Below are 57671 nucleotides of genomic sequence, written 5' to 3' on the forward strand. Positions count from 1 at the left end.
CTCTAAGTACTCTTACTCATTGCAAAACTGGGATGCACCCAATGCGCTTTCTGTCTTGCTTTACTTAATAAGTTTTTCTTATCACCTTGTTTTGCGAAGACCCATTGCTCCTGATTAGACAATCTATTGGTACGGCAATTGTAAGTGTAGAGGAGTTTGTCGCTGACCCGGAAGAATTTCCCTACGAAGCGCTTGAAGATGGATGCTTATTTCGCTCGTCTATTGAGTTTTTCAACGAGCTTTTCCCCAATCCAGCGAAGGGAGATTGGCATTGGGAGCCTCTAAACCACGAAGATTTAGAAGAGACAATTCTTTTCCTCGCTAACCGAATCGGCCCTGTCGATCCCGAACAGATTCCACCTGGAATTCCCTCTTCTCACTGGTGGTGGTGGAGCGAAGGCGATCGTCCCGATCCTCAAGCGGATAGTTCTGGCACTTAATACCAGACTGAAGAAGTGCTAATGAAGTTTCAATATATTCAAGAAGCGATCGATCTATTTGAAAGCCGCATCGAAGGAGACGATGTGAAAATTATTCCTTGTACGCTAGAAGAGATAGCAGAATTAGAAGGGTGCATCTCAAAAATGTCAATTTATCAGATCGGAGTCTCTATAGTGAATTGAGCTGTTGTTGGGTTTCGCTATCGCTTCACCCATGGACGGCAGCGTTGCCGAAGTTCAACCTACTCCAGACTTATATTTTTACAAAAGTGAGATGCACCCGCTGTTCCCTTCCTTTACCAACCGTCTTTTTCAGCAAGCCCTATCTATGACGCGATCGCAATGAAGCAGAAACCCATTGGTTGCGAGTACGTTTTCCTGTACAACTCTCCGAAACCGGATTGCGAGGAGGACGCGATCGCACTTCACGGAACGCGATATCTCCTCGTCCGCCACAGTCACAACAACTTCGAGTATACGGAAGTGATTCCCGTGGTGAAGTAGCAGGTCAAAGCTTTTGAGAGTAATTTTCAGTAAATTTACAGGTGTCTCCCTCGTAAGACGGGCGATCGCTTTGGTTAGAATGCGTCTCAAACCCCTACCCTCGCTTATTTCTTCTCAGCGATCTACATTTTTTTCAAAAAATTATCTCAATAGTGTTGACATAGATTTTCAACAAGCGTATACTGAATTCCAGTGTTCTCCTCTAAACAGACAAGGTTCTCCTCTCTCTTGGGAGAGCGTGCGGGCGGGGTTTATCGATTAGGGCCGATAAACTCCGCTTTTACAGCTTGCAAACAGGGGTGAAGGAAATTTTAAGAAGCGAGCGTTTTCGGGAAGTGTTTCCAACGAACTCATTCTTCTTCATCCGCTAGGAATGCTGCTTCGTAACTACTCAGTCTCGTATCTAGGGTTTGCTGAGTCAAGCCAGAAGCTAGACTCGGAAAGAGTTCCTGCGTTTTAGAGGCGACAAAAGTGCAAGATTTTAGGTATGGGGAGATCTCCAGACCTGGCCCGAGCGCTTTCTCACCTTCGGAAATTAAACGATCGCCAATCCTCCAAACTGTTCCCCGTTCCCGGTTCCCTTCCTTTACCAACCGTCTTTTTCAGCAAGCCCTATCTAAATGACGATAGAGTTCGTCGAACGTTACACAGTGAATATGTTTAGAATTGACCATAAGGCGATCGCGTCGCCATCGCAGTCGATCGCGTTCTCTTTGTGCGAGTCCTTCTAATCGACCCACGATTAGTATTCCTTCGTACCCCGTAAACTCGCGACCAAAACGAGAGACAAACTCTCGTGTATATTCCAGAGACGATAACTTCCAAAACCAATCAACAACTTGGATAAAACCATGCTCGAAACGACTCGACCAGTCAGGAGTTGTTTTATTTCCCTTTGTTTGAAAAATACTGGCTTGACTGGCACTTTCAAATTCTATGAAAGCGTACCATCCTGATTCTGAATCTCCCACCACTAAATCCGCTTTGAAGTCTCCGAAAATATCGTATTCATAAGCGATTCGATCGAAACGAGCAATATAGGGAAAATTAAGAACCAATAAATGCCGATAGATGTGGGCGATTTCTAAAAAAAGTCAGTATCTCTTCTTGTTCGTTCAGTTCTTGGTTTTCTTCGAGACAGTTTCGGAGTTCGTTTAATTCTTGTCGGCAAATTTTTGGATCGAAATTAAAACTTTGAAACTCTTTCATGGAGGTTATCCATGTATTGTTTCGAGACGACTATGCGTCAGAATGTCGAGGATTTCAACATCCTCTTTTGAAGACCGAAACAAAATTCTAAGATTGCGATCGGCTCGTATAATGTATAAGTCGTTTAAGCCTTCACCTTTTAAGGGTTCACCTTCTTGTCTCAGGAACTCGTCACGAGGAAAATTTTCGAGCCTAGACAGAAGATGTCAAACCCTCTCGCGATCGCCAGGAAGAAGCGATCGCAGTGCAATTTGAGCTGACATTCTGATAGTCGCCATCGGGTGCATCTCACTTTCGTAAATACACAAGTTCGGCAATTTGTCAATATCTTCCTCAAGGACTGCTAGAAGGGGATTTACTCCTTTAAGTATTTATACTTATCGCAGAATTGAGATGCACCCGTCGCCATCAGACTTAAGTTATAACTCAATGACTTGGCGAGTTAACTCCTGCCATAAAATCAGTGTATCTGACTTTATGGCGATCGCACCGACATCACCCGTTCAAAAGAGCTTCGACAAACTCATAACTGGAGAAGGGACGTAAATCCTCAATTCCCTCACCGGCTCCGACAAAACGGATGGGAAGCCCCAGTTGTTCGACCACCGCTAGAGCTACACCACCTTTAGCCGTTCCGTCGAGTTTGGTGAGAACTACGCCGCTCAATTTCGCCGCCTCTGCAAAAACTTGCGCTTGACGCAAGCCGTTTTGACCCAAGGTTGCATCGAGAACTAACAGCGATTCGACTTTCGCATCGGAGGCTTTTTTGTCGATGATGCGGCGAATCTTGCTGAGTTCGTCCATCAGATTCTTTTTGTTTTGCAAACGTCCGGCGGTATCGACGAGCAGTAATTCGACATCGCGAGACTTGGCGGCGGTAATTCCGTCGAAGACGACAGCGGCGGGATCGGTGTTCTTTCCGGGGTTGGCGATGACTTCCGTTTCGCTGCGTTGACCCCAAATTTTGACCTGTTCTACCGCAGCAGCTCGGAAAGTGTCGGCGGCGGCGATGATGCAGCTATAATCAGATTTTTTCGCCAAATGCGCCAGTTTGCCGATGGTGGTGGTTTTTCCGGCTCCGTTTACCCCCGTCATCAACCAGATGTTGAAATGGTCTTTTTCGGGGGTGAACTCGCGATCGTAGCCGTTCTCGAAGGGGCGATCGAGAATGTCACGAAGAATCTGTTTGAGATAGGCGATCGCTTCTTCAGGAGGAAGACTTTCTTCGCGCAGTTTAGCTTGTAAGGTTTCGATAATCTTGTCGGTAGCTTCGACTCCCACGTCAGCTTGTAACAGCAACGCCTCGATTTCAAAAACGGCGTCTTTGTTCAGCGGACCTTGACCGACGATCGCTTTAAGCTGGTTGATGAGTCCGAGGCGGGTTTTTCCTAATCCCTGACGGAGTTTTTGCAACCAGGTAATTTCTTCGATCGAAACCTCGTCGGGACGGCGGCCTTGAGCGGCCAGCACTTCAGCCGACCAAACAAAGTCTTCATCGAAGGCGATCGCGGGAGTCGGTTCGGGGGTGGGTTCTTCTTCGACTGGGGTTTCGATCGCTTCGGCTTTCAGGCGATCGAGTCGTTCTTTTCGTTCTTCTGCGGCTTTCGCCCACGCCGGAACGTTCGTTTCGGAAACGGGTTCTGGTTGTGTTTCCTCGACTTCAGAAACTTCTTCAGAAACAGGTTCTGGTCGTGTTTCCTCAACTTCAGAAACTTCTTCAGAAACGGGTTCTGGTTGTGTTTCCTCGACTTCAGAAACTTCTTCAGAAACTTCTTGAAAAACGGGTTCGACTTCAGTTTCTGCCGCTTCTTCCGAAATAGTTTCAGTTGTTTCTTGAATTTCCGAAATTTCTTCAGAAACTTCTTCCGTTACGGCTTCCACTCCAGAAACGGCTTCAGCAGGCTCTTCGGAAACTTCTTCCGTTACGGCTTCAGCAGGTTCTTCAGAAACTTCTTCCGTTACGGCTTCGGCAGGTTCTTCGGAAACTTCTTCCGTTACGGCTTCGGCAGGTTCTTCGGAAACTTCTTCAGAAACTTCCAGTTGAGTCGGCTGCTGTTTTTGAATATTTTGATAAGCCGCTTTTGCCCAAGCCAAATAATTCTGAGCCGGGTCAGCTTCAGCCGCTGTTTCCTCAGCCTCTTCTGCCTCTTCTCCCGTTTCCTCCACCGTTTCTTGAGTGTCCTCCACTGGAGGTTGAGTCGATTCGTCTTCTTGTCGATCGTCGCGATCGAATTGACGGCGGAACCAATTAAACACCATAGCTCGTTTGCCAGAAAGTCGTCAGAGAATGCCGAAGTCCACGTTACTTATCGTACAACGCTGAGACAGCGCTTAGTTAGAAGAAGAGGTCGCTTCAGCTTCAGAGTTTAATAAATCGACAACGCGACGCAAGACGCCGTTGACGAAACGGAAAGAGTTGTCGCTGCTATAGCGTTTGGTAAGTTCGACCGCTTCATCGATCGCCACCTGTTCGGGAATTCCGAGATATTGCAGTTCGGCCACCGCCAGACGAAGAACGTCTTGTTCGATGCGAGGTAAACGCTCGAGTTGCCAATCGACGATCGCGCGATCGAGCAACGCGTCGATTTCCGAGCGGTTCTGCGTCGCCTGCATCAACAGCTCGAGGGCGAACTCACGGACGTTGGCTTGACCGGCCAGTTGCACGAATTCCGGTAATTCGACTGCCATTCCCAAGCGTTCGATGGCCTGTCGCGTCAGTTCCATCGCGTCGGACACCATCGCCTTAGCACTTTTAAGATCGGTGGTGCGCGTTTCGCTTTCAAAGAGGCGATCGCTTCCCCGCTTGAGTTCGGCGGCGGCGGTTTCGAGGGCTTCGTGAGCCTCCAGCGTCATCGCCCGAACCGCAGCCACGACAATATCGCCTAGCTGTTGTTCGGTGAGTTTCTCAGGATTTTTCGGCAACTGGCTCAAACTCAAAAGTGCCAGTTCGCGGGCGATACTGCGGGCTTGCATAGACCGGGTGTAGAGTAGAAAACGACAGCGAGGCGGCGGTGGGGTTAGGCGTCTTCTTCAATGGGAACGACATCTTCGATGGCAACCGCTTCTTCAACGGGAACGGGTTTGTTTTTCTTCCGCGACAGAAGCTGTTCGAGTGTCGGCCGTTGCGGTTCGACGGCTGCCCCATCGGGAGGGGTCGGACAGACGATTCCCCCCGATATCAGGATTTTAAACGCATCTTCGATCGAGAGATTGACATCGATCGCGTCCCGTTCGGGAATAATAGCGTACCATCCCGTTGTCGGGTTGGGGGTCGTCGGCACGAAGACGCTCAACATCGATTCGTTCATGTGGGTTTGAATTTCACCGCTAATGGCTCCCGTCACGAACGCTAACGCCCACAGTCCTTTGCGGGGATACTCGATGAGGACGACGCGGCGGAACTTGGTACTCGAATCTTGCAACAGCGTTTGTAGGAGCTGCTTGAGAGTTTTGTACACCGATCCCGCCAACGGAATCGCCTGAACGATGTTTTCTCCGAAGTCCAGCAGCCATCGTCCGACGATGTTGCGGGCCATCAAGCCGATCAGCAGGATTCCGAACAGGGGAACGGCAAACCCCACAAGTAAGTTGAGCAGGTTGACTAGAATCGGGTGCAACCCGTCAAAGGGGTTTAGCTGCTTGGGAATGCTTGTCAGAAAGCCGATCGTCCAGTTGGCGATGACGAGTGTTAGCCAAATCGTCGTCGCTAACGGGATGATGACTAACAAGCCTGCGATTAAATCGTTTTTTAGGTCTTGCTTTAAGCGTTGGAGCACAGATCTCTCACTCGTATCGCCATTCATATAAGCCGATCTCGTCGTTCGGGATATCCAAAACGATAGGGGGGGGTTACCCGTTGTCTTATATTAATTGTTAACGCTTGTAAAGAATTGTTGCAAGCTCGTCGGATAGACGAAGACGGGGCAACGATCCCCGATACGTTCGTAAACGGCTGTGTGTATCAAATGTAACATCTTAGAGGTAAAAATGCTGGAAAACCGATGAGGCGAGGTGAGTTTTCCAGTTTTTGAGACTTGGCGTTCCCGAAGAAAGGCGATCGCCTCGAGGGCGATCGCCTGAGAAACAACAGGTTTCTCGCCCCTCGATCGCGATCGTTAAGCTTGAGAAGAGGAACCTTCCGAGGGGGTTTGTAGCGTTACGGAACCGTCCTCTTCTTCAGAAGACGACAGCGATTTTGGCGGTGGAGGAATCTGTCCTTTACGCTTAAGTTCGTCGACTTTTAACAAAATCAAGTATTCATAAAACGCCTGCAAAGTACACCAGGCAAAGCCCGCACGTCCGTCGAAAAGTCCCCCCAAGACAAAATACATATAAACAAACCGAACCAGAGGTCGAAACGGAAGGCGTAGCGATAAATCTTTCAAAGCCCGCCGCCGTTCGACTTCCGATCGCCCGAAAAATAGCTCGTACCAACGCACGTTGCCGTAGTGCAGTTGGCGCAAGGTTTCGATCGCCTCGTCCGTCGAATATCGATTGTGTTTCTCGATCCAGCGACTCAACCCTTTACCCGAAGTGTAATGAGGATACGTCTCTTTGAGAAATCCCGTTTTCCCGTCGCAGACTTCCCGTTCGGTGTGTCCGTAATCGTCGAACCACACCTTCTCCTTGCAGAACAACCGCAATTGATAGCGAGGATATTGCGTACTGCGGCGAATCCAGCGATCCATAAAAATCACCCGTTCGGCCACGTAATACCCCACAACATCGTCATCTTCAGAGCGAGTCTCGCGATCTCGTATCGTCTGACAACATTCCTCAAACAGTTCCGGAGTCATACGTTCGTCCGCCTCGAGGATGTAAACCCACTCGTACTTCGTCGGGATCGATCGCAGCATCCAAGTGCGTTGTTTGCCGTGACTTTCAAACCGATGCTGTTCGACGCGTACCGGATAGCGACGAGCGATATCCACCGTTCGATCGCTGCTCAAGGAATCGACGACAACGACATCGTCGGACAATAATGCCGACTCGATACAGTCGGCAATATCAATTTCTTCGTTGTAAGTAAGAATGTAAATCGAAAACATAGGCTGACGAGCGATCGAATAAAAAAAAAGGTATCGCACCCTGCGGCGTCCGAACGACGCGATCGCGATCGATCCACGTCGTGCGAACGAACCGAGTCGAGCGGTAGATGCAGCCACCGTAGGGATCGAGTCGTTCGGCTCGAGAGTTTCCCGAGAGAGATCGGCGCGACTCTAATTCGACGGGACTTGGCGGCCGCCACGACGAGGTCTCATCATGCCTTTTAGACCCGTCCAGCCAATGACAATGTAACCGATAGCCAGTAACAAGCTACTAATTCCAATGCGAAAGGCAGATTTCCAAGCAGCCAAGCGCGTTTCTTGTTCGAGTTCCTCTTCGCGTTGGCGAATCCGACCTTTAAGCTGTTCGGGTAGTTGCGACGCTTGCTGGTCGAGGAACGACCGAATCGCCTCGGGGTTCTCTTGAGACTCTTCGAGGAGTTGGCGCAGAGCATCGGGAGTCTGTTCGCTAGCTAAGATCTGCTCTCGCTGCGCTTCGTTTTCCAACAGCGTCTCTAACTGCTGTTCGAGTTGGGTTCGCTGTTGTTCGAGCTGCGTTTGGAACTCCTCACTACTCAGTTGTGTGTTGAGTTGAGTTTCCGCTTGACGAGCTTGTTGAGAGATGTCTTCGAGCCGTTGGTTGCTCTGCATCCGCACGTCATTAAAATGAATTCCCGTCAGCAACAAAAACAACAGTCCCAGCAAACTCGAGAGAATGAGTCCCCAAAACCGCAAATCTTGCCATTTTTTACGGGGCATCGCCGTGGCTGCCCCGGCCGTTCCCATCCAGTATCCCGCAAACAGGAGCGCCAAGCCGATCATAGGAATAATACCGCGATCGACGAACGTGGAAGCCACTTGAAGGCGCCACTGTAAGGTCAGAGGCTGATACGGAGCCGGAAGGATCAGGTAATCGAGCAGAGACGACACGATCAGGAGAAGTCCAACGATTTTTAGGCTGCGAGCTGCTAAAGACGATGGTTGACGGGTGGTTGTCGCTTTCATAAGCTGTTGGTAGATCGATCGATTTTCCCTTTCCAAGTTAGCCGATCGCGTTGCGTTTGAGTCAATTCAACGGGCGACCGGCGAAAACGACTGCTCCGCGCTCGCTTCCGACGCCCCCATCGCGCCAAATTTTCCCAGTTTAAAGTGGTTACAGACTATCGCCCCCAAGTCCGTCGCGTTCTCGTCCTAACACTGTTACTGAACCTGTTCGTTTTAGCCCTCAAAGCGACGTTGGGGCTGTGGACGGGATCGTTGAGCGTAATTGCCGATGCCTTACACAGCGTTACCGATAGTGCTAGTAACGTATTGGGGTTGGTGACGAGTCGCCTGTCGTCCCCGCAACCCGATCGCGACCATCCTTACGGACACCAGAAATTCGAGGCCGTCGGGGCGATCGGGATCGCGGCGTTTCTCGGCGTCGCCTGTTTGGAAATTTTGAAAGGCGTCGTCGATCGCCTGTTTTTCGGCGGTCGAGAGGTGGCGATGGCCTCTTGGGTGTTGTGGCTGATGTTAGTGGTGTTGGGGGTTAATATTCTCGTGGCTTTTTACGAGCGGCGCGTCGGGGTGAAGCTGGGTAGTAAAATTCTCATCGCCGACGCCCACCATACGATGAGCGATATTTGGATTACCATCACCGTGATCGCCGGGCTGATCGGCGTGTGGGTCGGCTATCCTTGGATCGATTTGGTCTTGGCGATTCCCGTAGCGGCGTTGGTCTTTCGCAGCGGTTGGGAGGTGTTGCGGGAAAATTTACCGTGGTTGGTAGACGAAACGGCGATCGCCCCGGAAGCCATTCACAAAGCGGTGATGGAAGTTCCCGGCGTCCTCAACTGTCACGATATCGCCTCGCGGGGACTCATCGGACGACAAGTGTTCGTGGAAATGCACTTAGTCGTCGAGGCCAAAGATGTCAAAACGGCTCACGATATTACCGAAGCCGTCGAAGAACAGTTAGAAAAGCGGTTTAGCCCCGTCCGCGTCATGATTCACATCGAACCCCCCGATTACAAATCCGAACAAATTAGTTACGGTGAAGGGACGATCCATTGAGGTGCGTCTTTTGCTCGTTTGCGATCCCATCGACCGACGAGATGATGAAAACTCAAACTTCACGGTTTCAACGATTTGAAGACTTTTACCCCTATTATTTACAAGCCCACGAAAACCCAACCTGTCGTCGCTTGCACGTTCTCGGGTTGGGGGTGGCGATCGCGGCGGTGGGATACGCCATCGTTACGCAAACCTGGTGGGCGTTGGCGATCGCGCCGGGATTCGGCTATCCCTGCGCCTGGTTGGGACACGCTTACTTCGGTAAAAACGTTCCAGCCACCTTCGGCTATCCGCTTTACAGCTTTAAAGCCGGGATTTTGATGTATCGCGATATGTTGAAAGGAGACGTACCGTTTTGAGGAAAAATTTCTTAAAACGATTAGATCGATAGGGTTTTGTTGCGTTTTCTCAAGTTTCGATCGCCAGCCAAAGCGATCTGATATAAGTTGGGTGCGATCGCTTTCAAGGAGACCGACCCGAGATGGAATCGAACCCGATCGACCCCCAACCTCAATACGAATTCGATAACAGTCAAAACGAGCTGATAGGCGATCTCTCGAACAAAATGGGCTTCGTGGCCATGTTCTTGATCGTCATCGGAATTTTAGCCCTCGTCAGTAGCGTTCTCAATTTAATCTCAGCGTTAGCCCAAGGGAACGCTGCCGCCGCGATCGCCGCTTTAGTTCAAAGTATTGTTGTCGCGGTGTTCTATCTCGTCGTGGGCAATTGGACGCGCCAAGCCGCCAATGCGTTCCAACAAATCGTTAAAACCCAAGGTCACGATATCGAAAACTTGATGGGGGCTTTAGGAGAGTTGCGTAAGCTCTACGCCCTCCAATATTGGCTCCTGGTCATTATGCTCGTCGTCTTTGTCGTCATGCTCGTTATCGCACTCGTTGCCGGAATCGTCGCGAATTCAGGTTAAAAGAACACGGCTGTCTGAGGGCGCTTGGCTTACTATATTAAAATTAAAAAGATGTGAGGGAGTCGGCATCCTGTCAACGACCCACCGTCAAGCCTACAGCTATGACGGGGGCTTGAAGAAGCCCATAAGTTGACCAGCCTAAGTCTTGTGAAGACTACGTTACGCCTAAGCGTTAAAGTTCCTACCGACGAGTGCGTTGCCAGCTTGTCGCTCTAGAACTCCAGCATTAAACAGGCTTAGTCGGGTTAAGCCCGTGTGTTGGAGAAAGTACCGAGGCGTAACATTGGCGAGGCAGACATCACCTTTTTTAAGGAGATTTAGACAGAAATGTCTAATTTTGTTTTTGTACTCGATACGAACCGACAGCCCCTCGCACCGTGCCATCCCGCACGGGCAAGGGAGCTGTTAGCCAAAGGGAAAGCGGCGGTCTTCCGACGCTACCCGTTCACCATCGTTTTAAATCGCGCTGTGGGCGACGTGCCGCCGTCGTGTCAACTCAAGATAGATCCCGGCTCTCAAACCACCGGACTCAGTATCGTCAATCGCGATCGGCTCGTGTGGGGCGCCGAATTGGAACACCGGGGACAGCACATCAAAGCGAAATTGGAAACCCGTCGCGCCTGTCGTCGGAATCGCCGGAACCGCAAAACGCGATATCGTAAGCCTCGGTTTCTCAATCGAACCCGTCCAGACGGTTGGTTGCCACCGAGTCTGCAACATCGCGTCGAAACCACGATGACCTGGGTGAACCGTTTGCGAAAACTTTGCCCGATTGTCTCGATTTCTCAAGAACTCGTGCAGTTCGATACCCAGAAACTCCAGAACCCTGAAGTGAGTGGCGTTGAGTACCAACAAGGCGAATTGTTTGGCTACGAAGTGCGCGAGTACCTGTTGCAAAAGTGGGGACGTAAATGTGCTTACTGTGGCGCGGAAAATCAACCGCTTGAAGTGGAGCATATCGTTTCCAAGTCCAGAGGAGGAAGCGATCGCGTTTCTAATCTCACCCTGGCGTGCCATCAGTGCAACCAATCCAAAGGCAACCGCGACATCCACGAGTTTCTATCGGGCAAACCGTCCGTTCTCGATCGTATTTTGAAACAGGCAAAAACCCCGTTAAAAGATGCAACGGCGGTCAATGCAACTCGCTGGAAGCTTTACCAACAGTTGAAAGAAACTGGATTGCCCGTCGAAGTGGGAACGGGGGGGTTAACCAAATTCAACCGTACCCGATTGGGGTTACCGAAAACTCACTGGCTCGATGCGGCTTGCGTCGGGAAATTGACTCCCGATCGATTAGATGTCGCGGTCAAGAAACCTTTGCTCGTTGCAGCCAAAGGTCACGGGGTTCGGCAACGATGTCGTCTCGATCGATACGGTTTTCCGAGAGCTGTTGCCCCGAAAGCCAAATCTTTTCAAGGTTTCCAAACCGGCGATCTGGTCAAAGCTGTAATTCCTCAAGGAAAATTCGCCGGAAATTACATGGGGCGGATTGCCATTCGGTTTCGCCCTTCCTTTCGATTGAACGCTGGGGTCAAACCTTTTGACGTTCATCCGAAATATCTGACGACTGTTCAGAAGTCAGACGGCTATGAATACAGCTTCTCGAAATAAGGATGCCCTGTCGGGCAGTTTGTTTGTTGGCGGGAATTCCCCTCCCGCTAATCCTGTCGTATATAACGGGAGTCCCCTTCCCGCATTTTAGATGGCGAACGCAGAACACCTCTGGACTCTCAAACGAGGCGTAGAGGTTTGGAATCGCTGGCGGGAAGAGAACGATCGCATCGTTCCCAACTTGCACGATGCCGATTTACGAGGATTGAAACTCGCCGGGGCGAACTTACGCCGTGCCTGTTTGAGCGAAACGTCCCTGAGTCTGGCGGATTTGCGGGAAGCCGATTTACGAGAAGCCGATTTGTACGAAGCAGACTTATTCGAGGCGAACCTCGACGGGGCGAAGCTCGATCGCGCCTATTTGTTTCGTGCGAACTTTTACCGAGCCTCGCTCTACGGCGTCTCTCTCTATCGTGCCATGCTCGGACGGGCGGATTTAACGAAAGCGTCGGTGCGAGATGCGGATTTGACGGAAGCCAGTTTGAGCGAAGCCAATTTAACGCAAACGAACTTTACGGGATCGAATCTCTCGAAAACCTTTCTCAAATCGGTTCGCGCCATCGCAACGGTGTTCGACGAGGCGATTTTGACGGGCGCCTGTCTGCAAGACTGGCAAACTGACGGCGACACTCGCCTCGAACGGGCGGTTTGCGAGTTCGTATTTTTCGAGTACGACGTCAACCAGCATCTGTTTCGCCGACGCTATCCTCGCAATCCCGGTCAGATGCTCGAACCGGGGGCGTTGGCTGCGTTGTTCGCACCGAAACCCCAGGTGTTCGGCCTGTCGGTGTCGGCGTCGATGTCGTGGACGGCGTTGCGAGAAACCCTCGAGACGTTGCAGACAACTCGTCCCGAGGACGAATTGCAACTGTCGGCGATCGAGCAAACGGAGGCCGGAAAACTTGTATTGCGCCTGTCGGTGTCGGCGAAATCGGACGTGCTAGAGGTCGAACGGTTGTTTCGTCAGGAATACGAGCGCGTCTGTCAGCTCGAGGGATCGGTGTTGGGGTCGGCGACGAACGGAAAACGCGCCGCACTGTTCGATATCGTACGCGTGTTGTCCGATTGTGAAGGAATGGGGGGAAGTCGGACGTAGAGACGCCTGGGGAATCGGGAACGGAGCCAAGGTTGAGAGGGCGTTCAAAGGGTGAAGGTTTCGGTGACGCTACAGTCGTTTAATTCGACTTTGAGGCCGAAGACTTCTCCCGGCTCGCCGCTGAATTCGAGTTGTACGCTGCGGGTACTGCGGGCTTGGGCTTTCATGATGCAGATGCGATCGCGATCGAGTAGTTGTAGAGATAGGTGGTAGGGAAGTCGGCGATCGTCCTGTTGGGGATAAATGCGCGTCCAGATGTCGATGTCGCGATCGCGAGCGGTGTCGAATCCCACTAGCATCACCACGGATTCCTCGTGATTTCCAAAATGGAGAACTTTAACGGCTTCGATGGCAGAGTGGCAGAGGTGCGATCGAAATTTATAAGTCAGTTCCCAAGGCGGATCGGGTAAGCTATCGATGGTTTGCCAACCGGACTGAAACAGTTGGTTCCTCCAAGGGAGCAGCGCGATCGCTTCAGAGGGTAAGGATCGAGGAAGGCGAGCGAGAAAGGCTTCGATGGGATGCCATCGGTTCAGGAGAACGGTGGTCGTCGAAACGGTATCTAAAAAGCCAGCGGGTCGGGCGATGTCTCCGGCTTCAGAGAACCAAACGGCGGCGTAACCGACGCGATCGAGCGCCCTCCGACCTGAGAGATCGACGGTGTCGTCTCTAACCGCGCAACATTCGACGCGACCCCATCCCACGATGGGTAAATCCGCCGGACGAGTTTTCGAGCCAAACTGCCAAATTTCGCTGGCGTTGAGATCGGTTTCGACCTGCTGAGCGCGACAGTAGGACTCCATGACCAACACGGCGAGAACGTTAAAGTAGATGTGCCGTTCGTCTTGGCTCGAGGCTCCCCAGTGACGCCGCGCCCTCGCCACTCGTTCGGCCACCTGCTTCATGGGTTCGGTCACGGGAACGGCTGACGTACGACCCATTGCAATATCGACCATAGCTCCACTCCAGAAAAGATCGGAGGACGCCACAAAAGTACGTCCCTTTTGGTTCTCTCGCCACAAACGCTGCAACTTTTACGGCTTTTGAAGACTTTTGTAATAAAAATTAATATTCAAAACCGCTCGATCGCGATATGAAAACCGAGCGATCGATAGTGGTTTTATCGTGTTTTCATATTGAGTTCTGTATTTTTGGTCAGATCGAAAGTCAAATGATACTCTGTTTAAATCGATAGTTTTGATAATTAAAATTATTTGAAAAACATAAAAAATTGTATTTATTTTATAAATTAAAAAAAATTTATTAAAATTTTATTTACAAGAACCTTCAATCGATGAAAGTTAAAATTCAAATTTCTATTTTTTACAATTCTAAAGTTATTCTCGTTAGAACGATCGCAGTGTGTCTGTCCGTCGAGCTATATCGAAAGGCATAAATATCGAGCAAACACTTCAACTCGCGATCGCACCGTATTTAAACCTCTATCCAGTTTCAGATGTCCGAATTCCAACAACTTTCTATAGTGGAACGAGACTGACCTTACAACCTTTAAAAATCTCTAAAGACTTGTCAAAAAGAGGAGCAGCGATCGCTATGGATATCAGCACCGTTTGGGAAAAACTCGCTTGGAACCGAGGTGGAAAAATTCTGTACCTCGTCCTCGACGGCGTTGGCGGACTACCCGACCCCGATAAAGGCGGGACAGAACTGCAAGTTGCCGAAACTCCCAACCTCGATCGCTTCGCCGAAGCCGCCAGTTGCGGACAACTCGAAATCGTCGGTCCAGGTATCACCCCCGGCAGCGGTCCGGGACACCTCGCCTTGTTCGGTTACGACCCGCTACAACACGACATCGGACGGGGCGTCCTTTCAGCATTAGGCAGCGATTTCGACCTCCAACCCAACGACATCGCCGCACGAGTCAACTTCGCGACAGTAGACGACGACGGCCGAGTGACCGATCGCCGCGCCGGACGCATCGACACGGAGACGAACCGACGTTTGTGCGACAAGATTTGCGATCGCGTGCGACTCGACGACTTCGAGGGCGAGTTTTTCTTCCAAACCGTCAGCGAACACCGCGCCGTCTTCGTCCTGCGAGGTCGAGGTCTCGACGGTAGACTACAAGATACCGACCCCCAAACCACCGGAACGACACCGAATCCCCCACAACCGAAAGACGAAAATTCCCGCCAAACCGCCAAACTCGTCCAGTCGTTTCTGGAAAACGTTCGCGAGGTTCTCGCCGACGAACATCCCGCCAACGCAATTCTCATGCGCGGGTTTCAACGCTACGAACCCCTCCCATCTCTGCGCGATCGCTTCGGTTTGCGAGGAGTGTGTATTGCCGACTATCCCATGTATCGCGGTGTCAGTCGCCTGTTGGGAATGGATGTCGTTCCGCGACCCGGCGGTATGAAAGAGCGTTTCGAGGCGTTGCGATCGCACTACAGCGACGATTACGATTTCTACTTCCTCCACGTCAAGCACTCCGACAGTCGTGGCGAAGACGCAAACTTCGACGGTAAAGTCAACGTCATCGAAGAAGTCGATCGCCTTTTACCCCACGTCACCGACCTCGACATCGACACCATCGCCATTACGGCCGACCACTCCACCCCAGCCGTTCTCGGCGGCCACAGTTGGCATCCCGTTCCCCTAGCCATTCGCGCGCGATCGGCCCGAGTCGATAACGTCTCGCGTTTTGATGAATACGCCTGTGCTAGCGGTGTATTGGGAACTCGTCCCGGTACGCACTTGATGGGTTTGGCACTCGCCCACGCCGGACGCCTCCAGAAGTTTGGAGCGTAATTTACAGTCGCCGTAGGGTGCGTGACTTGAAAAATAGGGTGGAACGCTTGAGAGCGATCGCTTTGTCACGCACCGCCAATGTACACCACCAACATACAAGGGTACGTGACTTGAAAAATAGGGTGGAACGCTTGAGAGCGATCGCTTTGTCACGCACCGCCAATGTACACCACCAACATACAAGGGTGCGTGACTTGAAAAATAGGGTGGAACGCTTGAGAGCGATCGCTTTGTCACGCACCGCCAATGTACACCACCAACATACAAGGGTGTGTTACGCGGACGTAAAAATGCGAACGAAGTCCGATTCATGGGTTTCCCGCGTCACGCATCAACACTGCACCCAATTGTGACATCACAACATCCAACCGTGACGGACGTTGTGATGTCGTGCTATTAGTGGAATAAAATGGATATTTTGGCGTTTTAGAGAGAATCGAACGCCACAAAGTCAACTGAGCCACTTGGGGAAAACCTCATGTCAATGGAAACCCAACGAGGAATCTGGATTATCGTTTCGGACGAGGGGGAAGACAAAGCCGAAAACGATGGTGGAAAAGGGATTGAAGATATTGGCGCAGATTACGATCGCTACGAATATCACGAAAAGCGATCGCCCAGTTCGACGAAACCCATTTACGTCAGTGCCAGCGATTTGAAAGAGAAAGTTGGCGAGTTTTTAGAAGTGATTGAAGAAGCGTTCGATCGCGCCAATCGCTCTCAATTTAATATGCAACTCGACGAACTGAAATTGTCCGTTGAAATTAACGGCAAAGGACAAGTCAGCTTGCTCGGAACCGGTGGAGAAACTGGTGGGAAAGGAGCGATCGAACTCAAGTTCAAACGCAAGTAAGAGCGATGGCGAAGAACTGGGCGATGTGCGTCGGGATCGATGGATACGACAACCTACCGAGGTTGAAGTACGCACGGCGAGATGCAGAATTGATGCGAGATTACTTTCTCCAAGAAGCAAGATTCGAGAACGTGTATCTGTTTACCGATAATTCGCCCGATATTCTTGATACGGGTCAACCCTTTTCGTCTCAACCCACCTATGGCAAATTGAGGCGATTTTTAAGAACGCGGTTTAACCGGCCGTTTCTGGGATCTGGCGATAATTTTTGGTTTTTCTACAGCGGTCACGGATTGCGCCACGGCGATCGCGATTACCTGATGCCCTCCGATTCCGATCCCCATCCTGACGGTATAGAAGATACCGCACTTCCGCTCAATTGGGTAACGGAGCGGTTGCGACGCTGCGGTGCAGATAACGTCGTGTTGGTGTTAGATGCTTGTCGAGACGAGCAAAATGCCAAAGGGTTAGGGATTGGCGAGGAAAAACAGAAAGGCGTGATTACGCTGAATTCGTGCAGTCCGGCGGAACGCTCCTACGAAATCGACGACATTCAGCAAGGTGCGTTTACCTATGCGCTGTTAGAAGCGTTGCGAATTCAGGGAGAAGGAAACTGCGCCACCGTCGAACGGTTGTATCAACGATTGCGCTATCGCGTCAGCGAAATCGCTCAAAGGTATCGCAAACCTAGACAGACGCCGTATGCTATTGTCGAACCCGCGACGAAATACCATTTGATCTTATTGCCGAAGCAAGCCACGCTTCAGGATATTGCCACGCTCCGAGAAGACGCACAAGAGGCCGAACTTGAGGGCAACTGCGAACTGGCGGAGCAGCTATGGACGAGGGTTTTGGCTGTTTCTCCTGCCGATCCGAGAGCGTTGAAGGCACTGAAGCGAATTTGGAGTAAAGCGAGTATATCATCACCCCAACCTGAAACCCAGGAAGTCGAACTCAAAAGTGAAAGAGGGGTGGACTACACCCGACTGCGCGATCTTCTAGCAGCAGGAAAGTGGAAAGAAGCCGACCAGGAAACCGCCAAGGTCATGCTTCAAGCTGCTAACCGGGAGGAAGCAGGGTATTTGCGAGTAGAAGATATCGCTATCTTCCCCTGCGATGACCTACGTACTATCGATCGACTTTGGGTGAAGTACAGTAATGGAAAATTTGGCTTCAGCGTTCAGAAGAAGATTTATCAAAGTCTGGGCGGCACGAGAGGGTACAATGAAAAAATCTGGGACGCTTTTGGCGACCGTGTAGGTTGGCGTGATAAAGAGAGATGGTTGTACTACAACGACTTAACCTTTGACCTTAAAGCTCCCTCGGGACACCTCCCGGTATTACGAGTTAGTCGGCATCTATCCAGTTTCGTTTTTGGTATCGGGTCTGTCGAATATTGTGCCTGTCTCTTCTTTCGCATCGAGACTTGTGAAGTGTAACATATAAGAACTACAAGATTTTTTTAAGATTCGATATCGCCTCATTTTCTATATACCTAAAAAAGTTAAAAATTTTTGTTAACCCGTCAAATTCATGCGATCCTCACCAACCCTCGATCGCCTGCTCGATCGCCTGCGCCAAATCCTACCCGAACTCAAAGAACGCTATGGCATTACTCAACTCGGCGTGTTCGGTTCCTACGTGCGCGGCGAACAAACGCCAAATAGCGATCTTGATATCCTCGTTGAATTCCACTCCGATCGCCGTTTTGGACTTTTCACCTTCTGCGAAATCGAAAACCAACTGAGCGATCGCCTCGGCGTCAAAGTCGATTTGGTGATGAAAAAAGGACTCAAACCCCGAATCGGCGATCGCATTCTTTCTGAGGTTCAATACCTATAACTCAACAGACAATAATTCACGCGAACATTAAATCGCCTCGAGATTTATGCCGCTCTCGGCGTTCCTGAAGTCTGGCGGTACGATGGGGAAAGTTTAACCATGTATTGCTTAACAAACGGGGAATATCGCCAACAGGAAAACTCAACGGTTTTACCGCTGTTAAATTGTCGCGAAATTCTGAGTTTTTTACAATCCAGTCAAACCCAGGGCGAAACCCGTTTAATTCGAGAGTTTCGCCGATCGCTTATCGATCGCATTCAATAAGCGATCGCTACTCCACCAAAGCCGCGATCGCCACCTCGGACTGCTTCTCCAACGCCGGAGACATGGCGTCCAACCACTGAATCAAACTGTCGAGTTGCTTGTCCGGCGACAACACCCCCAACCCGCGCACCGTCACCTTCCCCGACGCATAGACAAACCGCGAGTGCAGGTGCGACGGTAAATGTTCCTTCAATAACTTCCACGCCGGTTCTTCCATCGGCGTTTCTAACACCACGTGTTGCTTTCCTTCCGGCTTGATGCGAGAAAACCCCAGTTTCTTGGCGATTTGCTTGAGTTCCATCACCCGCAATAACTGACTGACCCCCTTCGGTAGCGGCCCGTAACAATCTCGCCAGTCGGCGGCGATCTGTCCCAACTCTTCGGAAGATTGGGCGGTGGCGACGCTGCGATACGCACTCATCTTGCGATCGATATCTCGAATGTAATCGCTGGGAATAAACGCCGTCAGGTTGAGGTCGATTTGCGTGTCGTCCACTTTGGGAATTTCCTGACCCTGGATTTCCTGAATCTCCTCCTGCAACATCTCCATATATAAATCGAAGCCGATCGCGTTCATCTGACCCGACTGTTCCGCCCCGAGGAGATTTCCCACGCCGCGAATTTCCATATCGCGCACCGCCAGTTGATACCCCGACCCTAATTGGCTGAATTCCTGCAACGCCCGCAACCGCTTCTGTGCGGCGTCGGAGAGTTTCGATCGCCGACTGTAAAACAACCACGCATGGGCTTGAATTCCCGCCCGTCCCACGCGACCGCGCAATTGGTACAGTTGAGACAATCCGAAGCGATGGGCGTCTTCGATCAAAATCGTGTTGACGCGGGGAATGTCCAACCCGGACTCGACGATGGTGGTACAAACCAAAACGTCCGCTTCCCCGGAACTGAAGCCCAACATTACCGATTCCAATTCCGAAGCGTCCATTTGACCGTGGGCGATCGCGATGCGGGCGTTGGGAACCATTTCCCGAATTTGCGCCGAGGTTTCCTCGATTCCTTCGACGCGAGGTACCACGTAAAACACCTGTCCGCCGCGATCGAGTTCCTGACACACTGCACTTCTGACCGTTTCCCATTCAAACGGGGCTAAATGGGTTTTAATGGGACGGCGAGAGGGCGGTGGCGTCGTAATCAAACTCATCTCGCGAATTCCCGATAGCGACATATATAAGGTGCGAGGAATCGGCGTCGCCGTCAGCGTCAATACATCCACCTGAGTTTTGAGAGATTTAATTTTCTCTTTCTGCGTGACGCCGAACCGCTGTTCTTCGTCTACCACCAACAGCCCCAAATCCTTAAATTTGATGGTTTTCCCCAGTAGGCGATGGGTTCCCACCACCACGTCTAACTCACCCGTGGCCAACCTTTGCGAAATGGCTTTGCGTTCTTCGGCGGTGCGGAAGCGGTTGAGTAACCCCACTTGAATCGGGTAGGGGGCGAAGCGTTCTTTTAGGGTGTGATAGTGTTGCTGGGTGAGAATGGTCGTCGGGGCCAGGAGTGCAACTTGTTTTCCGGCGGTGATGGCTTTGAAAATTGCCCGAATCGCGACTTCGGTTTTCCCAAACCCCACGTCGCCGCAGACGAGGCGGTCCATCGGGCGATCGCTCTCCATGTCCCGTTTGACATCTTGGGTCGCTTTGAGTTGGTCGGGGGTGGGTTGGTAGGGAAAAGAATCTTCGAGTTCCTGTTGCCAAGGGGCGTCGATCGGATAGGCGAATCCCTGTTGTTGCGATCGCTGGGCGTAGAGTTTCAGCAAATCGACGGCGACTTTTTTGACGGCTTTGCGAACTTTGTTTTTGGTGCGTTCCCAGGTTTTCCCCGACATCTTGTGGAGTTGGGGGCGTCCGCTTCCCGTGTGGCGATAGCGAGAGAGTAAGTTCACGCGATCGGCAGCCACACGCAAGGTGCCGTCGGCGTATTTCAACACCAGATATTCGCGAGTTTCGCGGTTGACGGTGAGGCTTTCGAGTTTGACGAACTGACCGACGCCGTGGTTTTTGTGAACGACGTAGTCTCCCGGTTGCAGTTGGTTGGGATCGACTTGTTTGGAGGCGGCCCGGCGGCGTTTGCGAACGTAACTGGGGGTGGCGAGGGCGTGCTGGCCGAAAAATTCGCGATCGGTAACGACCACCAGGCGCAGGGTAGGGAGGATGAAGCCTTCGAGTTCGGCTTGGCCAGAGTATTTGAGGGCGACGGGGGTATGTTGGATTTGCAGTCGCCCGATGGCGGGGAAGTCTTTGGGGTTGGGGACGAACTGGGCGGGACAGTCGTGTTCTTGGAGAAGGGCGACGGTGCGACTGGGTTGGGCGGAAACGAGGAAAATGGAGAAGCCGCGATCGCGTTCGCCCCGGAGAATCTCAGCGAGTTTGGCGAATTGGTGCGGTGTGACGGGTAGGGGACGATTGGCGAGATCGGTTCCGCCCGAGTCCGTTTCGACCAGTTCGGACAACTCCACCCGTAGGAAGCGATCGCCCTCGGCCAAACAGTCGTCGAAGCTGCGATGTAACGGTTTGAGGGCGGGGAAACTCTGGCGGTGGAGAATAAATTCCTGTTGGGCGTGTTCGGCCCAGCGATCGCAGTGGGCGCGACAGGCTTCCGGTTCGTCGAGGGCTAAGAGGGCGTTTTCGGGGAGGTAGTCCAGCAAACAAGCGGGTTTGTCGAAGGCAACCCCCAACAGAGCGGCTTTGGTTAAGTTTTCTGGGATTTCCTCCTCCTCGATAGAAACCGCTGTTCCGAAACTCGTCGGTGTTACCACACATTGGGGTATTTTGTCAAGCGATCGCTGGCTGCCGGGGTCGAATTCCCGCATTTTTTCCAATTCGTCCCCGAAAAACTCCAACCGTACCGGAAGTTCTGCCGAAACCGGGAACAAATCCACGATATCGCCGCGACGACTCCACTGGCCTTCTGTTTCGACCAAAGACACCCGTTCGTATCCCAACTCGGCCAAACGCGTCGAGAGGGTTTTGAGGTCGAGTTCCATTCCCGGCTGTAGCGTCTGACAGAGAGATGCGAACACCTCTGGCGGGGGAAGGTGGGGCTGTAACGCCCGTTGGGTGGCGACGATGGCAATTCTCGAAGACGCGTCGCTGCGAACGAGATCGGACAACACCTGCATTTGTCCCCAGGTCATTTCGTCCGATCCCTCGGGGCGCTTACCTTCTAAAACTCCGTCGAGACTGTCGTAGGGCGAGGCTTCGGTGGTGGGATAAAACAGAACGGTTTGCCAGTCCATTTCCGCCAGTTGCGCCGCCCAGCGTCCGGCTTCTTCGAGGGTGGCGGCGACCACACAGAGCGGTTGCGACGAGGAAGTTTGGGACGACGAGGGCTTATCGCTTCCGAGTTCGGCGGCCAGGGCTGATGTGACGAGACCTTTGGGAAATCGCGGAATCCCGTCGAGTTTCAAGCAGCCGTCCCGCAAAAGACGGCCGTGGAGTTCGCGGGTGAGTTGGGTTTGGGCAAGCGTGCGGACGATGGACGAAAAAGCCATAACCTAGGGAGTCGATCGAGTTGGAGTTTCACCGATCTTTACATTCTAAAAGTTTTACCGCGATCGCGGGTAAACTTGCCTAGAGGCTTGGGGTTACTGTTTCGGACGATCCCTTCAAGGTCACGGATACTCTGTGCTTCTGCGATCGCCTGGGTTTCAAGAGGTCTTCACCACACCCCCCTTAGCCCCCTATCCCCCCTTCGCCCCCCTTTGGAAGGGGGGTTGGGGGGATGGTTGGGGGGATAGAGGGGCTTGTCGGGTTGGAAAAACCACTGTTTGAGAGTCAGAGGCGATCGAGGTGTTGGAGATCCGGACAGGAAAATCGAGCGATTTCGGGGGACAAAACCCCGCCACTACCATCGAGATCGCCCACTTCGCGCATCAGCCTCGCAGTTTCGCCATCAGCCTCGCGCCATTGTCTCGAGTGCAATTGGTTTTCGAGTTGGGTGTAATCGGCTTTCAATCGAGCGTTGGCGTCCGGCCTCGTTTTTTCAGACGAATTCCCCTGGGATCTAGTGACGAGAACGGCGATCGCCAACAGTACAATTCCCGCCCCTCCTACGAGTTGACGACAATTGAATCGAAACTGAGTGGTTTTTACACTTTTGTAAGACGCTGATGCGAGATCTGTTTACGCCATCACCTCGGGCTTAACAGTTTCTCCAAGTACTCGATCGACAACGGCTGTCAAAATCAATCCCGCCACTTCAAGCACTTCTGCCGACCAGATCCATTCAACACCCGCACGGCCGCTCACCATCACGAGCCGACCTTCAAATTCATCGAGATGCAGTTCCTGAAGCTCGGGCGGTTGAGCAACTTGCATATCCATCGACGTTAGCCGAAAATACGTTCCAGCCTCCGATACGGGTAACAGAATTTTGAAATGTCCGGCTTCGACTTTGCCCAGATATTGGTGGTAAGAATTCATGTCGATCTGCTCCTCAAGTAACTTTTTTACATACCGATACTCGGGAAAAAGCATAAAGAAAGTACTCAAAAAAATACTTTTTCCTTAAATGCTTGAAATCAAAGACAATTTAGTCTATATGGGTCTTCGGAGTTTGTGGTTATAAATGTATAGCATGATACAAAAAATTGAAGATTCGAGAGCCAAAACCCTTGAAATCTCGTGAAGTTAGTTTTTCTGTCACCCTAAACTCCGAAGAGCCTCTATATTTTAATTTTATCGGCTCTCAGAAAGACGATTTACAATCTACAATATTTTCAATAAAACAACAAAAAACTTAACTAAAATCGGAGAAGTTCGAGGGTGCATCTCACTTTTGTAAAAATATGAGTTTGAGGTAGGTTGGACTTCGGCAGCGCTGCCGTCCATGGGTGGAGCGATCGCGAAACCCAACAACAGCTCAATTCAGTGCAGAGACTCCGATCTGATAAATTTACATACATTTTTGAGATGCACCCCACAGAGGACACAGAGAGGGGCTTGTTGGGTTGGAAAAACAGTCCTCGGCTCCGCTCGGACTCAACGCTTCGGCTCCGCTCAGCGTTGAGATTCGGATTTCGTATCAGTCTCGACTCCTCATCCGGCATCGGTCTCGATGTTCGGTCTGAAAGGGTCTCGCTTGTGGAGAGAGCAAGGACACCGATCCGTCATCGTGACGCTGCCAGGTGGTGGCTTCTACCATCGGCTCGGCCTCGAAGGATAAGTGTTCGGGAAGGTCGCTTTCGGCATCCCCGCTCGCGATCGCCCGCCAATCCCGCCAAACTCCCACCGACACGACGGGCTGAAAAGGATTCGGCGGTAGCCCTCCCCGTCCGGTGACGGCAAACTCACTTCCCGCCCGCAACGCGCGACAGCGATCGACCACCAATCCCGTTAAGTCCACCATCTCGCGAGATAGATCGAACGATCCCAATTCCGCGTCGAGGGTGGGAGTCTCGATCTCGACGATGCCTTTAAATTCCGCTCCCAGTGCGGAGGTGGCGGTAATGTCGCTGTTGGGAGTCGGGCGATCGCGAAATGCCGTTCCGAAAATCCCTTGGGCGCGAATGAAAATGCGTCCGCCTTGGCTGTTAGTGGCGTTGGCCGCGATATCGCTATTTTCGAGGGCAACGAGGGTATCGGTGGCGATCGCGATATTGCCTCCCGGCTCTCGACCCGTGGCGGTCGTTGAAATGCGGCTGTTGTCCCGTAACTCGACGATCCTCGCGTCGATGTTGACGTTGCCCTCGCGAGCAAACTCCGACTCGGCCACCACCTGCGCCCCGCGACTGAGAACCAGGCGATCGACATCGAGGGTTACGTTACCTGCTCGGACACCTTCCCCCAGACTGCTGACGACCAAACTACCGCCGTCGTCCAATTCTAGAAGCGGGGCTACGATCGTTAGATCTCCGGCAGCCCCCAAAGCACCGGTTAAATTGGGGGTGACGACCGGGGCAAACGGCGCGATCGCCGTCGCGTCCGAGCGAATGCGACTGATGGCCTGTCCCGTCGAGTCGGCCCCGCGAATTTCAACGCCCTCAGAGGCGCGCACTGTCAACCGTCCGGCAGTGCCTAAATTCGAGGTCGAGGTGGTAATTTCCGCCCCACCGCTGACGAGTAACCACCCCGTAGAAATTGTAATGTCTCCAGCCGCTCCGCGACCGACGCTGCGCGTGTTGATATTGGCTCGGGTGAGAGGATCGGGGCGCACGCCGCTAACCTCGATAGACTCGCTGGCGGTAATGCGGACGAGGCCACCCCGCGCGTCGCCGAAGGTCACAGCTCCGATCCCGCCGCCGTCGCGAACGGCGATGCGTCGAGCGCTAACATCGATCAGACCTGCTTGAGTGGTGGCGTTGCTAAACGCGTTTCCTGCAATGGCGCTGTTAAAGCGACCGTTAGGGGTCGTACCGCTAATTTCGACCGTACCGGAGGCGCGAACGGTCACTCGTCCGCCGTCCCCATTACTGAAGGTCGAGGCGAAAATGCCACCCCCCTCGCTGATGCGAAGGTTGCCCGTGCTAAAGTTTACCGATCCGGCATGGCCGTTATCGAAGGTTTCGGCGACGATTTGCGCCCCCCTCAAATCGACGTATTCTCCAGCTCGGATCTCGAGCGTTCCACCGCGTCCGCTTCCCGATGTGTTAGTGGAGACGAACGCACCGTGACTGAGGCTGAGGGTGTCGGTATCGATGGAAATATTGCCCGCATTGCCGTCGCTGAAGGTCGTGGCGAACAGGCCGCCACCGAAGTCGTCGGGACTCTCGATGCGATCGAGGGTGAAGAGTCGAGCGAGGATCTCTTGTAAATCTCTGACCCCCTGCACATCGATGCTGTGGGCGTCGAGGCGGACATCGCCACCGCGACCGCTTCCGTAAGTCGTCGTCGAAATTAGCGAATCGTCTCGCATTTCCAAGCGATCGACGGCGATTTCAATCCCCAAACCGTTTTCAGATCCCAAGGTTTCGGCAAAAATACGCGCCCCTCCGCTGAGTTGTAATTCTCGGCTGCTGAGGACGACGCGGCCGCCACGATCGCCGCTGGTATCGACGATCGCCCCGTTCGTCAGAGCGATCGCGCCACCGTTTCCCTCAAACGCCGCGAGAGGGTCGTCCCCAGTCCAACGCCCCGATCTCGCCAGCAAGGCCACGCTCCCTTCTGGGGCTTCGAGACGTCCGCCGTCGATCGCCAAATTTCCACCGGCCAACACCAAGCGTTCCCCGCGAGGCACTGACAGCGACGCCCCCGTACTGGTGACGTTGCCCGCATGGGGGTCGAGTTGTAAGCCCAGGGGTGTATTGACCGACAGTAGCGGTTGCGACGCTTGGGTGTCGAAGGTTTGGCGATCGTCGAAGATTAAAAAACGCCCGGTACTGGCAACGAACGATCCGCCAAGGTCTAACCGCGCGTTGGGTCCGAAGGCGATTCCGTTGGGATTGAGTAAAAACAGGTTCGCCGCTCCGTTGGCACCTAACACGCCGTCGATGCGAGACGGATTTTCTCCGGTTACGCGAGTAATAATGTTATGGATAGTTTGGGCGTTCTCGAAACGAACGATTTCCCCGCGATCGACGTTAAACTCTTGAAAGCTATGGAATAGATTGCTTCCGGCTTCCGTTCCTCCCGTGATGCGATGAATCCCTTCCGAGGTCTCGAGGTAAGAATTGTTAGGAAGGCTGGTATCGGGAATCCGTTGTGCCGACGCTTCTGGGGGAGCGATCGCGACACCTATCAAGACCACACTTCCTATCCATCCCCAAACAGACGAAATCGCGACGGTCGTATGCGCTCGGTTCGTATCAGTTTTCTGGGTCAAAGTTGGCTGTCAATTTTGCTTAACGACGCTCTCGTTTTGCCTTTTCCCGTTCGATTTCCCGTTGCAGTTCTTCGATTTGCCGACGCAAGCTCGCAGCTTGGTTTTCCGGGGTCGGATCGACGTCAACTGCGCCTCGAGCGTCGTCTCGTTGGTAGTTTCCCGCGCGAATTTGGCGGTATTCCGACGAGTTCGCCCACTCTCTCAAATAATACAACCGCTCGACCGCGAACGGATGAGTAAACGCGATACCTTGAGCGCCGTTGTAAAGCAAAAACTTGTAAATTTGGTTGAGATTGTCGCGATCGAGGTCTTGATAGCGTTCCGACTGACGGATAAATTCGTTTAAACTCAGTTCGTGGGCGTACTTGCGACTTCCCCCCGCCATCACCATCATCGTTTGCATGACGCTGTCGAGGTCGTCCGTGGCCAACAACGCCGCGCGATCGGCCGACAGTTCGGCTTTGCGCCGCCACTCGTAAAACGCATAAATCAAACCGCTTCCGATGGCGTTTCCCAACCCGAACGTCATTTCTCCGACGAACATGGCTGTCGAAATCGCCCACAGCGCCATTTGAATTAAAATCGTGTGGCCGCACTTAATATGACCGAGTTCGTGAGCGATAACCGTCCGCAGTTGCGCCTCGTCTGTGGCGTCTAACAACCCCGAATTTAACGTCATCGAGGGATGGTCTTGACCGAGAGAATAGGCGTTGAGTTGTGGGTCTTGAGACACGAACAGCAGCGGTTCGGGGGCGATGTCTAAATCGCGCACGCACTCGCGAAATACGTGATAGACCGTCGAATACTGACGCGGCCCGACCTCGATGCAATTTCCCATCTTAAACACCGATTGCGGGCGTTCGTAAACGAACTCGACAAATGTTTTCGCCACCATATCGAAACCGGGTAAGTTTCGCAGGGTTTCTTCCGCCTCGCGATCGAGGGGATGGCGAAAAGCTTCGCTAGAAATTCCGGGGTACTGGGGCATCGTTCGTTTCGCTGGGCGACTCTACTTCTAATGATACGCAAGTGGCAAGGGAGAGGGGGAGAAGGGGAGAAGGGGAGAGGAGGAGAGGGGGAGAGGGGAAGAGAGGGAGCAACTGTTATCTGTTCCCCGTTCCCCGTTCCCTGTTCTCTGTCTTCACTGGTGACTGGTGACTGGCGACTGGCGACTGGTAACTAGTGACTGTCAAACGATCTCTTAACTGCCAAATTCCGGCGCGATCGCTCGTACGGCGGTCGTTAAATCGGGGGTAAACTCGATTTCGTAGTCGAAGGGCGAACTGCTATCGGGCCCGGTGTTATCCATCGCGGTGGTGTCGGTACGACGGGGGGAGAAGAACGATTGGGCTTCGACGACGACGTTATTGCCACTGAAAGACAAACCCGTTACGTTGACTGTGTTACTGTTGCCGTTCGATAGTACTGCTGAAACGAAGGTGGCATCGCTGACATCTCCCGTGATGGGGTCGATTTTCGCCACGATCGCAACTTTCGCCCCGCCTCCTTGTCCGTAACTCGTCAGCCAACCGTCAGAGGCGAATTCTCGGAAATCTTCGCTCGGCGAACCTTGGGTTCCGGTGGAAGTAAAGACGCCATAGAGGTTACTTCCGCCGTCCCACAGCAACCCGACGCCGGTTCCGTCGTCTCCCGTGACTTCGTAATCGGTGCGATACCAATTTTGCACGCCGTTGGTGAAGCTGACGATGCGAGGATCGCGGTTGTTACTCGAAACTTGTTCGTAACCGACGTAAATGGTGGTGTCGCCGACGGTGACGGAAGGGCCGCCGAGAGCTTGTACTGAGGCTTCGTTGGTGACATCGACCCCGCTAAAGTTGACGGTATCGCCGACCGAGGAGACGGGATTGGTTCCGTCGTCGTCAACAATGGTGAGTGTCGCGTCGGTTTGCGTTCCGAGGCTTCCACCGACGGCGTTGGTAATTTCAATCTGTACGGTTTCGTCACCTTCGGCGTCGGTGTCGTTGGTGATGGGAATCTCGAAGGTTTGCTGAGTTTGGCCGGGGGCGAAGGTCACGGTTCCCGAAACTTCCGTGTAGTCGAGGTTGGCGGTGGCGTTTCCGCCGCTGGTGGTGGTGTAATCGACGCTGACGGGGGAACTGCTGCTTTGGCTGAGTTGGACGGTGATGGTGGCGGTTCCGTTGTCTTCGGTAACGTTAAAGTCGGCGGTGCTAAAGTCGATAGTGGGCGTGGTGGAACTGACGCCGATAAAGTCGCTGGCGTCGATCGCACTGCTGGCGACGTTTTTCAGAACTGCTAAAAATTCTCCGCTGGCGGTGTCGCGGATAACGGTATCGCTGGGGTTGCTGGCGGAGGCGATGTCGAGGCGATCGAACGAGAGACTGGTATCGAGTTCCAAACGATCTTCGCCGTCGGTAAAATCGAGAACGACATCGGCGGTGGCTTCGCTAGAACCGCCGTAACCGGAGGCGAGGAAAAAGCGATCGCTCCCAGACCCGCCGGTGAGGGTATCGGTTCCACGATCGCCCGAGATAAAATCCTCTCCTAAATCCCCGAAAATTTCGTCGTCGTCCGCACCGCCGCGAATCGTGTCGTCGTCTGCACCGCCGTGCAGGGTGTCGTTTCCCGTATTTCCGAAAACGGCGTCTTCTCCTTGGTTTCCGTTGACGTAATCCGACGCCCCCAAGCCCAAGAGAACGTCGTTTCCTCCCAAGCCGACGATAACGTCTTTGTCGTCGCTGGCGCTAAAGAAATTTGCGGTGTCGTCGAGAAAGTTCAGTTGAAAGTCGCTGAAGTCGTTCACGCTGTGAAATGCTCCTGATGGGTGGTCGATAGATCGGTCTTCCGTATCTTTCAATCTAGGACGAATTCTAGGACAAGGCGATCGCGCGATCGGTTCCTTCGCCCGATCGAGTTTGCGATTCTCGAGGAGAACGGTACAATAGAGTTCGGAAGCGGCTGCGATGTTGGTGACTGCCAATATTGTTTTACGATCTATACTTGTCCTGCGTGGTGTCCTCAATGTACTGACGGCTCGGTAAGCCAGCTTCGAGCTGGACTCCTTGAGCCGAAGATAAAGGACCGAGGGTCTCTGTAATACGTTGCAGGTTCCCAGTGTTGCTATGCAGGTCGGAAACTGAGGTAAGACGGCTTCGCGGTCGCTCTCTTTCGAGCGAATTAAATGTAAGTTTCGACTCGAAGAAATTCGACTTAAGGATGAATTTGTAACGTTTCAATTGGGCGTTACCTATTTTCCATAAACGAAACATTGCCTCCTTTGGAAAAGTCCAAGGGAGTTTTTAATTTGATAGGTAAGTCTCAGGTATCAGCACGGTGACAACTGTGTGTAAGATCGCGACAACTTCCTGTAATGCAGTCTGTTGGGGTGCATCTCAATTTCGTAGAACGACCCCTCCGCGCCTCGACTGAGCGCTCGCCGAACGTCCTTCGGCATCTCCCCTTAGTAAGGGGAGGATGGGTGGGGTTCCGGGTGCAAAAGTGAGATGCACCCGTCTGTTGCGGTACGTTTTTTAGCTTTGGGTTGATTCCAATACTCCACGCCAACCTAACACATTTCACGATCTGAAATTTATTATCACAAAAAATATTTTTTATCAACAAATAAATTCAAAAAAAGATTAAAAAACAAAAAGAGCGATCGCCCAACAGCAAAAGTAGGCAGTCGAGTCACGAGTTAAACAACATTAGACGGGAGTGTTTGAAGGCGATCGCACTAAGGGGTTACATCTGTACGCGCAGCATTTCAGAGTGCGATCCATCTACAGCGTTTTCGACCGAAAATTTCGTGAGAACGGCGATTGAAGTCAACGCACGACGGTCGTTGTCTCATCAAACGCACCTCGGATTTTGCCTTGTATACTATGGGATATTATTGCCGATCGCACGGCGGAAGAAGATTTTATTCAGGATTGTTAAAGCGTGTTATTAAATCAACTGTTCGATCGCGAAAACGACACCGATACCATAGAACGCCGATATCTCTGGGCAGTTGGCATCCCAGCCGAAAAAATCCCCGTCGGACAAACCGTCGCCGATCGCTATCGTGTCGTCGCCCCGCAAATTTGGCTCGACGAACGCCCCGACTGCGTCCCCGATTTTCCCGAAGACATTCCGCCGACCGTCCTTCCGTACCTGCGTTTGTCTCCCGCTCAGCTGCACGTTCCACAAGTGTACGGCTTTTGTCAGGGAACAGAAGACGCCGAAACCCGAGAAATCCTACTGCTCGAAAACGCCCCGATCGATCGCCACGGTAACCTCTACCCCACACTCGTACAACGGTGGGCTGAAGCCTCCCCAATCCGTCAAGCCTATTGGTTGTGGCAAACCCTAACGCTGTGGCGAGTTCTCGACGAACAGGGTGCGACCGCCAGTTTGCTCGAACCCGAGAACCTGCGCGTACAGGGGTGGCGTCTGTGGTTGCTCGAAGTGCGATCGGGAAACGTCCAACATACCCTCAAAGACTTAGCCTATCACTGGTCGAGTTGGATCGCCGCTTCCCCCAACATTATCGCCGATCCCGTCGATCGGTTGTGTCAGCGAATGCGGGACGGCGAAGACCTCGACGCGATCGCCGCCTCCCTCAACACCTTGTTACTGCAACTGGCCGCCCAGCAACCGCTACGACTCGACATTGCCGGAGACACCGATTCCGGGCCGCTGCGATCGCACAACGAAGACACCTGCTATCCGACCGCCAGCGATCTCGAAGAAGCCGACGAAGACCCCCTTTTCCCTCACCTAGCCGTTCTCTGCGACGGCGTCGGCGGCCACGAAGGCGGAGAAGTGGCCAGTCAAACCGCCGTGCGATCGCTGGTCTTACAAGTGCGAACCTTTTGGAAACAACTGCAACAGGAATCCGAACTCTTATCCCCCGACATTATTCAAAACCACCTAGCGGCGATCGTCCGCGTGACCAACAACACGATCGCCCACCAAAACGACAGCCAAGACCGCATCGCCAACCAACGCATGGGAACGACCCTCGTTCTGGCGTGGCAACTTCCCCAAGCGGTACGATCAACAACGGGAACTCGATTTACCAACGCCCACGAACTCTATCTCGTCAGCGTCGGCGACAGTCGCGCCTACTGGCTGACCCGAGACTATTGCCAATGTCTCACCGTTGACGACGACGTGGCCACGCGAGAAGTACGCTTCGGTCGAGGATTTTATCGTCAAGTCCTACAACGGACCGACGCCGGGGCGTTGACCCAAGCGATCGGGACTCGAGACGGAGACCTCATCCATCCCACCTTACAGCGATTTATCGTCGAAGAAGACGGAATTTTACTCCTGTGTTCCGACGGATTGAGCGATAACGACTGGGTCGAAAAATCCTGGCGTCACGTCGCCCCCGCCGTTCTCGACGGAGACTGCACCCCACAAGAGGCCGTCCGTGCGTGGATTCAACTGGCCAACGAGAAAAACGGTCACGACAATACCTCCATCGTCACGATGGTCTGTCGCGTCACACCTCCTCGCCCCAAGGATCTCGACGTACTCGACCCCCAACAGCGATCGGCAGACGTGGGATATCCCGAATCCGACCTGTCCGAATCCTCCAAAGCTTTACTCTACGGTCAATCCGTCGATCTCGATCCCGAATCGGCCCGTCGCCGTCGCCGCCGTCCTACCAGTCGGCCGTTAGCGGTGGCCGCAGGCGTTTTGCTGACGCTTCTGCTCGGGGCGATCGTCTTCTGGATTGCATACAGTCAACTGCAAAACGACAGCAACTCCGATCGCCCCCTACCGCGAGATGAAGAGATGATGAGGTAACAGTCACCAGTCGCCAGTCACCAGTCACCAGTGAAGATAGGGAACAGGGAACAGGGAACGGGGAACAGATAAAAGTTTCTCCCCCTCTCCCCCTCTCCCCCTCCTGACAAGGCTATGATTGTAAGAGAGAGAGAAAGAGCCGACAAAGAGAAAGCCGTAGACTCGTTTAGGAGAAGCCATGAAATACAACTCAGCTTACCTCAAACAGTGGTCGCAAGAAGTCAGTCGTCATTTTCCGAATCTTTCCTTGCCACAAGTATCAGGGCTAGCCACCTGGAGCTTTGGCATGATGATGAGTCGCTCTTCAAGTCTGACTCAAGTGTCAGAGTGTATTGCCCAAGTCAACGGGGAAAAATTCACCAACGTACGTCAAAGACTACAACAGTGGTACAAAGAAAAACGCCAAGCTTACGGTCGTAAATATGCTGAGCTAGATGTAGCCAGTTGTTTCGCGCCGCTGCTGAAGTGGGTCTTAGAGCTATTAGGAGAGAGCGACGACCTGTTCCTGGCCTTAGATGCGACCCATATCGGTCAAAAATTTATCGTCTTGTCACTCAACGTACTCTATCGCGGCAGTGGCATTCCCGTGGCCTGGAAAATCGTGAAAGCTTCCCAGAAACACCCCTGGAAGCCCCTGTGGCAAGACTTGCTCCGTCGCTTGAGCGGAGTGGTTCCCGAGTCGGTCAGGGTTTGGGTTTTGGCCGATCGAGGACTCTATGCTTGTTGGCTGTATGAGGAAATTGTGGCTCTGGGATGGCATCCTTTGTTACGTATTAACTCACAAGGCTATTACCAAGTGCGCTCGGGGGAAACTCTCGCCGACTGGCAACCTCTCGAGCAAGTGGTTCGAGTTGGTGAGAGTTTTAGTCAACCGGTACGCTGCTTTCGCCAAAATCCTCTCGATTGTACCCTGTTAGCCCGATGGGACGAGGATTACAAAGACCCTTGGCTGTTGCTGAGTGACGCCTCACCTCAATCGGCTTCGGCTGCCTTTTATGGCTTTCGCTCTTGGACTGAAGCGGCTTATCGCGATCTCAAGAGCGATGGCTTTAATTGGCAACGCACCCGTTTGACTCATCCTCACCGGGCTGAGTGTCTTTGGCTGGCCATGTCTGTGGCTTTACTTTGGCTCATCACCGAAGGGGCTTGTCGGGAAGACTCCCAAAAGCCTTCGACTTCCCCTCGGACTGACTCTGACTCGACCGGTCTGGCCGCCGCGACCCTCAGACCGAGAACTCTTTCTTGTTGGCGCCTTGGCTGTATCTCTTTTGTCGTCCGCCTCTTTCAAGGACTTCCCTTGAGTTGGGGACGCCACCGTACTTCTCCCTATCCTGGGGCTTCTTTGGCTTTCGATACCTCCTAAGTAAAAGTCATAGCCTTATCAGCTCTCCCCCTCTCCCTTTCTTCCCCGCTTCTATGGGAAGATAGAAAAGTTGTGATACCCGGTCGGTTGGCCGCAGGGGCGACCGAACCTCGTTGTATCTGAAAGAGAATACCGAAACATGGCAACGATCGAAGTAGGCGCTCGCGTCCGCGTAAAGGAGTCCGTCGTCGTCTATCACCATCCCGAACACCGAAACGAAGCGTTTGACGTCAAGGGCAAAGAAGGAGAAGTTCTCGAAATCCTCACCGATTGGAACGGTCGCCCAGTCAGTGCGAACTTACCCGTTAACGTGCTGTTTTTCGTGGGTAAGAAGAAATTTAAAGCGCACTTCCGCCCTGAAGAACTCGAAATCTTGTCCTGATGTCTGCTCAGTTTGACAGAGGATAGATGGAGAAATCGCGATCGCTTCTCGTAGTGGCGATGTGGGTTGGGGCGACGGTCGTTTCGGCGGTCAGTTATCTGGGGTCTGAAGCGACCGTCCGGCGATCGACTGCTCTCTCTGACACTGCCGTCACATCCGAGATTTCTCCCCAGTACGACGACATGACCCGGTACAGTACTACGACGGTTCGAGGCGACTCGATCGATCTCTACTACGCGAGAAACGCCAAACAGCCGCTTCCCGTGGCGTTGCTGCTACAGGGACTCAATGTCGATAAAGCGTATTACAGTAAATTCGCCGAACAGGTGGGGCGTTACGGGTTTGTCGTGGCCGTTCCCAACCATACTGTCTCCGTGCGCGGTCGTGACGAATTGTTCGCGCAAGTGGGACAAGTGACAGACGTTCTCGATTCGATGCGGCGGGAAACGCAAACCCCCAAATCTCCCCTTTACGAGAAAATCGACCCGGAAACCCTAGTGCTGTTGGGACATTCCCACGGCGGGATGATGGGACTCGATGCCATTCGCGGTGCTTGCGACGTGCCGTTTTGCGTCGGCGATTACACGATCCCAAAGGAACTCAAAGCCGCTGCGTTCTACGGAACCTTTCTCTGGGAAGACGGAGAATATCTCAGCATCGACAATTCCCGAGTTCCCACGATGCTAGTGGCGGGAAGTCGCGACAGTTTGATTACCCCCGAGGAAACGCAACACACTTACGCGCAAATTAAGTATCCGCCGAAAATTTACGTGCGCGTTGAGGGGGCCAATCACTACGGAATTACCGATCGCGACAATCCGCCGGGTTCTCCCCCCGAACCCAGTTCTCCGACGCTACCGCAAGACCAGGCGATCGAAACCATCGCCCGTTGGAGTGCGGTGTTTTTAAGAGCTTATGCCCTCGAGGATAAAACCGCTCTCGATTATCTCTATCGCAGCGGTACTGAAAGCGATGCCCTCGTCCGTGTTATCGCCGAACCCTGAATCAATGGTCTTGCAGTTCGACAAAGGCGATCGCTCGAGGGTAGACTGTAAGCCGATCGAACCAATTCACTAGCAATACCGATCTCGTGCATCTCAAGTCGATTGCATTCGACAGTTTTAGGCATTTCAACCGTTTTGACGGACGTTCCCAAATCTATAAATCCACCTCTATAAACCCATATCTATATATGAGTGAAAATTCTTATGGCAACGCTCGCAGGATTAGCCTGTTTACCGCTAGTTGTCTCGTCGTAGCGAACACCATCGGAACCGGCGTCTTTACCAGTTTGGGATTTCAAGTCGTCGATATTCGGACAGGTTTTGCACTCCTGTTCCTCTGGGTCGTCGGTGGCGTGTTTGCCCTCTGCGGGGCGCTGTCTTACGGCGAACTGAGCGCTCTCATGCCGCGTTCGGGGGGAGAATATCACTTTCTCTCAGAGATTTACCATCCCGCGATCGGCTTTCTCTCGGGCTGGATTTCCGTGACTGTGGGCTTCGCCGCCCCCATCGCCTTAGCTGCGATGGCACTAGGGGACTACTTTACCAGCGTGTTTCCGATATTTTCGCCGATGGGGGTGGCCTTGTTCGTCACCATCGCCATTTCGATTCTCTATTCCCAAAAAACCGCGATCGGCAGTTATTTTCAAAACAGTACGACGGTGTTAAAAGTCGCGCTCATCGTCGTGTTAATCGTCTGCGGGCTAGTTTTGGCAACGCCCCAAGACTTAAGCTTCTTACCCTCACTCGACGACTTCAACGCCATTACTAGCGCCCCCTTTGCCGTATCTCTAGTGTTCGTCACCTACTCCTATTCCGGTTGGAACGCGGCGGTTTACCTGGCCAGCGAAGTGGAGTCTCCCCAGCGCAACGTTCCTCGAGCATTGTTATTGGGAACCAGCATCGTGATGGTGTTGTACGTGGCCTTAAACTTCGTCTTTCTCTACAGTACGCCCATTGAAGACATGGCGGGACAAGTCGAAGTCGGTTATATCGCCGCTACCTCGATTTTTGGCGAACGGGGAGCGAAACTGATGGGATTGCTGATTTCTTTCGGGTTGGTGTCCTCCATTAGTGCCATGACTTGGGCCGGCCCTCGGGTGACTCAAGCCATTGGGGAAGATTTCGCAATTTTTCGGGGATTGGCGAAGAAAAACCGCCACGGTATCCCTCATTTTTCCTTGTGGCTGCAATTGGCGATCGCGATCGCTCTGATTATCACCTCTACGTTTGAAGCGGTGTTAACCTATCTAGGGTTTACGCTGACGCTATCCTCGTTACTCACCGTGTTGGGGGTGTTCGTGTTGCGAGTCAAACAACCCGAAACGCCTCGTCCTTACAAAACTTGGGGATATCCCCTGACGCCCCTTGTATTTGTGGGCATTAGTTTGTGGATTCTCGTCTTTGTCTTGACGAGCAAACCCGTCGAATCTCTGGCAGGCTTGGGAACGATCGCCCTCGGCTTACCCGTTTATTTTTGGGCGGCGAAACACCAACTCGCCTCGTCTCGCTCTCAATCTCGTTAAACCAATATTGCACCCCTAAATAATGATGAACCAGAGTCAACTGCTGTCTGCTTTGTTTGCGATCGCGTTCTGTGTGGGAGGACTTCAGGGATGTTCGACCCCCGACACCGACTCTGCGGCAGACACCTCCAGCGAAACGACGACAGAAACCACCACACCCGTCGAAGCCTCTTCCGCATCTTCCGACGTTACCGCAGACCCCACCACGGAATCGCCCTCTGACGCCCAAAGCCAAACGACAGACGCCGAGACAGTAGTTGAAGAAGACGACCCCTTAGCCGCCTTTGACGAGAAGCAAGTCCGCCTTCTCAGCGACACGGCGAAGTTTTTAGCGGGAATTCCCGTTGGTAAAGACAGTCCTCTGGCGACTCAGCAGCAAACCACAGCCTGGAACGACCACGCGGCTTATTTGGAATCGGCTTGGCAGCAACTCGAAGCACAACAGCTCTCGAAGGCGCGATCGTGGGCGCAAAGCGAGTTACAATTCCTCAACGAGCGGACGCCGAATCTGTTCTATCCCTTTAGCGGTCCCGATTTTCTCTACGCCTATACTTTTTTCCCCGAGGCGACGGATTACGTTCTCGTGGCACTCGAACCGGTCGGCCGGGTTCCGTCGTTTGAAAACCTCTCACCCGCTGGGGTTCAGCAAAGACTTAGCGATGCGAACCAGTCCCTGTACGCCATTTTGCAATATAGCTTTTTCCGCACGAACGCGATGGCGGAGGATTTAGACGAACAGGGCGTGTTGCCGATTTTGATGTTGTTTATGGGACGAACGAACCAGCGTGTTTTAGAGGTTCAGCACGTCGGGTTAGACGAGTCGGCGAACTTACAGCCAGTCGAACCGGGTGGTGCAGCAGCCCAAGGTTGGATCGACGGGGTGAAGATTACGTTCGTACCGGAAGGGGAAACGGTTCCGAAAACGTTATATTATTTTTCCACGGATTTGTCTGACGAGGGGTTAGCACAAACGCCGGAATTTTTGAAATTCGTGGGTCAGTTCGATCGCCCGGTGACGTATTTGAAAGCAGCGTCGTATTTGATGCACAACGATTATTTTTCGCAAATTCGCAATACGATTTTATCGAGCAGCCAAGCGGTGTTGCAGGACGATTCGGGAATTCCGCTGCGCTTTTTCGATCCGTCGAATTGGAACCGTCAGTTTTACGGCAGTTACGTACGCCCGATCGACTTGTTCGCTCAACGCTATCAGGCAGATTTAAGGGAAGCGTACGCCACCGACCCGACTGTAGCGCCGTTGAATTTTGGAATCGGATATAAGTACTATCAAGATGCTAATTTGATGCTGGCGATTCCTGAATAATAAATTGTAGCGATCGCGTCGGGGTGCTGTTGTGGGGTGATGAGGAATGTCTCAAGAAAACAGATCGAACAGTTTAATACGCTGGCTTCGACAATTGTTAAGCGATGACGGCTTTGTGGACGCGGTCGAACGGGTTCAAGTCATCGTGGCAAAAATCCTTTCGATCGCCATGCTCGTCGTCATTTTTGAGGCAGTTTGGGATTTAAGTACGACAATTTTTTCGAGTTTGGTTTTGAGCGATCTTACGTATTTCAAAAAGACGCTGTTTGAAATTTTTGGTCTATTTTTAAATGTATTAATTGCCTTAGAAATTCTTGAGAATATTACAGCATATCTCAGGAAACACGTTTTTCAAGTCGAGTTAGTCATTGCCACTTCTTTAATTGCTGTCGCTCGAAAAATCATTATTCTAGATTTAGAAAAAACATCGGGCTTGGATATTATTGGCTTAGCCAGTGCAGTTTTTGCACTTTCAATTAGTTATTGGTTGATGCGAACCGTAAGCCGAAACTGAGTTAAAAAGGTTAAATTTCAGTGGAATTGTCGGTTGAGTGGAGCGAAGGCGAAACCCAAAAAAACGCCAAGCATTCGATTAAAAACTCACCACAGAGACACAGAGAACACAGAGATTTAACCTTTAATTACCATTGAAAGCGATCGCCGAGATAGTATTGGCGCACCAAGGGGTTGTCGTAGAGTTCGCGGGGACTTCCAGAGGCGAGGATTTCTCCCTCTCGCATGATGTAGGCGCGATCGGTGATTTCGAGGGTTTCGCGGACGTTGTGATCGGTGATGAGAATACCGATATTGCGATCGCGCAGTCGAGCGATGAGCTGTTGAATATCGGCGACGGCGATGGGGTCGATTCCGGCGAAGGGTTCGTCGAGCAGCAAAAATAGCGGTTCGCCATATCCGGTCGAGAGCGATCGCGCGATTTCCGTGCGTCGCCGTTCTCCCCCAGACACTTGAATTCCCAGCGTCGAAGCCACTTTGTCTAAACGAAACTCCGAGAGGAGGAAATCGAGGCGTTTTCCCCACTCCCGTCTCGGAACGCCCGTTTGCTCGAAGACTAACAACAGATTATCGCGAACCGTCAGATGGCGAAAAATACTCGGTTCTTGGGCGAGATAGCCGATTCCCATTTTCGCCCGTCGGTGCATTGGGAGCGTTGTAATATCGCGATCGTCGAGCCAAACCCGGCCGCGATCGGGCTTCACTTGTCCCGTCACGATACAAAACGTTGTGGTTTTTCCCGCCCCGTTGGGTCCGAGTAACCCAACCACTTCGCCCTGACTCACCGACAAATTAACTCGGCTGACGACAGGGCGCTTGCTATAGGATTTGTGAATGTTATCGAGGACGATTCTCATGCTTTAGAGCATCCGGAACAAGGGAGAGGGGGAGAGGGGGAGAGGGGGAGCAAAGGAGAGGGGGAGAGGGGGAGCAAAGGAGAGGGGGAGAAACTATTAACTGTTCCCCGTTCCCTGTTCCCTGTTCCCTGTCTTCACTGGTGACTGGTGACTGGTGACTGGTGACTGGCGACTGTCACCTCATCATCCCTTCACGGGTGGGTGACTGGAACACTCTTCACTGGATAGGTGGCGCTGCGGGGGCGGAGGGGCGATCGGGTTGAGTGTTTTCGGGAATCAGATAAATCGACTCAACTTGACGGTTGGGGAGCGGTTGTGCGACAAACAGTCCTTCGTCGATCAGATACGTGACGACTTCCCCGCGAATGCTGTTTCCTTCTTGCAAGACATAGACGTTTCCGGTCAAGACGAGACGGCGTTCGTTGCTGAAATACTGCGCCTGGTTTGAGGTCGCTTGGATGTCGCGTGCGGGATAGTTGATTTGGACGTTGCCCCTGGCGGTGACGATACCCGTGCGGGCGTCGGCTTCTTGCACGTCGGCGCGAACTGTCAGAGGGGTACTGCTTCCGGCGACTTGAGAGGTTGTTGGTGTGGCGATCGCTCCACCGAGGGCGACGGGAAGAGACAGGGCTAAAGCCAAACGGAGTTTAGCGAAGGCGAGACGTTTCATATCGGTTGCAAGAGGCTCGATTCGACAGCCAAGACGGAAACACGCAGAGCGTTCGAGCGATCGCGGATACCGCGATCGGTACTCCAATGGTATCAAGTGTTGGTAGAGACGACGCTTCTACTGGGACAGTTTGCTGAAGTGACGGATCGGGGAATCGATCGTTGATAACTGTCTTCACTGGTGACTGGTGACTGGTGACTGGTGACTGTAAAAAACTGGTGACTGTCTTCTAGGTTGAGCTTTCCACCGTCTGAATTTTGGGAAGGAGTAACGTGGGGGGGTCGGTGGCGTCTCCACTCAAGCCATATTTTGCTGCAAATTCGGCGACGCGATCTTCTCCTGCTTGTTGGAGGGTTTGCAGGCTGTAGATCGCCCCTAAAAACAATGTTTCGACATCGATCGTCTCGTACTCGGGGCGGTAGCGACGCAGACGGTTCGTTCCTTCCCCGAGCAAAATCAGACAGCCTTTCCAATTGTGGTTGCTCAGGTGGTAATAGCCGACAGCAATTTGAAGGATGCCTTGAAAAAAGGTTTTGTCGGGGTCTATGGCTTCGAGCCAAATGGCTTCGAGGGTATCGTGACAGGGGTAAAATTCGCCTGCGTTGAATTCATCGACACCTTGCCAAAATGCTTGGGGAAATTCCATCAGTTACGAACCTTGGGCATTTGTCGCTCTATTTTCCATCAGATCTCGACGATCGCCTATTGCCCGAATTCCACTCGCGCCTGTTCGACAATATCTACGGTAACGATGCCGGATTCAGAATCCCGTGCCATTTCCTCAATGCGCTGGCGAGCTTGCGATCGCACGAAAAACGGAATGTTTTTAAACTTCGCCGTAGCTTCGACGGTCCATTGTAGGTCGTCAGCAAAATTAGACTGTTCCATATTTCTCTCTGAATCGTTGGACTGAGACGACTCGTCCCCCCTATTTTAGACCGATTCGAGGCGGTATAACGGTCGTGCGGCGCGATCGCGATGTTTTGGCGACGTTGCGATCGTGGTAAGGTGAAGTAATGTAAAGATTATGAACGTTACGTTAAAATACACAGCATCGCTATAACAAACGCCATAACCCATCGAGACTCCAACGATCGCGAACTATGCAGCACTTAACTTTCAAACGAATTGTGGTGTCCCTAGCAGCGGTGTGCTTCGCCGTAACCTCGTGGGCGATCGCACCCGCCGCCTATGCCTACGACAATCCCGAACTGCTTCCAGAGGTCGAAACTCCCATCATCGACCTCGCCGAAGCCCTCACCAGCACTCAAGAAGAGCAACTCGTCGCCGACTTAGAACGCCTCGAAACCGAAACCGGATACAAACTGCGGGTGTTGACCCAATTCGATCGCACCCCCGGCAGAGCGGTCAAAGACTTCTGGGGACTCGATGACAAAAGCGTCCTGCTCATTGCCGACCCCCGAGGGGGCAACCTCCTCGGCTTCAACGTCGGAGACGCCGTTTACTCCTTACTACCGCGCACCTTCTGGATCGAACTGCAAACCCGCTACGGCAACCAGTTCTTCGTGCGGGATAACGGCGAAGACCAATCCATTTTGCAATCTCTAAAATCTGTCGAATCCTGCCTGCGTCAAGGCGGTTGCCGCGTCGTACCGGGACTGCCTCGCGAACAGTGGATTCTCACCCTCGTCACCTCCGTCATCGGCGGTCTCGTCTGTGGATTTGCCGCACAGCCGAGAGGCGGAAAACTCGTCGCTTGGCAATGGGCGTTAATCTTTTCTCCCCTGTGGGGCATCCTGTTCGTCGCCTTCGGTATCGGGCCGGTGATCAGCCGCACGTCCGACTGGCTGCCGCTGTTGCGAAACGTTCTGGGCTTCGTTCTCGGGGCGTTGGTGGCTTATCTGACGCCAATTATCGATCGCTCCTCGCCGTCAGAAACCTAACGATTGCAATTGGGATGTCGCGATCGCTAAAGCCGACCTGATAAGCTGAAAGCGACTTTTCAATCCGTTCGTGGCGTCCCAACCCTATGGAGTGGCATATTACAGAAGCTCAAGGACTCGGTGTCGTCGATCGCGAATTCGGCGATCGTGAATTTTCACCGGCCGAATATCACATCGTGCGTCAAGTGGTTTACGAAACCGCTGACTTTGAATACAAAAACCTAATCCGTTTTTCCGAAACCGCACTGCAAGAAGGTGCAGCTGCCCTAGCCGCCCGAACGACCATCGTTGTAGACGTTCCCATGGTGCAAGTGGGCATCACCCCCAACATCATGGACACCTTTGCCAACCCCGTCTATTGCAGTATGGAGGCCCTCACCCGGCCTCAAAAAGAAAAAACGCGGGCGGCTTGGGGCATCGAAACCTTGGCGCGACGCTATCCCGAAGGCATCTTCGTCATCGGTCAGTCTCAAACCGCATTAACCTCCCTCGTGGAGTTAATCGAAACCGAATCTATCCGTCCTGCGTTGGTGGTGAGTACTCCAGCCGGATTTATGGGGGTTGACGTTCTCAAAGAGCGGTTGAACGATTCCCGCGTCCCTCACATTCGCAGTGCCGGACGCAAAGGTTCCGCCGTCGTGGCCGTCGCCATCCTCAACAGCTTAGTCGATTTAGCGTGGCAAGCCTACGGGCAAGACAACAGCATCGTTGCGACCTAGCAGATCCTCGAAACGAAACGCGTCTCGAGATATCCGGTCGTGGAAAGCGATCGCCGACAGACTCGTACAGTATCGTATCGTCCCGATCGAGAAGCGATCGAGGACAACGGGTGCGTTCGATGCGGATATTGCCCTTAATTTGGTTCGGTTGGTGCGACGTATCCCAAGCTCCCTTCGGGATACCCTAGTAATACCGACATTGCAAATTCTCTTGCAATGTCGAGATTGTCAATTCATCCGATCGCCGCATATCGATCCAAGAATGGAGTTGTCGTGAAGTTGTTCCGTCTACCCACGTTCAGTCAACTATTGAGTCAAAGCGATCGCCTGAGTCTGGGGCGTCCTGAGTGTCGTAGCGCCCGACACGCCGACCGTCAATGGCGGGCTGCCGTAGACGCCCTCAACGCACTGTTAAATCCCATCTGTCGAGGCGATGGCCAGACGGACTCCATGCCGTCGGGTTGCGTTCTGTCTGCACCGACGCCGATTCTCTGCAACGCAGACCTCCTCGATCGCTTCTCCACCTGGACGATTTCTCCAACTGGAACGGACGACGCGGCCTCGCGATCGCACTACTGCCTACCGAGTGCCACTCCCAACACGGCCACTCACCTCTCGTCTCACCTCAACACCCTATCTCTCCCGAAAGACGACCCCCTGACTCGCGAACAGTTCTGTTTGACCTTCGCCACCCATTTCAGCCTCGTTATGGTACGAGGAACCGACGAAACGGGTGCGCCCGTGTTTCAGTTTTCCTTCGACCCGCACGTCGTCGATCGCGCTTGGCAAGCCCTGCGACAACAACTTCACACCACCCATCCCGACGCGATCGCCAACCTCGACGGCCTCGTCGAACGCTTCGCCCCCGTCGAACCCCACTACAAAACCGTCATGCAATTTAGCGAAGCCGTGTTGCAGACGCTTCCCGACCCCGATACCACTGAAGAACGACGGGTATCTTCAAGCACGCGTCAGGTTCGACAAAACCGCGACGCGGCGAAACCCCAACGCGAACGATGGGCGCAATTTCAGACCGCGTTTCGCGTGAACGTGTCCTCCGATTCAGGGTCGGCGGCGGCCTTTGCCCCCGATGTGGAACTGTTACAAGCGATCGCCCACGAAGTCCGCACGCCGTTAAGTACCATCCGCACGTTTACGAAGATGTTGCTGAAGCGGAAGGACTTAGCCCCCGACGTGCTGCGGTGGCTAGAAAGTATCGATCGCGAATGTAGCGAACAGATCGATCGCTTCGGATTAATTTTTAAAGCCGTCGAACTCGAAACCTGCAAACCTCAGCATCGAGTTCAACTGACAACCACATCTCTGGCCGACGTGGTCAACAGTTGCATTCCCCGCTGGCAGAAACAAGCCAGCCGTCGCAGTCTGAAACTAGACGTACTGCTACCGCAGAAAATGCCCCAAGTCATCAGCGATCCCAACCTACTCGATCGCGTGTTGACCGGAACCGTCGATCGCTTTACCAGTCAGCTTCCGCTCGGAAGTTACGTACAGGTCAAAGTCATGCTCGCCGGACACCAACTGAAGTTACAACTCAAAGCCAGTTCCCAAACCCAAACCAATTCCAGTTGTGCCACCAACGCACCCTTGAAGTCGATCGGTCAACTCCTCAACTTCCAACCCGAAACCGGAAACATCAGTCTTAACTTGTCAGCGACGAAAAACCTCTTTCACGCCCTCGGCGGTAAACTCATCGTCCGCAACCGTCCCCAGCAGGGAGAAGAATTGACGATTTTCCTACCGCTGGAGCGGTGATGAGGGAATGAGGAGGGAAAAACTGTTTACTGTCTTCACTCTTCACTCTTCACTGAAAAAAATGCCGGGAATCTTAACCGTTTAAGGTTGCCATAGACTTTATTCAAACAATCGTGTTAACCAATTTGTGAATTTTTCAGCAAGATATGTATGAGGACGAAGAGATTGTCGAGTAATTGCTTTTCCTAAAGGATATCCCGGCTCGTCATGCCAAGCTAAATAGGTATGAATTACAGCTTTACTATAATGTACTTCTTTAAAAGTCGTCATATTTCTGTTTTTTGCTTCTCGAACTGATTCTCGGGCAAATTGTAAAGATTTAGGTTCGGCTAGTTCTGCACAAAAGTCTTCTAACATCCCCGAATCTTGATTGTTTGGCATCAACCAAAATCCTAGCTTAGGTTTATCTTCAATACGCTCGACTATTGTTCCGTTAATATCTGGATTGACATCCAAATCGTAGCGATGATTATTGTTTCTTAATTTACTTTTGATACTCTCCCACCTCCCTCTAACCGAGTCAACAGAAGGTTTATCAGCGTCAAGCATAACACCTATAACTTTGGGAGGATTGGGGCGTACTATTAGAGCATTGAGTCGCTTCAATACTCCATTGTCAGAACCACATTGATAAATTCCAAATGTTTCAGGAACATTATGAGTCTCACATAGAGCCATGACGACATGACAATCATTAGTTCCTTCAACCAACAACACTTTTTCTGTATCTTGTTTGCAGATATCTGCCATACTACTCACCGAACCTCAACATCCATTTCCATGGCATCCGTGAGCGTTTCTGATGTATATTCTGTTGCTCTGATATCTCCATTTTTTATATCGAGTCTAAAGAAAGCTCCAAGCTCTGGATATTGATTCCAAGCGCGATCGAATCCTTCAACACAATCACGACTATGGGTTGTTGCAAAAACTTGAACGTCAAGTTTTTTAGAGAGTTGAAACACGATGTCCCAAACCTTGGGCTGAACGCTCCAGTGCAAACCATTTTCAAACTCATCAATTAAAAGTATTCCATTTTTTGCATTAACTAAAGCCAGAATTATATTAAACAAACGAGTCATTCCATCTCCCATACTTTTAAGAGGTAAAGGCTCTGCTCTTCCTGCAATTTTTACGAGTGGAATTCGATTTTTATCAGAGCGATTTTGACTGACATCTTCAACAAAAGCAATTCCCGAAACTCGATTTTCAATTAGTCTCAGTGCGGATATTACTTCATTTTCTAAATCAGTCAAGCTCGTTAAATCCCAAAGCGCCGCAAGCTTTCGTTCAGATATATTTTCGGTTGAGACGAGTTGCCATGTAGATTTTATATCGGACTCTTGACTATGAGATATCACTCGAGAACTTACCCGATATCCGTAAGGTCGAATTTCTCGAATGTCTCTGTCTAATCTAAAAAGTCTTCTGGTTTTGTTACTTTCTTCTGCAACTAGAAAAATCTCGATCGAATATTCGTCAAATAGAGTTAACTGTAATTCGGAAGCCTCGATTTTTCTTTTGATTGTTACTTCGTTATCATTTCTACTTTGATAAGCTGCTGTTGCAATATGTAGCTGGGTCTCTGAATTGATTTCTCCAAGCAAAATTCCTGGCTCTCCGATTAGCGGCAGCTTATGGCCAGAAAAGAGATGTCGAATCGAAGTATCTGTAAAATTTTGAGAGGGAATTTGAGCTTCGCTTATCCAGGTTTCTTGTCTTGATTTTATCAAGTCTAGCAAAACTAAAGGATCTGCATTGCTGATATAAAGCTGAATGGCTTCTAAAAATGCACTTTTTCCGGCATTGTTTTTTCCGACAATTAAATTGATGCGATTGAGTTTATCTATATTTAAACTTTTAAATAGTCTAAAATTTTTGATTTGAAAAGATTGTAACATTGCAGCCTCTTCAAGTTCGCTTCGATCGAATTCTAAAATATTCCAATTTAATGGGTATTACAAGAACTATTTTAAATTTAGCGATCGAGCCTTTTGTTGAACATAAAAAAATAGAGAATACATTAATTTTAAAATTTCACAAAAAACCGTATTTTTTGCCTAATAGAGTGGTTTAACAATCGGCAACCCGAAAATTCTAGGCGATCGCCTTGGCGGTAGCGCCCCAACTGCGGTTTCCCGCCTGTGTCATGGGGTACTTTAACCGATTATTGATGACTGGGGACTGAATAACAGTGTACGATCGAATCAAACAGTTTAAGAAAATCCGATCGCACATAACAGATGTCAGCGACCTCCATCGCACCCACTCCAATCTCGTTTCCCCTCACCGCCATTGTGGGACAGGAAGCCATCAAACTGGCTCTGCTCCTGTCCGCCATCGATCCCGGTTTGGGCGGCGTGGCCGTGTCCGGCCGTCGCGGAACCGCTAAATCCGTCATGGCTCGCGCCCTTCACGCCTTACTGCCCCCCATCGAAGTCGTCGCAGACTCCCTCAGTAACTGCGACCCCAACAAACCCGAAGAGTGGGACGATCGCGCGATCGAACTCTACGGAAATCAGACCAACGGCAGCAGTGCCGAAATGCCCGAGGTTCCCACCCGCGTTATCCCGACGCCCTTCGTGCAAATTCCCCTCAACGTCACGGAAGACCGGCTTCTGGGGTCGGTGGATGTAGAACAGTCCGTCAAACAGGGACAGCCGGTGTTTCAACCGGGACTGCTGGCGCAGGCTCATCGCGGCGTCCTCTACGTGGACGAAATCAACCTTCTCGACGACCAGGTGGCGAACCTGCTGCTGAACGTCCTCACAGAAGGCCGAAACCAAATCGAACGGGAAGGGATTAGCTTCCAACATCCCTGTCAGCCGTTGTTGATTGCAACCTACAACCCCGACGAAGGACCGCTGCGGGAACATTTGCTCGATCGCATCGCCATTACCCTCTCCGCCGACCAAGTGCTGGGACTCGATATGCGCGTGGCGGCGGTCGATCGCGTGTTAGATTACGCCAAATCCCCCGAACACTTCCTCAAGCAATTCGATGAAGACCTCGACGGCTTGAAAACCCAAATTCTCCTGGCGCGAGAATGGTTGAAAGACGTTCGCATCAAACCGGAACAGGTCGAATATCTCGTCAACGAAGCCATTCGCGGCGTAGTCCAGGGACATCGCGCCGAACTGTTCGCCGTGCGCGTGGCCAAAGCCGCCGCCGCCTTGGACGGACGCACGGAAGTCAACGCCGACGATTTGCGCCGGGCTGTAGAATTGGTCATCGTTCCGCGATCGACCGTGATTCAGACGCCGCCGGAAGAGGAACCGCCGCCGCCTCCCCCGCCGCCGGAGTCTAACCCCCCGGAAGACGAACAGCAGGACGACCAGCAAGAGGAAGACCAGCAGGACGAGGACGACCAACAAGAGGAAGATCGACCGGAAGACCAAACGCCGGACATTCCTGAAGAGTTTATTTTCGACCCGGAAGGGGCGATTCTCGACCCGGAAGTGCTGTATTTTTCCCAATCGATGCAGCGGGTTGGGAAATCGGGAAGCCGCAGTTTGATTTTCTCCGACGATCGCGGACGCTATATCAAACCGATGTTACCTCAAGGGAAAGTGTCTCGCGTGGCAGTCGATGCCACGTTGCGGGCGGCTGCACCCTATCAGAAGTCGCGACGGTTGCGGAATCCGGGTCGCCGCGTCATCGTGGAACAGTCCGATTTGCGATCGAAACGGTTGGTTCGCAAAGCTGGGGCGTTGGTGGTGTTCCTGGTGGACGCTTCCGGGTCGATGGCGTTGAATCGAATGCAGTCGGCGAAAGGTGCGGTGATGCAACTGCTGACGGAAGCGTATCAGAGTCGCGACCAAGTGTCGTTGATTCCGTTCCGTGGGGAACAAGCCGAGGTGTTGTTACCCCCGACGCGATCGATTACTCAGGCGCGGCGACGGTTGGAACGGCTTCCCTGCGGCGGCGGTTCGCCCTTGGCCCACGGGTTGACGCAGGCGGTTCGAGTGTGCGTGAACGCCCAGCAGTCGGGAGATGTGGGTCAGGCTGCGATCGTGGCCATTACGGACGGACGGGGAAATATTCCCTTGGCGCGATCGCTCGGAGAACCGATGGAACCGGGGGAAAAACCGGATATTAAGAAAGAGTTGCTGGAAATCGCCGGAAAAATTCGCGCCTTGAGCATTCAGCTTCTCGTGATCGACACTGAAAGCAAGTTTGTTTCGACGGGATTCGCGAAGGAACTGGCCAAGCAAGCGGGTGGGAAGTATTATCACCTTCCGAAAGCCAGCGACCAAACCATTGCAGCCATGACGCAAAATGCGTTGAGAGATGCGATGGGTTAAGCCGTAGGGTGCGTGACTTGAAAAATCGGGTGTCGATCGTGAGACCGAGAAATCGTCACGCACCGACAACGTACACCGCCAACATACAAGGGTGCGTGACTTGAAAAATCGGGTGTCGATCGTGAGACCGAGAAATCGTCACGCACCGACAACGTACACCGCCAACATACAAGGGTGCGTGACTTGAAAAATCGGGTGTCGATCGTGAGACCGAGAAATCGTCACGCACCGCTGAGGTTTCAAAAATTGCACCACATCAGACACAGAGGGAGTAAAATTCGAGAGAAATCTGGGAACTTGGGAAATCTGACTATAAAATGAGAAAAATCTCGTCCCAGAAGTGCGATGACCGTCAACGCCACTTTACCGGACTATCTCGATTCTCTGATTTCCCTCGCTCTCGACGCGGGGCTATTCGACACGCGCCCTGAAAGCCTTGAGGACATCCTCGATCGCCTCCCCCACGATCGCATCGTCGCCTGTTGCAACGACAGCCCCCTCGGAAAACACCTTCCCGCCGCACTTTACGTTCACTGGTGCGCCGTCGAGAACTTATCGCTTCCCCTGCGTCTTTACGAAGCCTGCGCCAGAAGTCTCCTCGACGATTTAGACGGTGCAACACTGGTGAAGTTTTCCCTCGAACATCCGAAACTCTCTTATCTGGCTTACCCGGAATTCGACAGCGAACCCCATCCAGTCCTTCACAGCAGTATTCGCGTCAACCTCCACCATCGCAGCGTCGATCGCCGCACTTATCAAATTACCGAAAATCCTCCAGTTCTGCACCGGAAGGAAACCTTCGTCACGCCAGATTATCCCGGTTACGAGGATTTCGTGCGTTTGACGAAACAAGAGGAACGCTTCGGACTCCTCGATAAACGACGCCACATCGGAACCCTGGCGGGTTGGGAAAAATGTTTGCAGGAAGCGGGGGTCGAAATTCGCGATTACACGGTGGTTCGCCGCCACGACAGCGAGGGAAATCTCGTTAAGCCCAAGATCGATCGCCATCGCGCTGCTATCGTCCGTCACGATTTGTCTCGTCCGGTCAAATTGGCGTTACAAGCGGGGTTGCTACCGCCAGAGAAGAGCTTTTTTGATTACGGATGCGGGTACGGCGGCGATGTCGATCGCATCGCACAACAAGAAATTGTCAGTCACGGATGGGATCCCTATTATGCGCCAGACAATCCCATCGAAGCCGCCGACGTGGTGAATTTGGGGTACGTGATTAACGTCATTGAAGAACCCGCCGAACGTCGGGAAGCTTTGGTGAAGGCGTGGGAGTTGACGCGAGAGGTGTTGGTGGTGTCGGCGCAAGTGGCGATTCGCGATCGCGATGCGGGACAACTGGCGTATGGCGACGGGGTGGTGACGCGACGGCGCACGTTTCAGAAATATTACGAACAGGAAGAACTGAAAGTCTATATCGACAGCGTTCTCGGGGTGGATTCGATTCCCCTGGGATTGGGGGTTTACGCGGTGTTTCGGGATATCGATCGCGGGGAACAGTTTCGTCTGTCTCGGTTTCGATCGCGATCGACGACACCGCGAATTCGCGTCTCGGTGAAACAGTTCGAGGAACATCGGGAAATCCTCGAACCTCTGATGCAGTTTTACAGCGATCGCGGACGACTCCCCCGAGGAGACGAGTTACACGAACAGACGGAAATTCTCGAGGTGTTTGGAAGTTTCCGGCGTGCGTTTCGGGTGGTATTGTGGGCGACGGACGAATCGGATTGGTACGACATCGCCGAACGCCGCCGTCAGGAGTTGTTGATTTATTTGGCGCTGACGAAATTCCGCCATCTTCCCCGGTTCGGACAGCTCGATCGCACGTTGCAATACGATATTCGCGCCTTTTTTGGCAGCTACAAACAAGCGTTAGCCGCCGCCGATTTAATGTTGTTTTCGGTAGGGGATTTATCCCGATTATCGACACTGTGCAACAACAGTCCTATCGGACAGCGATCGCGGCGAGGGTTGGTGGTGCATATCAGTGCTTTTGAAGACCTCGATCCGCTGTTGCGAATTTACGAAGGTTGCGCCAGTCGCACCATCGGGCGCATGGAAGACACGACGTTAATTCAATTCCACACGCAACGTCCGAAGATTTCCTATTTGTTTTGTCCCGATTTCGACGAAGATCCTCATCCAATCGTTCGGCGCATCGTACAAATCGATCTACAAGAATTAGACGTTACGTATTACGATTATACGTATTATAAAAACCCATTTGTTTTGCATAAAAAAGAACAGTTTGTAACACCAAATTATCCTTTATATGATAAATTTAAACGGCTAACACGACAAGAAGAAAAATGGGGACTGTTAGACGACTTAGAAAAAATTCGCCGTCAAAAACAGTGGATAGAATGCTTGAACGACAACTGTGCCGAATTGCAAGGACATCGCGTTTACTGGCAAAAAGACGCCGATCCGTATCGTAAGAAACTCGTTGTGTCTAGAAGGCGTCGTTCGGCAGAGCGATCGCACCGCGATCGCAATATAATATAGCCAGCCCAACTGATTCGTGAAATTCTGTAATCTGAAAGTCCTGTAGCATGGCGATACCAACTACAGAGATCGTTCACAACTCAAATGATTCTGCTATATAGCAGTCCCAAATGGGTCGTCAAAAATTAAAACACCCGAAAAAATCTGATTCCCCGTTCCCCGTTCCCGATTCCCTTTTTGTCTCAATTTTGTTACACAACTGATTTAGGGTTGCTATATAATACTTCTCGCCTCAATTGTACTTAAAAACGGAAACTTAAGGGCGATCGGCGATCGCTCGTTCGAGTCTGAGATTGCATCCCACTCGAACACGATAAAACTGGGACTCGACCCACTCACCCTTGTTGCAGTTCCGAGTTTTTAGGCAGGACTTACGTATTCACCCCATTTGTAGGGTGGGCAATGCCAACTCTACGCTACATTTAGTGTGATTAACGTTTAATTGCGTAAGTCCAGTAGGGTTGGCGATCGCGAGTTCGATCTTTAAAATAATACGAAAACTGTAACAAATTGTTAGATCGAGTTGACATCTCGTTCCTGTAAGGATTGTCTCAAAACAGATGCGAGACAACACCATTTCCTGCTTCTCAATTGTGCGATGTACCGTTTAGAATCGAGATGAACTTGCGACCCAGAAAATCGCTCGGTTGTTTCCAAAAGATTCAGTCCAAAAAATTCAGCCCCTAAAGTTAAAAGTTCTCTAACGTCATATGCAACGCGATCGAGACTCCAGCAATTTCGACAACACGGGACAGAGACACCGCAACGTCAACTTCAGCATGGCGACAGAAACCCCTGAATCGTCAGCACTCGAAGCTGTCTCGACTGCTAGTTACCCCACCGTCAAGTCAATTCATCCATTTTCTGGGTTTCCCAAGCGTGAATCTATGCATCTATTTACTTGGGACGAATCTCTCGAAGTGGGGATTCCGTCGATCGACAACCAACACCGACATCTCGTCGAACAATTATCCCTGCTACTCGAAGCCCTTGACCAACACAAAAGTAATGGGCAAGTCGAAGCCATTTTTAAATTTTTAGAACTCTATTTCGACAGTCACTTTCACTTTGAAGAACGATGTATGGTTGCCTATCAATGTCCGGCGGCTCGACAAAACTGTATCGCTCATACTTACCTGCGGCGGACGCTACAAAAGCTCGAAGATCGATTTCAGCGGGAGGGGGTCAGCGTTGCCTTAATCGAAAACGTTCGACACCACCTGTACGATTGGTTTCTCGACCACATTCGCACGATCGACGTTCAACTCAAGCGTTCGACGCCAACCCCGAAAGTCGAAGCTGGAGATCCGACGAATTTTCCAATCCCTCGCACTCGATCGCAGTAGCCAAACCCCACGATATCTCACCTTTCGAGTCCGAGAAGACTTCAATCGCCAGCGTTCCCGACAGAAGAGTTTTGACGTTACAAATTGTAAGGTTTTATGCGATCGCAGACAGAAGAATACCAGAGAAACGAAGACACAGAATAAAGTAGTAATAGAGTCCAGACTCTCCGGAAGCGTTGTCTCGAGCAGAGGCGCTAACCTTGCAGTTAGCCCTCACTCGCTTATCACAGGGGTACATCGGGTCTACTTTCGGTTGTCCGTCCGCAGTGCGACCTGAAGAGAGACCGTCAAAAAAACGCGACCTCAAAACCGGACTGCTAAGCCGGACGTTCGGACGGGGCGTTCTGAAGCAACTCGCACGGGGGAAGGGCTGAGCCGGTACTTGAACACTCGCGATCGGCTACACGATCCTCGGTTTCAAAGTCCGTTGCAATCCGTCCTCGTTTCTTTGACTGGGTTTGTTGAATGGTTCGCTTTCCCTCACCCGCTCAGCCTGCGACAATACTCGTTGTTGACGACGACCCGACGAACCGCCGGTTGTTGCAACACCTGCTGTCTCAACACGGCTACAGGGTGAAGGTAGCCTCGAGCGGTCGAGAAGCTCTCGAGACGATCGCTCGAGAACTGCCCGATCTGATTTTGCTCGATATTCTCATGTCGGACTTCGACGGCTTGGAAACCTGTCAGGCGTTAAAAGCCGATCCCCACACTCGCGACGTTCCGGTCATCTTCTTGAGCGCCCTCCACGAAACCTTCGACAAGGTGAAAGCCTTCGATATCGGTGGGGCTGATTACGTGACTAAACCCTTTGAAGTGGCGGAGTTACTCGCCCGCATTCGCCATCAAGTGCGGTTGCGAGGGTTGCAGGTATCGTTGCAAGAGCAGAACGATCGCCTCGGCCGAGAAATCGAAGCCCGATGTCGGATGGAAGAAGAACTCGGATTGTTGTTGCTGGCGACACGGGCGATCGAACGAGCATCTACCGTTGAAGAGGCGCTGACGGCAACCCTACGGACGATCGGACATACGATCGGCGCGTCGGCGGCGCAAGCTTGGCAACCCGATGCAGAGGGGGTCAGACTCGAGCGAACCTGTCGTGTCGTTCTCGATCCTCATCGCTCGTCCGTAGGGGAGACCGACGAGGGCGATCGCGCGACCGTTGCCAAAGGCGAAGGACTTCCCGGCCGCGTGTGGCAGTCTCGCTGTCCCGAAATCGACGAGACGAAAGGAAGCGGCGGGATGTTGGCGGTTCCCGTGTTGCAACGAGAGGGATTGATGGCCGTGTTGCTCTTTACCGGTTGCTCGATGGGCGATGGAGACTGTTCTGGCAATCTTGAGTTGGTGGGATCGGTGGCGTTGCAACTCGGAGCCGCTATCGGTCAGAAACAAATGGAGAGTCAGTTAAAGGAAACAGAGGAACGCTACCGTCGGTTAGTGGAAAACGCCGCCGAGGGGATTTATCAATCGACGCCGACAGGACGGTATTTGAGCGTCAATCCGGCACTGGCGCGGCTGTACGGGTACGATTCCCCCGAGGAACTCGTGGCAGCGATCGAGAATATCGATCGCCAAATTTACGTCGATCCCCAACGGCGTCGCGAGTTCGTCGAACAAATCGAACGGGAGGGAGTCGTTTCGGACTTCGAGTCGTTGGTATACTGCCGCGATCGCTCGGCCTTGTGGATTTCTGAAAATGCCCGCGCCGTCCGCGACGACCGGGGAAATTTGCTGTACTACGAAGGGATCGTCTCCGATATTACCGCCCGCAAACTCGCTCAGGAAGCCTTGAAGTTTCAGAAAGAGCAAACCGAACAACTGCTGTCGAATATTTTGCCGACCGCGATCGCCGAACGTTTGCAAACGGGTCAGGGAACGATCGCCGACAGTTTCGACGAGGCGAGTATTTTGTTCGCCGATTTGGTAGGTTTTACGAAGTTCGCCGCCCGCAAAACTCCCAAGGAAGTGGTAGAAATTCTTAACTGGATTTTCAGTCAGTTCGATCGCCTCTGCGAACGGTACGGGTTGGAAAAGATTAAAACTATCGGCGATGCGTACATGGTAGCCGGAGGCGTTCCCGTTCCCCGTCCCGATAGTATCGAGGCGATGGCCGATTTGGCGCTGGCGATGCAAGAGACTCTCAAGCGGTTTTGTCAGGAAACGGGGGAACCGTTGCAGTTGCGCGTGGGGATTCATTTGGGGCCGGTGGTGGCCGGGGCGATCGGTTTGAGCAAGTTCGCTTACGATCTGTGGGGAGATACGGTCAATACAGCTTCTCGTATGGAATCGAACGGTGTTCCCGGCCGCATTCAAGTTACGGAGGCCGTGCGCGATCGCCTGCAAGATCGTTTTGAATTCGAGCGACGAGGCAAAATTGATGTGAAGGGAAAAGGGGAGACGATCGCGTATTTTCTGTTGTCTCGTAAGGTGAGGGACTCGGCCTCGTCGTCGTTGCCGAAAACGTGGGAATAGGGCGATCGCAGTCGAAACGCCAACTTTATAATTCGATAAAACCATAAAATCGAGTGGGTTTAACTCGATTCTCGCGCTCGCAAGAGAATTTAGTAAAAACTGAGCGGCTGACGACACTACAATCTCGCGATCGTTTATAGTTTTTGATATAATAAAATAGACATCTCTCTCAAAAACTGGAGGAGCTAAAACGAAAATTTCCTGAAATTTATTGTATTGCAGGTTGTTTTATGAAGTAAGATAAAAGTGTTCGATCGCCTAACGATCGTTTTATTTTTTTGTCTGTAAAACTATATTTCACTATCAAACAACCAAATTTGAACGAGGCAAAAAAACTCGATTTTAGGTGGTTTAGTTGTGCGCGACTGTCAAAAAAATAATATCAATATATAGCAGTTTCAAATGAGTCGTCAAACATTAAAATATCAGAAAAAATCTGATTTCCCGTTCCCAATTCCCTTTTTGTCTAAATTTTGTTATACAACTGATTTAGGGTTGCTATATTGCGATCGTCGTTTTTTTACGATATCAATTAAACTCAAAAATCAAACCTCAAAAATGTTTTTAATCGCTTTTAGTGTTTCAAAAATATCGCTATGACAAACTATATAAATAGAATTTTAGAATTTAATTATTTGAGATTTTGATTTTTTTTAAACCTAAATTTTAACTGTATAAGACTTACGTAGTTCAACCGAAACTACTCTAAATAGAGAGGTCGGTGGGCAATGTAAACCCTACAAATGGTGTAGACGTGTAACTCATGCTGTATTAACAATATAGGCTATGGCTGGGATATACAAGAGCGATTTCAAATCGACACGACGAATTACCGAATGCTAAGCTCTAGAGAATTTATGTGACACTATAAAGGGTGCATCTCAAAAATGTAAATTCATCGGAGACAAGCTGACCTACTCGATCGATCGGCTGTTGGGTTCCACTCCGTTCCACCCGTGGACGGCAGCGTTGCCGAAGTCCAACCTACTCAGAGGTTCGTGTTTTTACATCCATGGAGATACACTCACTATAAAATATAATGAGATTGAAAACCTCGAACTATACTATTTTTAAAATTTTTCACGTTTTACAAGATTTTGAAATACAATGTTTTTTAACAAAATGTCGTCGATCGATTTAGCAAAGCTTATTTTCAAAAAAATCGCTCGCGAATTCACTCAAACGGGATAATGCTCGGTCTACGGTATCGCAACCCTCCAATCTTCGACCGAACGCGACCTTTCATCTATTCGTTTTATCGCGATAAGCACCGCAGCCTATGAACTCGGTGGATTTACCTCAAACGACCCCCAAAACGATTCAGGCGGACATCTTAGTCGTAGACGATACCCCTGCTAACCTCACGCTGTTACGCCAGATGCTGTCGGCGCGAGGTTACCGCGTGCGCGTGTCTCGAAGCGGGGAACTCGCTTTAAAATCCGCCCTGTCCCGACCTCCCGATTTAGTCCTGTTGGACATTAAAATGCCCGATATGGACGGTTACGCGGTCTGTCGCGCCCTCAAAGACAACCACCACACCCGAGACGTTCCGATCGTGTTTTTGAGCGTCGTCGAATCGATTTCCGACAAAGTTGAAGCCTTTCGTCTCGGCGGTGCCGACTACATCACCAAACCCTTTCAAAGCGAAGAAGTCTTGGCGCGAGTCGAACACCAACTGCTCGTACAGCGTCAAAAAATTCAACTCGAACGGGAAATTCGCGATCGCCAGCGAGTCGAAGCCGTACTGCGGGAATCTCGGGCGTTACTATCGGGAGTGTTGAACAGTTCTATCGACGGCGTGTCGGCATTTCGAGCCGTGCGCGATCGCCGAGGACACATTATCGACTTTCAATGGCTCGTAGCCAATCCCGTGGCCGCTCAGGCGGTGGAAACGACCCCCACTAACCTCGTCGGTCGGCGGTTGCTCGACGTTCTCCCAGAATATCGAGATATCGGCTTGTTCGAGAATTTCGTATCCGTCGTTGAAACCGGTCAGTCCGTCGAACGAGAGCTGTACTACGACTCTCCTCGCTCGAGCGGTTGGTGGCAAGTCGTCGCCGTCAAACTCGGAAACGGTCTGACGGTCACCGTTCGCAACATCACCGAGCGAAAACAGATGGAACTCGCCTTGCAAGCGGCGAATGTCGAACTGCAAGATCGCGCGAACCACGACGGGTTGACCGAGCTTGCCAACCGTCGCCGCTTCGACGAATACTGGTCTCAAATGTGGGACTATTGCGCCCGTCACGCTCAACCTCTATCGTTGATTTTAATCGATGTCGATCGCTTTAAAGCCTATAACGACACCTACGGCCATCAAGCGGGCGATCTCTGTTTGCAGAAGGTCGCCGGAGCCTTACAACAATCCGTCACGCACCGACGCGATCTCGTGGCGCGATATGGTGGAGAAGAGTTCGCTGTAGTATTGCCCCAAACAGAAGCCGCTGGTGCGATTCGCGTGGCTCAACGGTTGCGATCGGCCGTAAGACAGCTCCGGATTCCCCACCAAAATGCTGGAATTGAAGATATCGTCACGGTGAGTTTGGGATTGTCGAGCCTCGTCCCCAACGAGCGGAAATCGCTATCGTCGAGCGATGCTTTGGCAGCGGCGGATTTAGCGCTGTATCGAGCCAAATCCCAAGGACGCGATCGCGTGTGTTGGCAATTGGTGCGATCGCAGTGATGCTGTGACGAAGAACTGTCTGCACTCCGTCGGAGGCGCGATCGCGATCGCGCCTCCTGTTCGCGCTTTAGCTCCATGACCCATCACCGCCCCAAAAGACCGTCTCTCGAACAAATCGTCTCGACCTGTCGCCACGTCGTCCGTCAGTTGGGC

The 57671-nt window shown here is 52.0% G+C and carries 48 protein-coding genes (1 of these 48 running past the window's edge); 29 read left to right on the forward strand and 19 right to left on the reverse strand.

Annotated features, from left to right (window positions below):
• Positions 1 to 86: 86 nt before the first annotated feature.
• The 3 genes from GEI7105_RS0111065 to GEI7105_RS38395 all read left to right on the forward strand — a co-directional run bounded on the left by GEI7105_RS0111065 (position 87) and on the right by GEI7105_RS38395 (position 944).
• Positions 87 to 440, forward strand: coding sequence for a hypothetical protein (locus tag GEI7105_RS0111065; RefSeq protein WP_144053761.1), 354 nt, complete (start codon positions 87 to 89; stop codon positions 438 to 440).
• Between the two features lie 214 nt (positions 441 to 654).
• A complete protein-coding gene (locus GEI7105_RS40445) occupies positions 655 to 786 on the forward strand; it encodes a hypothetical protein (protein WP_281166985.1) in 132 nt (43 codons plus the stop codon).
• Positions 783 to 944, forward strand: coding sequence for a hypothetical protein (locus GEI7105_RS38395; RefSeq protein WP_017660530.1), 162 nt, complete (start codon positions 783 to 785; stop codon positions 942 to 944). Before GEI7105_RS40445 ends, GEI7105_RS38395 begins: the two co-directional genes overlap by 4 nt.
• Positions 945 to 1546: 602 nt before the next feature.
• On the opposite strand, the gene GEI7105_RS30045 is transcribed toward GEI7105_RS38395, so the two are convergent.
• From GEI7105_RS30045 to hpsJ-B, 6 genes are all read right to left on the reverse strand, one after another.
• On the reverse strand, positions 1547 to 2002 hold the full coding sequence (locus GEI7105_RS30045) for a Shedu anti-phage system protein SduA domain-containing protein (protein WP_017660532.1): 456 nt from the start codon (positions 2000 to 2002) through the stop codon (positions 1547 to 1549).
• A gap of 646 nt (positions 2003 to 2648) precedes the next feature.
• The gene (gene ftsY, locus GEI7105_RS0111085; protein WP_017660534.1) at positions 2649 to 4412 is read right to left on the reverse strand and encodes a signal recognition particle-docking protein FtsY; all 1764 of its coding nucleotides are present in this window, start codon (positions 4410 to 4412) and stop codon (positions 2649 to 2651) included.
• A gap of 72 nt (positions 4413 to 4484) precedes the next feature.
• Entirely contained in the window at positions 4485 to 5126 is a 642-nt protein-coding gene (nusB, locus tag GEI7105_RS0111090; protein WP_017660535.1) for a transcription antitermination factor NusB, read from the reverse strand.
• Positions 5127 to 5170: 44 nt separating this feature from the next.
• Positions 5171 to 5929, reverse strand: a complete 759-nt coding sequence (locus GEI7105_RS0111095; protein ID WP_017660536.1) for a DUF502 domain-containing protein — start codon at positions 5927 to 5929, stop codon at positions 5171 to 5173.
• Between the two features lie 339 nt (positions 5930 to 6268).
• A complete protein-coding gene (locus GEI7105_RS30050) occupies positions 6269 to 7201 on the reverse strand; it encodes a glycosyltransferase family 2 protein (protein ID WP_051044189.1) in 933 nt (310 codons plus the stop codon).
• 171 nt (positions 7202 to 7372) lie between these two features.
• On the reverse strand, positions 7373 to 8203 hold the full coding sequence (hpsJ-B, locus tag GEI7105_RS0111105; RefSeq protein ID WP_017660538.1) for a hormogonium polysaccharide biosynthesis protein HpsJ: 831 nt from the start codon (positions 8201 to 8203) through the stop codon (positions 7373 to 7375).
• 144 nt (positions 8204 to 8347) lie between these two features.
• Here hpsJ-B and cdf31 point away from each other — a divergent pair, with 144 nt between their 5' ends.
• From cdf31 to GEI7105_RS0111135, 5 genes are all read left to right on the forward strand, one after another.
• A complete protein-coding gene (cdf31, locus tag GEI7105_RS0111110) occupies positions 8348 to 9253 on the forward strand; it encodes a CDF family zinc efflux transporter Cdf31 (protein WP_017660539.1) in 906 nt (301 codons plus the stop codon).
• Positions 9254 to 9294: 41 nt separating this feature from the next.
• Positions 9295 to 9612, forward strand: coding sequence for an Mpo1-like protein (locus GEI7105_RS0111115; protein WP_035492516.1), 318 nt, complete (start codon positions 9295 to 9297; stop codon positions 9610 to 9612).
• Positions 9613 to 9734: 122 nt separating this feature from the next.
• A complete protein-coding gene (locus tag GEI7105_RS0111125) occupies positions 9735 to 10178 on the forward strand; it encodes a hypothetical protein (protein ID WP_017660541.1) in 444 nt (147 codons plus the stop codon).
• A gap of 327 nt (positions 10179 to 10505) precedes the next feature.
• Positions 10506 to 11789: an RNA-guided endonuclease IscB gene (gene iscB / locus GEI7105_RS0111130; RefSeq protein ID WP_017660542.1), complete on the forward strand. Its 1284-nt coding sequence runs from the start codon at positions 10506 to 10508 to the stop codon at positions 11787 to 11789.
• A 91-nt stretch (positions 11790 to 11880) separates the two neighbouring features.
• Positions 11881 to 12885: a pentapeptide repeat-containing protein gene (locus GEI7105_RS0111135; protein WP_017660543.1), complete on the forward strand. Its 1005-nt coding sequence runs from the start codon at positions 11881 to 11883 to the stop codon at positions 12883 to 12885.
• A 44-nt stretch (positions 12886 to 12929) separates the two neighbouring features.
• On the opposite strand, the gene GEI7105_RS0111140 is transcribed toward GEI7105_RS0111135, so the two are convergent.
• A complete protein-coding gene (locus GEI7105_RS0111140; protein ID WP_017660544.1) occupies positions 12930 to 13841 on the reverse strand; it encodes a DUF1822 family protein in 912 nt (303 codons plus the stop codon).
• Between the two features lie 598 nt (positions 13842 to 14439).
• Here GEI7105_RS0111140 and GEI7105_RS0111145 point away from each other — a divergent pair.
• From GEI7105_RS0111145 to GEI7105_RS35985, 5 genes are all read left to right on the forward strand, one after another.
• Positions 14440 to 15657, forward strand: a complete 1218-nt coding sequence (locus GEI7105_RS0111145) for a 2,3-bisphosphoglycerate-independent phosphoglycerate mutase (RefSeq protein ID WP_017660545.1) — start codon at positions 14440 to 14442, stop codon at positions 15655 to 15657.
• A 478-nt stretch (positions 15658 to 16135) separates the two neighbouring features.
• A complete protein-coding gene (locus tag GEI7105_RS0111150) occupies positions 16136 to 16510 on the forward strand; it encodes a Pepco domain-containing protein (protein WP_026097586.1) in 375 nt (124 codons plus the stop codon).
• Between the two features lie 5 nt (positions 16511 to 16515).
• A complete protein-coding gene (locus GEI7105_RS39860; RefSeq protein ID WP_017660547.1) occupies positions 16516 to 17949 on the forward strand; it encodes a GUN4 domain-containing protein in 1434 nt (477 codons plus the stop codon).
• Positions 17950 to 18043: 94 nt separating this feature from the next.
• A complete protein-coding gene (locus tag GEI7105_RS0111160) occupies positions 18044 to 18352 on the forward strand; it encodes a nucleotidyltransferase family protein (RefSeq protein WP_017660548.1) in 309 nt (102 codons plus the stop codon).
• A 99-nt stretch (positions 18353 to 18451) separates the two neighbouring features.
• Positions 18452 to 18616 carry a hypothetical protein gene (locus GEI7105_RS35985; RefSeq protein ID WP_017660549.1) on the forward strand — a complete coding sequence of 55 codons (165 nt, stop codon included), beginning with the start codon at positions 18452 to 18454 and terminating at the stop codon, positions 18614 to 18616.
• Positions 18617 to 18623: 7 nt separating this feature from the next.
• Here the strand turns inward: GEI7105_RS35985 and mfd are convergent, their stop codons facing one another.
• The 6 genes from mfd to GEI7105_RS35990 all read right to left on the reverse strand — a co-directional run bounded on the left by mfd (position 18624) and on the right by GEI7105_RS35990 (position 29351).
• Complete coding sequence (gene mfd, locus GEI7105_RS0111170; RefSeq protein ID WP_017660550.1) at positions 18624 to 22124, reverse strand: transcription-repair coupling factor; 3501 nt, start codon at positions 22122 to 22124, stop codon at positions 18624 to 18626.
• A gap of 283 nt (positions 22125 to 22407) precedes the next feature.
• Positions 22408 to 22662: a GUN4 domain-containing protein gene (locus GEI7105_RS0111175; RefSeq protein ID WP_017660551.1), complete on the reverse strand. Its 255-nt coding sequence runs from the start codon at positions 22660 to 22662 to the stop codon at positions 22408 to 22410.
• A gap of 93 nt (positions 22663 to 22755) precedes the next feature.
• Positions 22756 to 23055, reverse strand: a complete 300-nt coding sequence (locus tag GEI7105_RS0111180) for a hypothetical protein (protein WP_017660552.1) — start codon at positions 23053 to 23055, stop codon at positions 22756 to 22758.
• 601 nt (positions 23056 to 23656) lie between these two features.
• On the reverse strand, positions 23657 to 26392 hold the full coding sequence (locus tag GEI7105_RS0111185) for a two-partner secretion domain-containing protein (RefSeq protein WP_017660553.1): 2736 nt from the start codon (positions 26390 to 26392) through the stop codon (positions 23657 to 23659).
• Between the two features lie 19 nt (positions 26393 to 26411).
• On the reverse strand, positions 26412 to 27380 hold the full coding sequence (locus tag GEI7105_RS0111190) for a M48 family metallopeptidase (RefSeq protein WP_017660554.1): 969 nt from the start codon (positions 27378 to 27380) through the stop codon (positions 26412 to 26414).
• A 213-nt stretch (positions 27381 to 27593) separates the two neighbouring features.
• A complete protein-coding gene (locus GEI7105_RS35990) occupies positions 27594 to 29351 on the reverse strand; it encodes a Calx-beta domain-containing protein (protein WP_083862359.1) in 1758 nt (585 codons plus the stop codon).
• Positions 29352 to 30310: 959 nt separating this feature from the next.
• Between GEI7105_RS35990 and GEI7105_RS0111205 the strand changes: the two genes are divergently transcribed.
• The 7 genes from GEI7105_RS0111205 to GEI7105_RS0111235 all read left to right on the forward strand — a co-directional run bounded on the left by GEI7105_RS0111205 (position 30311) and on the right by GEI7105_RS0111235 (position 38277).
• On the forward strand, positions 30311 to 32167 hold the full coding sequence (locus tag GEI7105_RS0111205) for a protein phosphatase 2C domain-containing protein (RefSeq protein ID WP_017660556.1): 1857 nt from the start codon (positions 30311 to 30313) through the stop codon (positions 32165 to 32167).
• A 178-nt stretch (positions 32168 to 32345) separates the two neighbouring features.
• A complete protein-coding gene (locus tag GEI7105_RS30065; RefSeq protein WP_071591958.1) occupies positions 32346 to 33530 on the forward strand; it encodes a transposase in 1185 nt (394 codons plus the stop codon).
• Between the two features lie 139 nt (positions 33531 to 33669).
• Complete coding sequence (locus GEI7105_RS0111215) at positions 33670 to 33912, forward strand: ferredoxin-thioredoxin reductase variable chain (RefSeq protein WP_017660557.1); 243 nt, start codon at positions 33670 to 33672, stop codon at positions 33910 to 33912.
• A gap of 26 nt (positions 33913 to 33938) precedes the next feature.
• Positions 33939 to 34916 (forward strand): alpha/beta hydrolase family protein, encoded by a 978-nt coding sequence (locus tag GEI7105_RS30070; RefSeq protein ID WP_083862360.1) that lies wholly within the window; start codon positions 33939 to 33941, stop codon positions 34914 to 34916.
• 188 nt (positions 34917 to 35104) lie between these two features.
• A complete protein-coding gene (locus tag GEI7105_RS0111225; protein WP_017660559.1) occupies positions 35105 to 36439 on the forward strand; it encodes an APC family permease in 1335 nt (444 codons plus the stop codon).
• Between the two features lie 22 nt (positions 36440 to 36461).
• Positions 36462 to 37763, forward strand: a complete 1302-nt coding sequence (locus GEI7105_RS0111230) for a hypothetical protein (protein ID WP_144053762.1) — start codon at positions 36462 to 36464, stop codon at positions 37761 to 37763.
• A gap of 46 nt (positions 37764 to 37809) precedes the next feature.
• A complete protein-coding gene (locus GEI7105_RS0111235) occupies positions 37810 to 38277 on the forward strand; it encodes a phosphate-starvation-inducible PsiE family protein (RefSeq protein WP_017660561.1) in 468 nt (155 codons plus the stop codon).
• Between the two features lie 127 nt (positions 38278 to 38404).
• Here the strand turns inward: GEI7105_RS0111235 and lptB are convergent, their stop codons facing one another.
• The 4 genes from lptB to GEI7105_RS0111255 all read right to left on the reverse strand — a co-directional run bounded on the left by lptB (position 38405) and on the right by GEI7105_RS0111255 (position 40691).
• Positions 38405 to 39133: an LPS export ABC transporter ATP-binding protein gene (gene lptB / locus GEI7105_RS0111240; protein ID WP_017660562.1), complete on the reverse strand. Its 729-nt coding sequence runs from the start codon at positions 39131 to 39133 to the stop codon at positions 38405 to 38407.
• Between the two features lie 217 nt (positions 39134 to 39350).
• Complete coding sequence (locus GEI7105_RS0111245) at positions 39351 to 39803, reverse strand: LptA/OstA family protein (protein ID WP_017660563.1); 453 nt, start codon at positions 39801 to 39803, stop codon at positions 39351 to 39353.
• Between the two features lie 229 nt (positions 39804 to 40032).
• A complete protein-coding gene (locus tag GEI7105_RS0111250) occupies positions 40033 to 40449 on the reverse strand; it encodes a DUF309 domain-containing protein (protein ID WP_017660564.1) in 417 nt (138 codons plus the stop codon).
• Positions 40450 to 40505: 56 nt separating this feature from the next.
• Positions 40506 to 40691 (reverse strand): PCP reductase family protein, encoded by a 186-nt coding sequence (locus GEI7105_RS0111255; RefSeq protein WP_017660565.1) that lies wholly within the window; start codon positions 40689 to 40691, stop codon positions 40506 to 40508.
• 215 nt (positions 40692 to 40906) lie between these two features.
• Here GEI7105_RS0111255 and GEI7105_RS0111260 point away from each other — a divergent pair, with 215 nt between their 5' ends.
• The 3 genes from GEI7105_RS0111260 (at position 40907) to GEI7105_RS0111270 (ending at position 44199) form a co-directional block, all read left to right on the forward strand.
• Positions 40907 to 41707, forward strand: coding sequence for a TPM domain-containing protein (locus GEI7105_RS0111260; protein ID WP_017660566.1), 801 nt, complete (start codon positions 40907 to 40909; stop codon positions 41705 to 41707).
• A gap of 86 nt (positions 41708 to 41793) precedes the next feature.
• Positions 41794 to 42426: a precorrin-8X methylmutase gene (locus GEI7105_RS0111265; RefSeq protein WP_017660567.1), complete on the forward strand. Its 633-nt coding sequence runs from the start codon at positions 41794 to 41796 to the stop codon at positions 42424 to 42426.
• Between the two features lie 273 nt (positions 42427 to 42699).
• A complete protein-coding gene (locus GEI7105_RS0111270) occupies positions 42700 to 44199 on the forward strand; it encodes a sensor histidine kinase (RefSeq protein ID WP_017660568.1) in 1500 nt (499 codons plus the stop codon).
• Between the two features lie 99 nt (positions 44200 to 44298).
• On the opposite strand, the gene GEI7105_RS0111275 is transcribed toward GEI7105_RS0111270, so the two are convergent.
• Together GEI7105_RS0111275 and GEI7105_RS0111280 are read right to left on the reverse strand one after the other, a co-directional pair.
• The gene (locus GEI7105_RS0111275; protein WP_026097589.1) at positions 44299 to 44949 is read right to left on the reverse strand and encodes a DUF3226 domain-containing protein; all 651 of its coding nucleotides are present in this window, start codon (positions 44947 to 44949) and stop codon (positions 44299 to 44301) included.
• A 5-nt stretch (positions 44950 to 44954) separates the two neighbouring features.
• The gene (locus GEI7105_RS0111280; protein ID WP_017660570.1) at positions 44955 to 46100 is read right to left on the reverse strand and encodes an AAA family ATPase; all 1146 of its coding nucleotides are present in this window, start codon (positions 46098 to 46100) and stop codon (positions 44955 to 44957) included.
• A 342-nt stretch (positions 46101 to 46442) separates the two neighbouring features.
• Here GEI7105_RS0111280 and bchD point away from each other — a divergent pair, with 342 nt between their 5' ends.
• From bchD to GEI7105_RS30085, 6 genes are all read left to right on the forward strand, one after another.
• Positions 46443 to 48503 carry a magnesium chelatase ATPase subunit D gene (gene bchD, locus GEI7105_RS0111290; RefSeq protein ID WP_017660572.1) on the forward strand — a complete coding sequence of 687 codons (2061 nt, stop codon included), beginning with the start codon at positions 46443 to 46445 and terminating at the stop codon, positions 48501 to 48503.
• Positions 48504 to 48848: 345 nt separating this feature from the next.
• Positions 48849 to 51020: a DNA phosphorothioation-associated putative methyltransferase gene (locus GEI7105_RS0111295; protein WP_017660573.1), complete on the forward strand. Its 2172-nt coding sequence runs from the start codon at positions 48849 to 48851 to the stop codon at positions 51018 to 51020.
• A 710-nt stretch (positions 51021 to 51730) separates the two neighbouring features.
• Positions 51731 to 52366, forward strand: coding sequence for a bacteriohemerythrin (locus GEI7105_RS33385; protein WP_017660575.1), 636 nt, complete (start codon positions 51731 to 51733; stop codon positions 52364 to 52366).
• 465 nt (positions 52367 to 52831) lie between these two features.
• Entirely contained in the window at positions 52832 to 54835 is a 2004-nt protein-coding gene (locus GEI7105_RS30080; protein ID WP_017660576.1) for an adenylate/guanylate cyclase domain-containing protein, read from the forward strand.
• Between the two features lie 1279 nt (positions 54836 to 56114).
• Positions 56115 to 57518 (forward strand): diguanylate cyclase domain-containing protein, encoded by a 1404-nt coding sequence (locus tag GEI7105_RS0111320; RefSeq protein ID WP_017660577.1) that lies wholly within the window; start codon positions 56115 to 56117, stop codon positions 57516 to 57518.
• Positions 57519 to 57593: 75 nt separating this feature from the next.
• Positions 57594 to 57671, forward strand: partial view of a sensor domain-containing protein gene (locus GEI7105_RS30085; protein ID WP_017660578.1) — the start only. The gene runs 2799 nt beyond the window's last position; 78 of the gene's 2877 nt are visible here — the first part of the coding sequence; the start codon lies at positions 57594 to 57596; the stop codon falls past the right edge of the window.

The sequence above is a fragment of the Baaleninema simplex PCC 7105 genome (assembly GCF_000332355.1).
In the GTDB taxonomy this organism is placed as follows: domain Bacteria; phylum Cyanobacteriota; class Cyanobacteriia; order Cyanobacteriales; family Geitlerinemataceae; genus Baaleninema; species Baaleninema simplex.

Excerpts from the sequence above, each read along its gene's own strand:
- GEI7105_RS40445 (WP_281166985.1), top strand. The coding sequence starts at position 655 with ATGGACGGCAGCGTTGCCGAAGTTCAACCTACTCCAGACTTATATTTT.
- GEI7105_RS38395 (WP_017660530.1), top strand. The coding sequence starts at position 783 with ATGAAGCAGAAACCCATTGGTTGCGAGTACGTTTTCCTGTACAACTCT.
- ftsY (WP_017660534.1), bottom strand. The coding sequence starts at position 4,412 with ATGGTGTTTAATTGGTTCCGCCGTCAATTCGATCGCGACGATCGACAA.
- nusB (WP_017660535.1), bottom strand. The coding sequence starts at position 5,126 with ATGCAAGCCCGCAGTATCGCCCGCGAACTGGCACTTTTGAGTTTGAGC.
- GEI7105_RS30050 (WP_051044189.1), bottom strand. The coding sequence starts at position 7,201 with ATGTTTTCGATTTACATTCTTACTTACAACGAAGAAATTGATATTGCC.
- hpsJ-B (WP_017660538.1), bottom strand. The coding sequence starts at position 8,203 with ATGAAAGCGACAACCACCCGTCAACCATCGTCTTTAGCAGCTCGCAGC.
- GEI7105_RS0111115 (WP_035492516.1), top strand. The coding sequence starts at position 9,295 with ATGATGAAAACTCAAACTTCACGGTTTCAACGATTTGAAGACTTTTAC.
- GEI7105_RS0111125 (WP_017660541.1), top strand. The coding sequence starts at position 9,735 with ATGGAATCGAACCCGATCGACCCCCAACCTCAATACGAATTCGATAAC.
- iscB (WP_017660542.1), top strand. The coding sequence starts at position 10,506 with ATGTCTAATTTTGTTTTTGTACTCGATACGAACCGACAGCCCCTCGCA.
- GEI7105_RS0111135 (WP_017660543.1), top strand. The coding sequence starts at position 11,881 with ATGGCGAACGCAGAACACCTCTGGACTCTCAAACGAGGCGTAGAGGTT.
- GEI7105_RS0111140 (WP_017660544.1), bottom strand. The coding sequence starts at position 13,841 with ATGGTCGATATTGCAATGGGTCGTACGTCAGCCGTTCCCGTGACCGAA.
- GEI7105_RS0111145 (WP_017660545.1), top strand. The coding sequence starts at position 14,440 with ATGGATATCAGCACCGTTTGGGAAAAACTCGCTTGGAACCGAGGTGGA.
- GEI7105_RS0111150 (WP_026097586.1), top strand. The coding sequence starts at position 16,136 with ATGTCAATGGAAACCCAACGAGGAATCTGGATTATCGTTTCGGACGAG.
- GEI7105_RS39860 (WP_017660547.1), top strand. The coding sequence starts at position 16,516 with ATGGCGAAGAACTGGGCGATGTGCGTCGGGATCGATGGATACGACAAC.
- GEI7105_RS0111160 (WP_017660548.1), top strand. The coding sequence starts at position 18,044 with ATGCGATCCTCACCAACCCTCGATCGCCTGCTCGATCGCCTGCGCCAA.
- GEI7105_RS35985 (WP_017660549.1), top strand. The coding sequence starts at position 18,452 with ATGTATTGCTTAACAAACGGGGAATATCGCCAACAGGAAAACTCAACG.
- mfd (WP_017660550.1), bottom strand. The coding sequence starts at position 22,124 with ATGGCTTTTTCGTCCATCGTCCGCACGCTTGCCCAAACCCAACTCACC.
- GEI7105_RS0111180 (WP_017660552.1), bottom strand. The coding sequence starts at position 23,055 with ATGAATTCTTACCACCAATATCTGGGCAAAGTCGAAGCCGGACATTTC.
- GEI7105_RS0111190 (WP_017660554.1), bottom strand. The coding sequence starts at position 27,380 with ATGCCCCAGTACCCCGGAATTTCTAGCGAAGCTTTTCGCCATCCCCTC.
- GEI7105_RS30065 (WP_071591958.1), top strand. The coding sequence starts at position 32,346 with ATGAAATACAACTCAGCTTACCTCAAACAGTGGTCGCAAGAAGTCAGT.
- GEI7105_RS0111215 (WP_017660557.1), top strand. The coding sequence starts at position 33,670 with ATGGCAACGATCGAAGTAGGCGCTCGCGTCCGCGTAAAGGAGTCCGTC.
- GEI7105_RS30070 (WP_083862360.1), top strand. The coding sequence starts at position 33,939 with ATGGAGAAATCGCGATCGCTTCTCGTAGTGGCGATGTGGGTTGGGGCG.
- GEI7105_RS0111225 (WP_017660559.1), top strand. The coding sequence starts at position 35,105 with ATGAGTGAAAATTCTTATGGCAACGCTCGCAGGATTAGCCTGTTTACC.
- GEI7105_RS0111230 (WP_144053762.1), top strand. The coding sequence starts at position 36,462 with ATGATGAACCAGAGTCAACTGCTGTCTGCTTTGTTTGCGATCGCGTTC.
- GEI7105_RS0111235 (WP_017660561.1), top strand. The coding sequence starts at position 37,810 with ATGTCTCAAGAAAACAGATCGAACAGTTTAATACGCTGGCTTCGACAA.
- lptB (WP_017660562.1), bottom strand. The coding sequence starts at position 39,133 with ATGAGAATCGTCCTCGATAACATTCACAAATCCTATAGCAAGCGCCCT.
- GEI7105_RS0111245 (WP_017660563.1), bottom strand. The coding sequence starts at position 39,803 with ATGAAACGTCTCGCCTTCGCTAAACTCCGTTTGGCTTTAGCCCTGTCT.
- GEI7105_RS0111250 (WP_017660564.1), bottom strand. The coding sequence starts at position 40,449 with ATGGAATTTCCCCAAGCATTTTGGCAAGGTGTCGATGAATTCAACGCA.
- GEI7105_RS0111255 (WP_017660565.1), bottom strand. The coding sequence starts at position 40,691 with ATGGAACAGTCTAATTTTGCTGACGACCTACAATGGACCGTCGAAGCT.
- GEI7105_RS0111260 (WP_017660566.1), top strand. The coding sequence starts at position 40,907 with ATGCAGCACTTAACTTTCAAACGAATTGTGGTGTCCCTAGCAGCGGTG.
- GEI7105_RS0111265 (WP_017660567.1), top strand. The coding sequence starts at position 41,794 with ATGGAGTGGCATATTACAGAAGCTCAAGGACTCGGTGTCGTCGATCGC.
- GEI7105_RS0111275 (WP_026097589.1), bottom strand. The coding sequence starts at position 44,949 with ATGGCAGATATCTGCAAACAAGATACAGAAAAAGTGTTGTTGGTTGAA.
- GEI7105_RS0111280 (WP_017660570.1), bottom strand. The coding sequence starts at position 46,100 with ATGTTACAATCTTTTCAAATCAAAAATTTTAGACTATTTAAAAGTTTA.
- bchD (WP_017660572.1), top strand. The coding sequence starts at position 46,443 with ATGTCAGCGACCTCCATCGCACCCACTCCAATCTCGTTTCCCCTCACC.
- GEI7105_RS0111295 (WP_017660573.1), top strand. The coding sequence starts at position 48,849 with ATGACCGTCAACGCCACTTTACCGGACTATCTCGATTCTCTGATTTCC.
- GEI7105_RS33385 (WP_017660575.1), top strand. The coding sequence starts at position 51,731 with ATGCAACGCGATCGAGACTCCAGCAATTTCGACAACACGGGACAGAGA.
- GEI7105_RS30080 (WP_017660576.1), top strand. The coding sequence starts at position 52,832 with ATGGTTCGCTTTCCCTCACCCGCTCAGCCTGCGACAATACTCGTTGTT.
- GEI7105_RS0111320 (WP_017660577.1), top strand. The coding sequence starts at position 56,115 with ATGAACTCGGTGGATTTACCTCAAACGACCCCCAAAACGATTCAGGCG.